Raw genomic sequence first — 57,671 nt, 5'->3', positions numbered from 1 at the left:
AAGGAAGGATTCATTTTACTCACCGAATTAAATTCATTTCAAGGTAAGAAAAATGTCAAATACAAACTATTTAATTGGCATAAAATCAATTAATTACATGCTATTCGGTGAGTACTTTTTTTAGTTTCTAAATGCTCACCGAATAAGTCACTTTTTGGACGATATTATATGATATCATTTAACATCAATAAAAATAAAAAAACCTGTAAATCAATAATTTACAGGTTTAATGGTTTAGAATAGTGACTAAAAAGTGGAGCCGGAGGGATTCGAACCCTCGTCCAAACAAGCAATGGCATTGCTTTCTACATGCTTAGTCCCTGTTCAATTTTCGATGCACAACCGACCAAAGACCGCCTATTGTACACTTAGCTTCTTAAGATTTTGGTGATACCATCAAAGCCATGGTACCCTTATGTTGACTTTTTTGGTGCTCCAAAACGAATCGCCGTCAACAAGGGCTATCCAGGAACATCTCGCTTCTCTACCTAGTAGAGACGAGGCTAATCTTACTATAATTCAGATTAAGCGGCAAGAGCGTAATTATTATCGCCAATTAAAAGTTTGGAAAATGATATTAACGAGCTATATCCCAGCGCTCGGCATGCTTACAATCCAATTGGTCTCGCTGTCAAAACCAGTCGGCCCCATAATGAGAACTGTTATTCCTGCAAAAGCAAGAATCTTTTCTCATTTTTTTATCAAAGAACAATAGTATTTTTGCGGGCGTTCGCTCCTTCACCAGTCTTTTTCACCAAATGGTTTCAAAGACTATTGGTTTCGGAGCGCCTGGCTATCGGCTGTACACGCTTGCCCTGCTAAGGCAGTGCGAAAGCGGGGTACTTGCCTCTATCCCTAACGCAAATTTTAGTTTTCAAACTACATTTGTCACATCAAGCTGTCATCCTGAGCTTGTCGAAGGAGCAGTCGAGATGCCTAACGCAACCTACCTACAATTGTTTCGGTAGGCAAGCCAGCAAAGGTATTCCAAAAACTGTTCCGAAAAAAGTTTTGAATACCAAAGCTTAAATGTTATGTTTGTAACAATTGTAAAACAAAAAGTTATATAATTAATGAAATTCGGAATCATTAGAGAACAAAAGAATCCTCCTGACCGTAGAGTGGTCTTATCACCTACCGAATGCCAAAACGTACTTTCCAACTTTCCACAAGCACAAATAGAGGTGGAATCTTCACCCATTCGTGTGTTCACGGACCAAGAGTACCAACAAGCGAGCATTCACGTCAACAATAGCATGGAAACCTGCGATGTACTATTAGGTGTTAAGGAAGTACCCATTGAGGCATTGATTCCGAACAAAAAATACTTTTTCTTTTCCCACACCATAAAAAAACAACCCTATAACCGTAAACTGCTCAAGGCTGTTCTGGAGAAGAATATTGAGCTGTACGATCATGAGGTCATCACCAACACCAAAGGGATGCGCTTAGTGGCTTTCGGACGCTATGCTGGAATCGTGGGGGCTTATAACGGAATGCGGACTTATGGTTTAAAGTACGATTTATTCGATTTACCCAAGGCGGAAACCCTTCGCGACCAACAAGAACTGATTTCCGAATTACGAAAAATAAAACTACCTAACATCAAAATATTGCTTACAGGAAGGGGTAGGGTTGGTAACGGTGCACGTGAAATGTTGGATGCCATGGAGCTCAAAAAAGTCAATGTAGCAGAGTTCCTAAAAGATTCTTTCAACGAACCGGTTTATTGCCAGATAGATGCTTCCGAATACAACAAGCGCAAAGATGGGGTTCGTGGAAACAAAGCTGACTTTTTTGCCAATCCAGAGGAATACAGATCCAACTTCTTTCGCTTTGCCGAAGTAACCGATTTTTACATTGCAGGTCATTTTTACGGAGATGGCGCCCCCTATTTGTACACTAGGGAAGATGTCAAACACCCTGATTTCAAAATCAAGGTAGTGGCCGATGTAAGTTGCGATATCGATGGTCCTGTGGCCACCACCATTAAACCCAGTACGATTGCCGATCCCATATATGGGTATGATCCCCAAACGGAGAAAGAGGTAGATTTCAAAAATCCGGACGCCGTTGCCGTAATGGCAGTGGATAATTTGCCCTGTGAATTGCCAAGGGATGCCAGCAATGGTTTTGGCGAAGCTTTCTCAAAATATGTGATTCCAGCTTTTTTTAATAATGACGAAGATGGCATTTTGGAGCGTGCCCGAATGACCCAAAATGGAAAGTTAACGGAACACTACAACTACCTTCAGGATTATGTTGATGGCCTAGAATAACCACTTTGGTTGGGTAAGTGGATTCAGATTTGTCGGCAGAGTACTATTTTTTCCTATATTGAATGCCCTTATAGTTAATAACTTGACATTTAATTGGATAATATCTGGCGATGACAACCCTTCACTAAAGAAGGCCCGCATTGATTTAGAATACCGCCTAAGGCCAAGAATCACTAAGTTTCTGTTGTCGCAACTCGATGGTGATCATCCTATCGATTTTTCCAGTTTTTATTTCGATGTAGATTTAAAAAACCAATGGATTTGGATTTCCGAACGCACCCCAAGGGATATCGTCGAAAAAATAAAAGTCAGTTTTGACCAAGAGATAAACGGTTCGCATCTCTTTTCGGTGGCCTAATTTTCTACAGCAACCGTTCTGCTTAATACCGCATGTTCCTTTGGCGCAATATAAGTTCTGATGGCACTCAGTTTGAGCTCAATTTGGTCCAATCGTTCCAAAGTTTTGATTTGAAGCGTTTTGGTTCCTTTGGCAGGAACAGTGAACACCGCTGGGTTGGAATAAAAAGTATAAGGCATCAAATTTTCGAACAATAAATCCGTGCTTGATACATTTTCCAAAGTCACCCTCAAGACGGAGGTTTTTCCAATATACTTGGCTTCCTTAACTTGGATACAGGCATTGAGCAGGGGCAATAGGTTTTCTTTCTTTCCCACCATAAGATCATCAAAAACAGCAACCGTTCTTCCTGCGAATAGCGCTTCTTTAAGACTTTCTTTGGTTCTTTCTTTGGCAAAAACCAAAGTAATAGGGCGAGCATGTCCTTTTTCCTTGAAATGCCAGTCAATGAGTCCGTGGATGTCACTGGTCCCCATAATGGTTAAACCCTGTTCCAAGGCTAGTGCCAAGGATTCTTCGGCATAATCTCCGTCATTTATAACTTCAATTCCATGCAACTCTCCTTTTTTTATCCGTTCTTTTTGAAAATCGCTCAAATTTGGATTTCCCGTAGGATTTTGCGGATGCCAAGCCGGGTGATTCCAAAATACGAAAGCGTTTTGTTTTTTGGCTGCAGCAAAAGCATCGGCTGCTTCATCCACCACTAATTTGTTGGCATCTGTAATAAAAATAGCATTGCTATGTCCGATTGGGGCTTCCCTTGTGATTTCTGAGCCGGGGATAACCAATAAATCATGGTTTTTGGCTTCATCGAGGGCAATTTCATAGGCCCTGTTCCTGTCTGGGTGGGGAATATCTTTGGAATGGGGCTGGTATTCTAAGTGTTCAGTCAACGAAACAGCATCCAAATTATCCCGCAATGCTTCCATTATTCGAATATTGGGCCAAACACTTCCATCCGAGAAAACGGTATGTTGGTGAAAATCCGTTTTTAGTGTTTTATACCCTGGCACATCTGGAAACGAAAGTGCCTTTGTACTCGTATGCGAATGTTGTGCGTGTAGGGCTATAGTAAAAAGAAATGCAAAAAGGATGGTTTGGATTTTCATGCTGATGGTTTTTTCAAATGTATGAAACTGTTGGATTAGAGCATAATACTCATGGTTTTCTTTTGATTAAAAGGCATCATTGTTTTATCCAATTAAAAATTGAAAAGATGATCCATAAAAACAACCCAAAAGAGAAGGTCATCAAATAAGCATAAGGATAGGTAAGACTTCCAAGTACTTCCAAGAACAAATGCTCAGGTTTAAATAAAAGGTCCCAAGAATTGAAACGTAAAAACCTTCCAAGATAAATCCCAAATCCACTCAGAATACATATACAGAAAACAAGGAACTGAATCCACTTTTTGGAAACAGCGGAGCTCAAAAGCTCTACGACATCGGCGAGGGAAAGCACAAAGAGCAAAAGTCCGTTGCAGGCAAAGGCAAAAACCATGAATAGGTCAAACCATGGCCAGCTGGAATGTATGTTGTGAAGGTGAATAATGTCCGTGATAATATAAGGTGCATTTGGGAGGAAGGCTAACCACAAAGCAAATACGATAAATCTTAAATGCTTTCTTACTCGGACTATGTTATAAAATAAAGCCATTTGGCTTATGACATAGGGAATGGTGGCCAAAAAAAGATTCCATGCCAAAAAGGAATAGAAGAAAGTGCCCGTAACTAAAATGCGTAGACTCAATAGAAAGGCTACAAAAGCCAGAGAAAGTATCAAAGGGTAATACGAATGCAAAACAAAACGGAATAGATGCTGTATTCTGAACATGTCAAACAGTTATGGGTAAAGCACCGCTCACAGGATTATGAGCGGTGCAAATGAGCGTTAAGCAGGCTGTTGGGTTCCGGTCCAATCAATTTTTCTTGAGGTGAACATGATAATCCCCAATATTACAAAGAGGCCTATGCTGCCTACAAGCAAGGCATAGTCTTCCAATTGAATAATCACAAAAATGAAGGTGTACAAGCTGAACATGGAACCTAAGACTAATAGTGTAAACTTTGGATTTTTTAGAATGGAACGTGAATAGGTGGTAATCAACGTGACCACGGATATTCCTGAAATCAAATAGGCAATCAAATAGTTTTGGTGCTCCGAAATGGAAATGAGCAGGGTATAGAACATCACTAGGGCCAACCCGATCATCAGATACTGAAAAGGGTGGATTGCTATTTTACTGCTGATTTGAATCAATAGGAAGACCAGAAGCGTAAGTCCAATAATCATTAGACCATACTTGCTGGTACGTTCTGTTTTTTGATAATCATCGATGGGAACCAAAAATTCGGTGCCAAAAGAGAAATCGGAAAGACTTGGAAGGCTGTCAAAAAAGTACTGCCCAAACCTTCGGTTGGTTTCCAATACCTTCCATTGGGCTTCAAACCCTTTATCCGTAATTTTTTTGCCTTCTGTTTCCGGCAGAAAATTGCCATTGAAACTAGGGGAGTGCCAGTTAGATTTCATGGCCACTGTGGTTTCCTTTCCAATAGGAATAAACTGTAGGCTGCTACTTCCATTTATGGCAATGGCGGATTGGAAGGCAAGTGGTTTTTCCTGGATTTCTTTCAAATCCGTTAAGTAACCAGATTCTAACGTATTCATGTACGAATTATCGAATTTGGGCTTCAATGCATAGGTTTTATCTCCCAGAGTCACCTTGACTGTATTCCGAATGCCCTTGAGATTACTGGTTTTGAATAGGAGAGAGGCTTTGTCCCACAGAATATCTTCTGCTTTGATTTCCCTAGAAGAAAAATCAAGCTGTGCAAACTTACCTTTGATTTGATTTTCGGAGGAATAAACTACGGACTCATAAATACCACGTTCCAAAGGCTGTGTTTGCACTTCGGACTTAATGTTCAGCTCCCAAGGAAAAAAATAGGCCGTGTGCCTTTCGGGTTTTTGGGAAGTAATAAAGGTTTTGGTTTTTTCATCGAATACCTTTTCTTCCACATATATGTTGTAGGGGACTTTTAGAATGGGACCATTGAGCACTACCTGATTTCCCCATTTAGTGTTGATTTCCTCAATGACTTCGGTTTGCCTAAACCCTCTTTCGCGAATTAGGTCTTTTACAAATCCAAGGGGGATAAGGAGGATGAGTATCAAAAATCCTACTGTTAACATTTTGGCAGAAATGGAATTTCTGAACCAGTTTCCGATTTTTTGTTTTTGTGATGTCATGTTTTATAAAGTAAAGTACTTTGAAATACAAAGTGAATTAATAAAAAAATTTATGTTTGATTTTTAATGATGTGTTCCAAGGCTTCAATATGTTTTTTGAAGGATAGTTTGCCCAGTTTGGTGGCAGAATAACGGGTATTGGGCTTTTTGCCTATAAAGGACTTCTCAATTTTGATGTACTCTGCTTTCTCCAATGTTTTGGCATGACTAGCTAGGTTGCCATCGGTAACATTCAGCAATTCCTTAAGCCTGTTAAAATCGACCTCCTCATTTACCATAAGAATGGACATTATGCCCAGACGAATGCGATGGTCAAACAATTTATTAATGTTGTCAATAAGCCCCATATTACCCCTTTCCTTCCTTAAAATAGATTAGGCTTCCGTAAATGATGTGCAAAAATCCAAAACCTATGACCCAAAACCAAAAACCATAACCGGGGAAAGCGGCACATATTAAACCCAAAATGATTTCTACGTAGCCTAAATATCGCACGTTTCCAATGGTATATTTTGATGCGTTTACCAAGGCCAGACCATAAAAAATGAGCATTAATGAGCCGGTGAGCCCGTAGTGTTGGCTATTTAATTTAATTAGGATATAGATTCCCCCGGTAACCAAGGGAACCAGAAAGTTGATGAGCAGCCTTTTGGTCGTTTCGTCCCAGACCTTCTCATTGTTCTTTTTGGCTTTTTGTGAGGTAAGCAGATAAGCGGTTATCAAACTTAAGACAGCAACACCAATTGAAATACCAATGATCATTTTAAAGTTCCAGCTATGTAAAACCACATAGTCACCTTTGGGTAAAAGGAACACATAAGTTATAGCTGCCCCCGTAATCGCATAAATGCCAGCAAGAATTCCTGAAAGCCCACTTAAGGAGATAAAACGGGATGAACGGTTCATCAAATCTTTGATTTGGGAAATATCGTCCAAGTATTTTTTTGATTCCATTTTAAAGTACTTTGAATTTCAAAGTTAATATTTTTTCTTTTCTATGAATCATTTTCACACAAAATTATGAACCGACATGTTATTTTTGAGTTATGAACCCTGCGGAAGATTATATTTTGAGTCAAAAGGAACCTTTTAGAAGTATTCTACTACAATTACAGATGCTTATTGAATCCACCATTCCTGAACTTGAATTAAAATATAAATACAGAATTCCTTTTTATTATTTGGGAGGGAAGCCTTTTTGTTACTTGAATGTTCCCAAAAAGAAAGCTTATGTAGATGTCGGTTTCTGGAGTTCGGCTCATTTGACCGTTCATTTGGATCAAATGGTCACAGAAGGTCGAAAAGTAATGAAATCACTCCGATACAGCACGTTGGACGAAATTGATGTGTCCGTTTTGACGGAAATTCTTCAAGATGCCCAAAACGTAAATCACAGGGGCTTCTGGAAAAAATAGATTACCCACTGATGGGTTGAATCTTTCCCTTCCCTAATTTGAAGAAAACTACCCAAAGGCTTATCAATCCCAAAACCAGCCATAACATGTCTATCACAAACATTTGCCTATAACCGTTCTCATGGATCAACCAAAACCATTTTCCACTCACTGCACCATTTACAAAAGGTATGGACAGGGCCAACATACCTCCAGAGATTAGCGTCCATTTATTGGTGAATTGAATGTTCTTTTTTAGGATAAAGAAAATAGAGGCCAGCAACCATAGTACAAAATAGGTGCGATAGATAAATGTCATATTGGCCAAAGGAAAAAACTTTACTATTATAAATTCAATGGCTGTAACCGGAAACATACTAAGACATATGGCCATGTAAATGTTTGCCACTTTTTGGTTAAAGCGTCTCTGTTTTTCTGGAATATGGTTCTTGTTTCGAGCAGTTAGCCAAATCATAATCCCCGACAGGATAACTAAGCAGGAAATCAAACCTAAAACAAAAGAAATAACCCGCAAACCATAGCCGGCATAATCTCCGAAATGGAGTCTAAACATCATGTTTTTTACCCCATCGAGATAAGATGTACTTAGGGTAGGATTTTTTTCCTCATAAATGGAACCATCAATGATTTTATATATTCTATATCCAATTCCGTTGAATTTAGAATCATAGGCCATATTTCCACTTAGGGCCACATGCATATTATCATCTCCATAATTGAATATATGGGCTTCGGTAATCTTAAAATCTGGCCATTGGGTTTTGGTATCTTCGACAAATTGGTCAATGCTAAGGTCACTTTTTAGTTCACTTTGATGAAATTCGAACTCGGGGTGGGTATATTCTAAATCCTCATATAGCTTTGTTTGATCACCATCATAAATTCCTAACAACAGCGGTATTACCAAAAGCCCTTTGATCATGAAAAAAGCTCCTGTTACAGCGTACACAAACTGAAAAGGCAAACCAATTACCCCAAGCGCTGTATGGGCATCTGTCCAAAGTGTTTTGATTTTTGCCCAAGGTCTGAATACATAAAAATTGGAAACTATTTTGTTCCAATGAACGATTATTCCAGTGATAATGGCAAACAGAAAAAACAACGCCACAAAACCAGAAAGATAATATCCGACTGGGTAGGGGATTTGTGCAAAGAAATGCAAACGATATAAAAATTCACCTAGAGCATAGGATTCAGTATAAGTGGATGTTTGTCCATTTTCCGTATCTAAATGCAGAAAGGCGGTTTCTTTGTCCTTTTCCGTAGCTAGTGAATCTTTAGACGCTCCGAGGCTTACTCCTATATTCCGTTCGTTATAGTTGTGCCGAAGCTCTATATCTCTTCCGAATAGGTTGTATTCTTTGGAAAGTTGCTTTAAATGAACGTCTAAATCGGCAGGGAGTTCGTCAATGGTGGTTACTTTGTGGTTATGTTGCCAGCTGTTTATCTCATCTCTAAAAAATGCAAAAGATCCCGCAAAGAAAATAACATAGAGCGCTACGCTGATAACAATTCCGCTTACCGTATGGGTGTGGAATAAAATATTGTAGGTGCGTTTGTTCATAAAGATTTAGATAATTGGATTGATGGTTTTTGCTAGATAGGTCAAAAGACTCAATACCAATGAAACAAGTAGATAAATACCCCATAATTTCCATCCGTTTCTGGACAAAAATGAGCATGCCATTAACACGGCCCAAAGAATAAATGCACTGTAAGTACTGGTAATTATGACCGTTACATGATCGAACCAACTTGCAAGAGCAATATGAAAAGTAGATGTAACCATGTAACTGCCCAAAATGGCCGCACTGATTTTGGCAAATTTTTGCCAGTTATTTTGAGTTAGATATTTGGTGTTGGCTGGCATTTGCTTCAAAAAAATAATAGTTCGTAAATCAAGAATATCGAGAAGACCAAACATGAGGATTTAAGGTTGACTACTTTCAATGGAACTAGCAAGATTACAAGACTTCCCATCATCATTAGGGCTATGAAAAAGACGAATGTACCAGAGCCAATTCCCAACAATGAAGTATATAGTGCTGCTGAAACAATCAACAAAAGACTTCCCAATATTTTAAACAGGTGAGGTTGTTTGCCTGTCCATTTTTCGAATCCAAAAACACCAATGCTAGGCATTCTTTTAGAGTTGATATAGAAAAGGTAAAAAGCCAAAAAGACAAGCAAACTTATTGCTGTGATCATATTAGATTATTTTATACAAAAAGTAGCGCAATGCCATGTAAACTCGTAATCCTTTCCATTGTAGTTTCCAGGCACCTCTTCCTTTAATGTGGTTTCGACAATATATTTTGTGTCCCAGGGCAGGTTGAAGGAAATCATCCCGTTTTCATCAGTGGTTAAACTTTTTTCCCACAAATCCGCTTGAAAGATTTTAACCTCTTGCTTTGGAAGCGGCTTTCCTTGATACCATATTTGCAGCTTAGCCTGGTCTGTTTCGGATGGCAATTGCATTACAGCCAGTCCTTTTTCGTTTTGAGCAGTGGTGTTTGTTTTATTGTTACCTATCAAGACCTTGGCTGTGGAATGATAGTGGGTCTTGAAAATACCGAAATCGTATTGGGTATAATCAATTACTTCTATCTCGTTGTTGTTCAGTATAATGGTAAATGTGCCTTCTTGAGAGGGGGTAAAATAAGCCACATAGTGGTCTTTTTTTGGTTTGACTTTAAGATTTTCCTTTTTACCATCCGGTGCAACTAACCAAAGGTCGAAGTTTGCTACTTTGGGAAATCCTTCTCCATCAACTTTTTCTAAAACACCATAGGTGTACTCTCCAAAATAAACTTTAACCTCCTGGCGATTTCCCAACTCCCCTGAGGCAGAGGTTTCAATCCATAAATAATGGGCAAAAGCTGGGCACGCCGTCAATGTTGTAATTATAAATGCGATTATTGTTTTTTTCATGATCTTAATTTTAAAGCACAGCCCTTGGCATTTGAACTCCAAGGGCTATTGAACAAACTAACTCAAACCAAAATTTTAAAATGTATAGGTAACTCCCAATCTTCCGTTTATACCTGGTTCTGACTGCCAATAGATATAATTGGCAAAGTTTGCACCTGAATATAGGTACTCATCTAATAGGTTATTAACGTTTAGTTGGATTCTTAAATGTTTATTTTGCCATGATAAAGCCCCATCTAGCCTAAAGTAATCCGGTAAATCACTTTGGTCATCTGCACCCCAAGACCATGTCGAACGATCCACTTGATATTGGTAGCCTAAAGAAGCGCCAAAACCTTTGAGTTTGGAGGTTGCGGCAAAGCTATAGTTTAACCATCCGTTTGTTAGATGCTTGGCATGTCCGGCAATTCTATTGCCAACATTTTGTGGGAAAAGCGAATCTTCGGTTACCTTAACATTGGTGTTCGCATAATTTAGTGTTACACTCAACTCTGGCGTAATCTCACCTTGTAAATCAAATTCAATTCCTTTGGATTGTATTTCGTCCTGAAGAATGGAAAATGTAAATGTTGGATCTTCTGGGTCAGATATGGCGATATCTTGTTTTGTAATTAAAAACGCACCTAAAGAAGCCCTTAATTTACCGTCAAAAAATTGTCCTTTTATACCACCTTCAATGTCAGTAGCTTTTACTGGGTCGAAGGGTTCTGAATCCCTGCTTATTCCAAAGTTTGGCAAAAATGATTCGTCAAACAACCCATAAACAGTTAAAGAGGGTGTTACATCTACACTTAAACCTGCTCTTGGCGTAAACTTGGTGTCGTTTTCATTTTTGCCAACAGTGGTTAAGTTAGTATACCTTCCTGCGAGGGTAACCCTTACTTTATTATTTAAAAAGCCAATTTCGTCTTGTAGGTAAAAAGATCTGTTCGTGAATCCATCGTAAGGCTCATAATTACCAGTTCTCTCTTTTATACCAAGAGAACGGTCGAAGACAGGATCTGGAGTATTGCCATACACTGGATTGTATATATTAAAAAGAGCTGTGGTGTCAACTGGGAAAAATCCAGTAAAGAAATCTGGGAAATATTCACGTTCTGTAAAATCAAATCCTGCCAAAGTATTGTGAGATACATTTCCAGTGTTGAATTTACCATAAAGGTAAGTCTGGAAAAATTTACCAAGAGATAAAGCATCCCATATGTTGGCATATCTGAAGACATCTCCATTATCATTAACAGCGTTCAATGGTCCAGGCCCGTCAGGGTCAAATACCCATGCAGAATTTCCTTCCTGCTCGTACCTAAATAATGCGAACTGGCTTTCTACACCCCAGTTTTCTGAGAAATCATGTTTAAAATTGGTAAACCACGCCAACTCATTAATTTCTGTTGCAGGATAGTTGGTATCGGTAAATTTGAAATCCCTATCCAAGCTACCATATCCATCTGCGGCCGGAGCAAAAACATATGCAGACCCCAGATAAGATTCAGCGTTATGATAGTTTAATTCGGTTGTGATGGAAGTTTTATCGGATATTTTGTAAGTCAACGCTGGGGCAATTCCATAGCGTTCCGACTCTTCATTTCCTCTATGTGTATCTGAGCTTTGGTATAAAGCATTGAATCTATATAATAACTTGCCATTTTTAGTCAGTTTACCACCTAAATCCACAGCTGCTCTATACATATCAAAACTACCAGCCATTAACGATACTTGTGCTATTCTGTTTTCTGTTGGCTTTTTGGTAACCACATTATAAAACCCTCCGGGTTCACCTGCAGACATCATAAAACCAGCTGGGCCTTTTACAAATTCGATGCGCTCTACAAAAGCCATATCGTCGGCCAAAGGCCCCCAGGTATCATTAAAGTTAAATCCATTTTTGAATGCTGGAATTCTAAATCCTCTCATAAGCACACTGGCAAAATTCCCCCAGTGCTCTCTCATGGTAACACCGCTTACATTACGAATTACCCCATCCATGATACTTGTTACTTGTTGGTCCTTCAACAATTCACCGCCAATTACCTGAATATTCTGGGGGAGCTTTGCTATTTCGGTTTTTAAACGTAATGATGTGGAAGGGTCCCTGGAGATATATTTGACATGATGTCCTTCAAGTACTACTTCGTCCAATTGCTGTTGCTGTTGTTTCAAGGAAACCCTAACGATGGAGGTTTTATTGGCTGTAACTACAACATTTTTCTTAATAGTGCCATATCCTACGGTAGAAAAAACAACTGTATGTCTTCCTGGGGCCACATTTTCAATAGTGTAACTACCATCGTCAGCAGTATTGGTTCCGTGGTCGGTTCCCGATAACATAACGGTCGCATAGGGAATAGGTTTGTTGGAAGAATCAGTTACCCTTCCAGAGATTTGCCCCGTTTGCGCCCAAAGGGAACTAAAGGAACATGCAAAAATGAATAAGAATAAAAAGTTTTTCATGTAAGTTATTTATAATAAGTCTAAATAAAAATTGAAGGCAAATATAAAGCCGAAACTATTCCAATCAAAAATTATTTAGACTAAATAAAAATAAATTTACAAACGTCACATATAAAACCCTGAGGAAGAGTATGTAATAAAACCTATAAAGTGTTGATGACCTTTCTTATGGCCGTTAAATTGGTAAGAAGTTTTTCTAGTAAACTTAAGTCTAGCATGTTAGCTCCATCGCTTTTGGCATTTTTTGGGTCAAAATGGGTTTCCATAAAAAGTCCATCAACACCAGCCGCAATTCCAGCTCGAGCCATAGTACCAATCAATGCTGGTCTTCCGCCAGTTACCCCTGAAGATTGGTTGGGCTGTTGCAAGGAGTGGGTTACATCCAACACTACTGGAGCATATTGTTTCATAGTGGGAATTCCTCTAAAGTCTACGACCATGTCTTGATAGCCAAACATAGTCCCCCGATCTGTAATCCAAGCTTGTTCATTACCGGAATCGGTTACCTTTTTTACAGCATGCTGCATACTTTCTGGACTCATGAACTGTCCTTTTTTAAGGTTTACTACCTTTCCAGTTTTAGCAGCGGCGACCACCAAATCAGTTTGCCGGACCAAAAAGGCTGGTATTTGAAGCACATCTACATATTCTGCTGCCTTTTCTGCGTCGGATACTTCATGGATGTCGGTAACCGTTGGAACTTCAAAAGTTTCCGAAACCTTTCTGAGAATTTTTAATGCTTTTTCATCTCCAATTCCGGTGAAGGAATCAATTCTGCTTCGATTCGCCTTTTTAAAACTTCCTTTAAAAACATAGGGGATTTGCAGTTTATCGGTCATCGAGACCACCTTTTCAGCAATTTTGAGCGCCATTTCCTCTCCTTCTATAGCGCATGGACCGGCCAACAAGAAAAAATTATCGCTATTTGTATGTTTTAACTGGGGAATTGCGTCTAATTGCATCGAAACAAGTTTTAGGCAAAAATACTTTTTTTAAAAAGTATATGTTCTACAATTACCAAATTAACCTACAATGCTACGACTTTTCTTTTTGACTCTTTTATTATCATATACCTATGCTCAGGCACAATTTGGTCGAAATTGTGAGGTGCGGCAGTTTAAAATCAATTTAATCAACCCCGGTCTTGAATACGAAATGGGGTTAGGAGTAAACAGTACCCTTGATTTCAGGGTGGCATGGCAGTTCGCTTTGGAGCCAGCAAGTGAGATTCCCATTGAAAACTACGATTTCTTTCCTGCGATTACAGTTCAAAATCGTTACTATCATAACTTTAATAAAAGAGATAGAAGAGGTAAATCTATCTATGGTAACTCAGGAAATTATGTGGCTCCTACAATAGCAATTTTTTCTCCAGACAAACGTATTGTCGAAAATAGGGTAGTTGATGGCATCCATGGTTATGGTGGATTGGTTTATGGCGTCCAACGCAGCTATAATTCAGGATTGAGCTTTTCCATTGATGCTGGAGCGGGATACTATTTAGGACCTTTTAGGGGAGGAATTTATCCGGTTGTAAATTTGAGCATTGGTTGGATTATAAGTGAAAAACGTTGGTGTGTAGGGCGATAGATAAAATGTCCATTCTATGATAGGACTCTCCACTTGGAAATTGATTTTTTGGTCTGGTATTTGATAAAAAGTGGCAGTAACCAAAAATTAAACATCCATGAGAATTATTGCTTTCCTTTTTATCACCTTTTTTTATATCCATGCAACTATTGCCCAAACTGTAGAAGACCATCAATTAACCATTAATGCATTGTTGCCAGGTGTGGTGTATGAACATGGTATTTCCAAAAATTCAACGCTTGCTGCAGAGGCAACCATTGGTTTTGCTCTAATTGGGGGTATTGATTATGGTATTTACCCAATTGGTAGGCTGGAATATAGGCATTATTACAATATGCAACGAAGATTGGACAAAGGCAAGCGAATCTCTGGAAACTCAGGGAACTACCTTGCACCAACATTGGGATTCCAAAGCGGAAAGGCAGTAATAGGTGATTTGGACTATGCGTCAGATTTTTTTGCTGCGGCAGGGGTTGTCTATGGTTTACAACGTGTGGGACGCAAAGGCCTATGTTTTCGATTTGAAGTAGGTCCTGCATACTTTTTTGATGAATTTGATAATAATTTTGGATTGTTTACAGCCTTAAAACTTGGCTGGGTGGTAAACAAAAGAAATTGAGTTCGAACAATCTCAGAATCAATAAGATAAAAATAACATTTCTCGTGTCGTTCAAGTAAAGAAATCGCAGTATCTTTGCGGGCTTAAAAATCAGATTATGTCCAAAATCAAGAATATTGCCATCATTGCACACGTTGACCACGGGAAAACTACCTTGGTGGATAAGATTATGTACCATTGTCGTTTGTTTCGCGATAATGAGAACAAGGGAGACCTTATTTTGGACAACAACGACCTTGAACGCGAACGCGGGATAACCATTGTTTCCAAGAACGTCTCAGTAGTGTATAAAGACACGAAAATCAATATTATTGATACACCTGGGCACGCCGATTTTGGTGGTGAAGTGGAACGTGTCCTTAATATGGCTGATGGGGTGTTGCTGCTTGTAGATGCTTTTGAAGGGCCAATGCCGCAGACCCGATTTGTTTTGCAAAAAGCAATCGACCTTGGATTGAAACCTTGTGTGGTCATTAACAAAGTTGATAAGGAAAACTGTACGCCTGAGGAAGTTCATGAAAAAGTGTTCGATTTAATGTTTGAGCTCGGAGCGGAAGAATGGCAGTTGGATTTTCCAACCGTATATGGTTCGGCCAAACAGAATTGGATGAGTGAGGATTGGCAAAAACCAACTGAGAATATTGAACCCTTGTTGGATATGGTCATTGATCATATACCTGAATTTAAACCAGTGCAAGGCTCGACACAGATGCTGATCACCTCGTTGGATTTCTCTTCTTTCACTGGACGTATTGCTATTGGAAGGTTGCAAAGGGGTACCTTGAAGGAGGGACAGCAGGTTTCTTTAGTGAAAAGAGATGGAGCCATTATAAAAACCAAGATAAAAGAACTCTTTACGTTCGAAGGTCTGGGCAGAAAGAAAGTGCAGGAAGTGGTTGCTGGTGACATTTGTGCTATTGTTGGTATGGAAGGTTTTGAAATTGGAGATACTGTAGCTGACGCTGAAAATCCAGAGCAACTAAAGACCATTGCCATAGATGAGCCTACAATGAGCATGCTCTTTACCATCAATGACAGCCCGTTTTTTGGGAAGGATGGAAAATTTGTTACCTCTCGTCACATCAAGGAACGTTTGGAGAAGGAACTTGAAAAAAACTTGGCCCTTAGAGTTGAGGAGACTGATAGTGCCGATAAATTCATGGTATTTGGTCGTGGGGTTTTACATCTTTCTGTATTGATTGAGACGATGAGGCGGGAAGGTTATGAACTTCAAATTGGACAACCTCAAGTAATTATCAAGGAAATTGATGGAGTAAAATGTGAACCAGTGGAGCACTTGACCATTGATTTACCCGAAGAAGTTTCAGGTAAGGCCGTTGAAATGGTTTCCATTCGAAAGGGAGAAATGACGAGTATGGAAGCTAAAGGTTCAAGGATGTTATGCGAATTTGTGATTCCATCAAGAGGAATTATCGGTTTGCGAAACCAATTGTTGACTGCTACTGCAGGTGAGGCCATTATGGCACATCGATTTTTGGAATATCAACCCTTAAAGGGAGATATAGCTCAACGGATAAATGGCTCCTTGGTCTCTATGGAAAATGGTACCGCTATTCCTTATTCCATTGACAAGCTTCAGGAACGTGGCAAATTCTTTATCGATCCGGGAGAAGAGATTTACGAAGGACAGGTAATTGGTGAGAATTCACGAGGAGATGATATGACCGTTAATGTGACCAAGACCAAAAAATTATCCAATGTACGTTCAGCAGGAGCCGATGATAAGGCAAAGATTGTCCCAGCAATCAAGTTTTCATTGGAAGAAGCCTTGGAGTATATTCAAAAGGATGAATACGTCGAGGTAACTCCTAATCACTTGAGACTACGTAAAATCTCTTCCTAAAGGAAGTGGATAGAAAACGAAATAAGATTGATTAACTTTTCTTGGTCAAATGGCCATGATGTTGCTCGCGTAAACAGGCCACTGCTGGACCAATGATTCCTGCATTGTTCATGAGCTCAGCCTTTATCACTTCGGTGTCTATGGTAATCAAATGACTGAATTCCTTCCATTTTTTGGAGGTTCCACCTCCTACAATGATTAAATCGGGGGCGATGATCAATTCTACGTATTTCAAGAATTTATTGAATCGTTTACCCCATCTTTCATAAGAAAGATCTTCACGCTTTTTAGCTGAAGCCGCGGCCCATAGCTCGATTTTTTCATATTTTTTATACGGAATCTGACCCAATTCAAAATTAGGTAGGAGCACTCCATTGTAGAATACACCACTTCCCAGGCCGGTTCCTATGGTAATCATGACCACCAATCCTTGTTTTCCTTTCCCGACACCATAATTCATAGAAGCGTAGCCCGCCGCATCTGCATCGTTCAGAACTGTGAACTCATGACCTGTAGCTTCGGTAAAAAGTTCATCGATGTTCACTCCAACCCAACTCTCGTGTAAGTTTCCGGCAGATTGACAGACACCATTTTTAACTATTGTTGGGAATCCACAACCCACAGGCCCGTCATAGTTAAAATGGTCAACAATTTGTTTGACCACTTGGGCCATATCCTCTGGTTTTCTTGAACTAGGGGTGGGTATACGATGTCGTTCTGTTAACATCTCTCCGGTTTCGGCATTTACCAAGGCACCTTTGATGCCTGAACCACCGATATCTATACCGAGAATTTCCATAAACTGGGAAAATTTAATTTTGGCAAAGAAACAAAAAACTTTTGGCCGTCAAAGCATTACGTTTTTTGCAATTTTCCAATATTTATTAACGAACGCGAAAAGAAGAAATGCGGTCGGATTATTGATGTTGGAATTTAAACGGCCTTCTGGATGACTTCAAAAACTTTGCTTCCATCACACTTTAGTGTTTTATGGGGGTATTTTAAGATTAGGGCGTAGTCGTGTGTGGCCATGATAATGGTTCGGCCATTTTGGTTGATATCTTGCAATACCTTCATTACCTCAACACTGGTCTGTGGGTCTAGATTTCCTGTAGGCTCGTCGGCCAAAATCAACTCTGGATCATTTAAAAGGGCACGTGCAATGGCAATTCGCTGTTGTTCCCCGCCTGAAAGCTCATGCGGAAACTTGAAACCCTTGGTTTTCATCCCAACTTTGTCCAAAACCTCTTCAATTTTTGCATCCATCTTACCGGCATCTGTCCATCCGGTGGCCTTGAGCACAAAACGTAGGTTATTGTTCACATTGCGGTCGGGCAACAGTTTAAAATCTTGGAAAACAATTCCCAGCTTTCTACGTAGAAACGGGATTTCCTTTTCTTGTAAATTTTTCAAATCAAAATCCACGATACTCCCTGCTCCCTGTCTCAATGGGATATCTGCATAAAGCATTTTCATAAAACTACTTTTACCACTGCCAGTTTTGCCTATTACGTAGACAAATTCTCCCTTTTTGACTTCAAGGGAAACCTCTTTTAAAATGAGGTTTTCTTTTTGAAAAACGGCAACATCTTGTAATTTTAATATCGTTTCAGACATATTTTTGCATTGAAAAACTAAAGGTACTAAGATCTAAAATATATGCAGGGATACCTTCCGAAAAACTATAAAATATACTTTGGCTCGGATTTTGACGTTATGGTATCAGTCAATCGAGAACAGCGTAGAACACTATGAATCGAAAAAACCTCCTTCTTCTCCCATTTGTTTTGGGAGCAATTTACATCTGCACGGCTCAAGAATCCACGATTTATTCGCACGAAAACAAAGATTTTCAGGATGCATTGGCACTTTATAACAACCAACAATACCAAGCGGCTCAGACTATTTTCGAAAAGGTGAAATCCAACACAAAGGATTATGAGACCGAAGCAAATAGCGCTTACTATTCTGCTAATGCGGCAATTCGTTTAAATCAAAGGGGAGCTGATAAAATGATGGAAGAGTTTGTGGAGCGATACCCAACTTCTACCAAACGGAATTCTGCTTTTTTGGATGTTGCAGATTATTATTTTGAAACAGGGAAATATCCTTATTCACTAAAATGGTACAAAAAAGTGGATCAGTCAGCGATGTCGAATGCGGATAAAGAACGTTTCAATTTTAACAATGGATATGCGCTGTATGCCTCAAAAAGGCCAAAAGAGGCCGAACGTTACTTAAGTAAAGTGAGCACTTCCCAAAAATATGGTTCACAGGCAAAGTATTATTTGGGCTATATCGCTTATGAACAGGATGATTACGACCAGGCAAGTGCTCGGTTCGACCAAATCACCGACCCTGAATTATTGAATGAAAAACTGTCGTACTATCAAGCAGACCTCAATTTCAAGTTGGGCAATTTTGATGAAGCCATTGCCATGGCCAAAAAGCAATTGCCCAAATCTGACCGCAAGGAGGTTTCCGAATTGAACAAAATCATTGGCGAAAGTTACTTCAATCTAAAACAATACAACGAAGCATTGCCCTATTTAAAAAAATATCGAGGCAAAAGGGGAAAGCTTAGCAATACAGACTATTATCTAATGGGGTATAGTCACTATAAGCAGGGAGATTATGAAGGCGCAATCCAACAGTTCAATAAAATTATTGGCGGGACCAATAGTGTATCCCAAAATGCCTACTATCATTTGGCAGAATGCTATTTGAAACTAGATAAAAAGCCTGAAGCTCTGAATGCGTTCAGGAATGCTTCCCAAATGGATTTTAGTCCTGAAATCCAAAAAGATGCTTTGCTGAACTACGCTCGGTTGAGTTATGAGATAGGCAATGCCTACGAACCTGTGCCTCAAGTGATGACCACATATTTGGAAAAATATCCAAAAGACGAGCACCAACAAGAAATACAAGAATTGTTGGTGGATTCGTACATTACTTCAAGGAATTTTGAGGGAGCTATGGAGCTTTTAGAGAAAAACAAAGGCTACGCAAGCAAAGAAACCTATCAAAAAGTTGCGTTTTATAGAGGGGTTGAGCTTTTTATAGAAGGTAAATATGAACCCGCTTTAGAGCGTTTTTCCAAGTCCTTAAAGAGTGCTGAAAATCCATCCTTCAAGGCTAGGGCTCAATATTGGAAAGCTGAATCCGCATATCGTTTGAACCGTTTTGATGAGGCTTTGGAAGATTTTGGACAGTTTCGAAGTAATCCAGCGGCTAAAAACCTCCCTATATACCAAAATCTGGATTACAATTTAGGCTACTGTTATTTTAAGTTGAAAGATTACACTAATGCAGCATCACACTTTAAAAAAGTAATTAACTCCGGCACTGATGATCAAGAGCAATTGACCGATAGCTACCTAAGGTTGGGAGACAGTTACTTTGTGGCCAGTAAATACAGTTTAGCGAAGAAAGCGTATGGTCAATCTTCAAAAATGAATGGTCCCGAAAGAGATTATGCAGCATTTCAAGAGGCACTATGCGATGGGTTTTTGGGCAAACCATCAGCAAAAATTGAAGGATTGAACCAATTTCTAGCTCGACACCCAAAATCTTCATTACGTGATGATGCACTTTTTGAATTGGGTAACTCCTATATCAAAGCGGATAACGAAAGCTTGGGCTTGCAAACCTATGATAGACTTATCGAAGAATATAGCAGAAGTAAGTTTGCACCTAGAGCAATGCTAAGGCAGGGATTGGTGCATTATAACGCCAATCGAAATGAGCGGGCATTGACCAAACTAAAGGAAGTGGTTGGCAAATACCCGAATACTCAGGAAGCCAAACAAGCAGTTGCTACGGCTAAACTTGTTTATGTAGATGAAGGTAGGGTAAGTGAATATGCTGCGTGGGCGCGTAATCTTGATTTTGTTGAGGTCACAGATTCTGAATTGGAAAACGCTAGTTTTGAAGCTGCCGACCGAAAGTATATCGAGGGAAAAACTGATGCCGCCATTCGAGGGTATGAAGATTATTTGAAAGAATTTCCCAACGGGATACATGCGCTTAAGGTCAACTTCAATTTAGCTCAGATATATTTTGGAAAAAATCAAAAAGACAAGGCGCTGGAAAAGTATAAGATTGTTGCGGATAGTGGAGGAGAACATGGCGAACAGGCGTTGACTCGGGTTTGTGAAATTTATGTGGGGAGACAAGATTACAAGAATGCCATTCCTTACTTGGAAAGGCTTGAAAGTATGGCTGAAATTGTCCAAAATAGAACTTTTGCACAATCCAATCTGATGAAGGGTTATTATGGACAAGATAACTACGGACAGACAATTGCTTATGCTGAAAAAGTATTAAAGGCTCCAAAAATTGATAACCGAATAAGAAGTGATGCCCAAATCATGATTGCTCGCTCAGCCATTGCCACAAATGATGAAGCATTGGCGAAAACTGCTTATAAAGAAGTTAAGAAGATTGCAACGGGTGAGTTGGCGGCCGAAGCTTGGTATTATGATGCCTATTTCAAAAATCAAGATCAAAATTTTGAAGCTTCCAATACAGCAGTTCAAAAACTGGCCAAAGATTATTCTGGCTACAAAGAATGGGGAGGTAAGGGGTTGATTGTTATGGCCAAGAATTTTTATGCCTTGGGAGATGCCTTTCAGGCCACCTATATTCTGGATAGTGTAATTTCCAACTTTTCCGAATATGATGATATTGTTGCCGAAGCCCGTGGTGAACTTTCCATTATCAAATCAAGGGAAGCGCAGAGCAATTCGTCAGTGGACCCTAACGGCAATTAAAAAACGAGACACAGCATGTACAAGATCAATTATATATTTTCAATACTTTTTTTGAGCCTTTGGGGAGTTGGTTTAGCTCAGGAAACCGACGATATAGGCACTGAAACGGTTACCGTTGTAAAACCGTATTCCCCCACCGTTTCAGATGCCTTTAAGATTAAATCGACCCCAACGCTAAACGATTCCATCGTACTTCAAAAAAAGAAGGTGGATTACAATATTTTTTCGGTGCCCGTGGCTTCTACTTTTACTCCGGCAAAGGGGAAGGCTTCCAGGGTAAAGAAAACACCACCTCCGACTTTATATAATTCCTATGCATCTATAGGTTTGGGCAATTATAACAATGCCTTGGTCGATTTATACACCAGTAGGGAGTTTAGAAGGGGAGAAAGTCTATTGGATTTCGGCCTGAGTCATCATTCATCGCGTGGTGCCATAGAAACCACACCTTTGGATGCAGATTTTTATAGCACCAAGTTCAATGCTTCTTATGCCAAAAAAGACCGCTATATGGATTGGGGGGCCAGTGTGGGTCTTCAGCATCAATTATATAATTGGTACGGTATCGAAAATGAGGAGTTTGATGATGCTACAATTGCGGGTATCGATAGCCAACAAAATTATTTCAATGCAGAGGCCAAAGCGCATCTGAACATGGAAGATTCTTTTTTCAAAAAAGGAAACATTTTACTACGGAGATTTTGGGATGCCACAGAATCTGGTGAAAATCGTGTAGTTTTGGCTCCGACCATTGAACTTCCGATAACCGAGGAATTGGTGACCATCAATACCAAGTTAGATTATGTAAATGGTAGCTTCGTAAATGCTCCGCTCAATGGTACTACAAATACCGGGGAGATCAATTATAGCCAATTTCAAGTAGGCGTAAACCCAAGTCTGCTTGTTCTCCGAGATGATTTAACACTGAATTTGGGGGCCAATTTTGTTTATGGCCTGGATATGGAAAGAAGTGACAGCAATTTTTATATCTATCCCGCTGTGACGGCTTCGTACCGTTTATTGGATGAGAATGTGATTGCTTATGGCGGTATAGAAGGAGAATTGAAACAGAACTCCTACCATGGTTTCGTGGAAGGCAATCCATATGTTTCGCCAACTTTGGATATTCAGCCTACGGATCAGCAATATGAAGGTTATTTAGGGTTGAAAGGCCAATTGTTCTCAAATGTGGGATACAATATTAAAGGTTCGTATACCGCTGAAAATAGAAGGCCTTTATTTTTACTGAATCCAGAAAATCAGTCAAGAACCGATGAAAAAGGATATTTCTTTGGCAATTCATTTCAGGTATTTTACGATGATATTAAAACCTTAGGCATTTTTGGAGAGCTCAATATTGATGTGAATCGAAATTTTACACTTGGGGTCAATGCTGAATTCTACGATTATGATACCGAAACGGACAATCCTGCATGGAATTTACCTTCAATCAAAGGGTCGCTGTTCATGGATTACCAAATCGACAAGCAATGGTATTTTGGAGCCAATCTGTTCTATGTTGGGGAACGTAAGGATTTGGACAGAACCATTGCAACAGGGCCATTTCCGCCTGCAATCCCCGATGTAATACTTACTTTGGATGGCTTTTTTGATGCCAATGCCCATGTAGGCTATCGCTTCAATGACCAACTTTCGGTTTTTTTAAAGGCATCCAATATTGCCAACAACCACTATCAACGCTGGGCCAATTTTAGGGTGCAGGGCTTCCAGGCACTAGCTGGAGTGGCTTATAAATTTGATTTTTGATAGTTGACCCATTCTCCTTGATTCTATAGATTTCAATGTGTCCCGTTGGTCACAGCATCAATCCATTTGGTCACAAAAACCAAACAGATTACCCTGTTTGGCGAAGTAGGCTATTTCTTTGTCTGGAATTAAATAATAACGATTTAAATATAAAAACGATGTCAGTAAAAACAATTAGTGCTGTTGTTGCGATAGCCTGCCTTTTTTGCGGTTCTATTTTGGCCATGCCAACACCAAACAACAAAACCATTAATCCAATAACAAAAACGACTTCCTTTGAAGGAAAATGGAACTATTCTGTTGATAATGCTCCATATGAGTATAGCAAAGGGGTATTGACGGTGGCAAAAGTTCAGGGTAATTATGAGGTTACGGTAAAAGTGAACTACAGTACTGTTAAAGGAGAACAAATCAGTGTTAAAGGTGAAAAAATTGACTTTGTAGTCTATATCGAAGGACAAAGGGTTAAAGTAGGATTGATGTTCGATGGAGATAAATTTAGCGGTAAAGCTGAATCTGCGGACGGGGTTTTTCCTATGAAAGGTACAAGAAGTAGTAATAAGTAGGTTTTTTGATGTACGGATGAAAGGTGGTCAGAACCGTGTTGTGTTTTGACCACTTTTTTGATTTATGCATGATGAAGAGGTATCTTCTACAGATAAGAGGCAATAAATCGTAAGAAAAATCGTTAGATATGCTATGTCACCCAAACTTTTTAAGTAAAGGGGGCTGTCCCAATTGGATTGGAAATCATGCGATTACCGTTCATTTACATATCAACCTCACTTTTCTTTGTGCTCATTCTTCGACCCATGAATGGGCAAAACCTTGTTCAAAATGGAGGGTTTGAAGATTATTTGGATTGTCCTGTTAAAATGAGCAATCTAAATGCGGATGTCGAATTCTGGAACGCACCCACCTTAGGTACCACGGATTATTTCAACCGCTGTAGCAAGACCAAATTGGGAATCCCAATAAATTTTAAAGGAAAACAGGAAGCATACGAAGGACAGGCCTATGCGGGATTGTATCTTTTTGCTCCAAAGGACTATAGGGAATACATTCAAGCACAACTTTCTGCGACGTTACAAAAAGGACATCGATATCGTTTGAGTCTCGTTTTAAGCTTATCTGAAAAGTCAGATGGTGCAGTGATGGATTTTGGTGCCGTTTTTTCTGAGAAACATTTGTCCGTACATACCAAAAGACAGCTTTCCAATGCTGTTTTATCTTCCCAAATCATAAAAGTTTCACATGCCAAGCATTTCTCATCCTCCACATTTTACAGTGATAAAAATGATTGGATACAGCTAAGTCTTGACTTTGTTGCCAGGGGATTTGAGAAAAATCTGATTCTTGGAAATTTTAAAAGCAACGGAGGTACCCGTTATTTGGGTTCTGGAAACGGTAAGACTAAAAGCGAAGGATATTCTTATTATTATATTGATGATATCTCAGTAGTCTATTTAGGACCAGAATACAAGCCTAATCAAAGCTATGTGCTCAATCATGTGAACTTTGATTTTGACCGTTTTGAACTGCAACCCAAGGCCAAGCAAAGCCTTAAAGACGTTTATGAGCATCTCAAAAAACATCCCAATTTAAAAGTGGCCATTAGCGGACATACAGATGATCTGGGTTCTGAAGAATACAATGATGTGCTTTCTAAAGAACGGGCAAAAACGGTTGCCAATTACCTTATTCGATTGGGGCTTAAAAGAGATAGGATTACTTCTAACGGCTATGGGAACAAAATCCCATTGGATAGCGCCTTAACCGATAAGGCAAGAAGAAAAAACCGTAGGGTTGAATTTGTAATGACGGAGTTTGTGGACGATTAAGCGGATTACGGTGTCATTGTCCTTCGAGCATTCTTTTCATTTCGGCGTTATATTCTAGTACAATTTCCCCTGTGCTACCCCCACTTAGTACAAAGAAAGATTCCGTTTTATAGCCTTTAGACTTAATTTCTATTTTCCAGTGGAAGTTCTTTTCGCTTTTAAGAGAGAACGAGCCATCTAAATTTGTATAGGCAATATCTTCTGTATCATGTATTTCAACAGTTGCTAAATAAACTGGGAGACCGAGCTCATCAACTATTTTTCCCGTAATAGTATTTTGGCCTAAACCAAAATAGGGGACGAAAGACAATATGAGCATAATGGTTACTATGCGCATTTTAGCAAGATTTGGACTATAGTAACGCTTTTTATCCAAATTTAGTATAGAAAAAGGATAATGCGGAAAGTGTGGCCAAATCAACAAGAAAGCATGGTATTGCGCAATATATGAAGAATCTTAGCGTTCAATAGCAAGCACGGGAACCTAACAAACAAAGTTTAAAATGGTATTCCGTAATTTATTTTTCAGCTTCTTTTTTTTAGTGTGCACTGCACTTTCCGCACAAAATCTTATTCTTAATGCAGGATTCGAGAATTATACTTCTTGTCCCTCCAACATAGTTGGTTTAAATGTTTTACTTGAAGATGTTTCATTGCCTACATCCAGTTCAGGAGATTACTATAACAATTGTGGATCAGAGGATTTTGGGGTTCCCTCCAATTTTAAGGGAGTTCAAAAAGCAACGGAAGGTAATGGGTATGCGGGTCTTTATTTTTATGCCCTGAATAACTATAGGGAATATATCCAATTGAATACCACTAAAAAACTTAGAGGAAAACATCCGTACAAGATATCGTTTCAAGTTAGTCTTGCAGAGACCTCGAAACTGGCACTGAAAAACATGTCAATTATATTCACCAATAGCAAAGTAAAAGTTCCCAATAGTTCTGTTTTAAATAGTTCGCGGTTAGATTTACAGGAGAATGTCCAATTTCATGAGGTGCAATTGAAAGCAGATAACTCCTTATCTGAAACAGAAGGATGGGTCACACTAACTGCTGAGTTTGATGCAAAAGGTTTTGAAAACCATATTATATTGGGGAATTTTAAGTCAAACGACAATACACAGTTGTTAAAGAACGATGAGCCAGCCTTGTCTAGTGATTTCTCTTATTACTATGTAGACAATTTTGTGTTGGAAGAACTTCCAAGAGTAAACTATGAAAAGGATAAAATCTATGTGTTGGAACAAAATCCTTTCGAGCCAAAAGGTTATGACTTGGATGCTAAAGCACTAGCCAGTATCAATAAGATATTCAAATTTCTCAAAGAAAATGCCGAGGTTCAAATGAAAATTACAGGACATGCTGACAATATTGGAAAATCCGAATATCACAAATTTATATCATCACTTAGAGCTCGTGCGGTTGCACTGCATCTAAAAAAGTTAGGCATAGCTGACGATCGTATTGTATGGGAAGGTGTTGGGGATACCAAACCGCTTCGCAATGGAAAAATCAAGGCAAATGATTTTGAAGATGGTAGAATTGAGTTTGTAATGACAGGAAACGATCAATAAACCTCCTAAATTTCTTCAAGGCTTTTTCTATTTTTGAGGAAACTCAAAAAAACAACACATGAAAAAGCTTCTTTTTTGTGCCTTTTTGACATTCATGCTATTGGCCTGTCAATCCAAAGAAAAGGTAGATTTAATAGTTTATAACGCCAATATTTATACCGTTGACAAAGATTTTTCAAAGGGTAGTTGTTTTGCGGTTAAAGATGGAAAGTTCGTAGCTGTTGGCGAAACAGAAGCAATTACTGCCGATTTTACATCCGAAAATCAAATTGATGCTGAAGGAAAAACCATTGTTCCTGGATTGATTGATGCCCACTGTCATTTTTATGGGTTGGGGCTGAACCAACAAGTAGTCGATTTGGTTGGCACGGAGAGTTTTGATGAGGTACTTCGGAGAGTGGTTGAGTTTCAGAAAAAACAACCCTCTAATTTTATTCAAGGTAGGGGTTGGGACCAAAATGATTGGAAAACCAAATTGTTTCCCACAAAGGAAAGGCTGGATGTATTTTTTCCAGATACACCTGTTGCCCTGGAGCGAATCGATGGTCATGCGTATTTAGTAAACCAAAAAGCACTGGATTTGGCTGGAATCGATATCAATACCGAGGTACAAGGAGGAGAGATTGTAAAACAAGATGGAAAGCTGACGGGTATATTGGTGGATAATCCTATGGGAATGGTGGACGCCGTGATTCCCAAACCAGATAGACCAACTCAAATTAGAGCACTCAAAGATGCCGAACAACTTTGTTTCCAATATGGTTTGACCACGGTTAATGATGCGGGCTTGAATAGATTAACCATTGAGTTAATAGATAGTCTGCAGCAAAGCGGGGACTTGTCCATTCGGGTATATGCCATGGTAAGCAATACCAAGGACAATCTGGATTACTATTTAGATAAGGGAATCGTTAAAACCAATAAACTTAATGTTCGTTCAGTAAAAGTGTACGGAGATGGTGCATTGGGGTCACGCGGGGCAGCGCTCAAAGAGCCCTATTCGGATAAGGAAGGACACTTTGGAGCCATGGTGACATCTGTAAATAACATTGAAGCACTTGCTGAACGGATTGCAGCTTCGGATTACCAAATGAATACCCATGCCATTGGAGATTCTGCCAATGTTGTGGTACTGAGAGCATATGAAAATGCGTTACAAGGTAAAAAAGATAGAAGGTGGAAAATTGAACATGCACAAGTGGTATCCGAACATGATTTTGATTATTTCGAAAATGGAATAATCCCATCCATCCAACCAACGCATGCAACAAGCGATATGTATTGGGCAGGAGACCGTCTGGGCCCAGAACGTGTAAAAGGCGCCTATGCTTATAAAAAACTACTCGAAAAGGCAGGGATGGTGGCATTGGGAACCGATTTTCCTGTGGAAAGAGTGAGTCCTTTTTTGACTTTCTATGCAGCTGTCGCTCGTCAAGACCTTGGAAAATATCCAGAAGGAGGTTTTCAAATGCAAGATGCCCTCTCCCGTGAAGAAACCCTAAAGGGGATGACTATTTGGGCGGCATATTCCAATTTTGAGGAAAATGAAAAAGGAAGCATTGAGGAGGGGAAATTTGCGGACTTCATCATTTTAAATAATGATATAATGACCATTCCAGTTGATGACATTCCAAATTTAAAAGCAGAAAGGGTTTTTGTCAATGGGGAGGAAGTAAAATAAAAAAGGGCCTTAACGGCCCTTTTTAGTATTTAAAATTGTACAACTTAGAAATTGATGGGCAAAGAGACTCTTGTGGTGCCCCATCCCATTACTAAATCGCCGTCATCGGAAAAGGCAATTGAGAATGCTTCCAAAGATTCGTTGTCTGAACTGGCTTTCGCAGCTACCCTTGCAACATCGGCATCGCTATCATAAGAGTAGGCCCCCCATTGATTTAAGTTGCTGTTCAATATAACTGTCCATTCGTTTTCTCCGGGAATCGTAAACAACGCATAAGTCCCAGCCTTAATCGGTTTCCCGCCAACAGTTGCGTCTTTGTAAAACGTAATCTCGGCAGCTTCATTGGCTCCTGTTCTCCAAACTTTTCCTGCGGGAGCAAGTTCAGATAGACTTCTACCCTTTAACTGGGGTCTGCTGTAAATTACACGGGCAGATTTGTCAGCCACTCTATAACTTGATGGATAAGTAGATATATCAGCAGGGCTTTTGTCCAGACCGCTAAATTTCTGGGCGGTTATTTCTGAAGAAAAAACAAAAGAAAGGGTTAAAAAACTTAGTAAGAAAATTTTTTTCATGATGATGATTTTAGTTGATTTCAAAACTAGGGTGTATTTAAAAGATGTTTTTATAAAGAGACGTTAAAATTTAACAGACCTTTCAAAGTGTTTAAATATTCGATGGTTTAATCAATTATTATTTCATTTTTGTTTTAAATGAGATGAATTACATATAAATTGTAATCATATTTAACTTATATATTTAATAATTGAAATTATAAAGCAATATTTGCATTGAAATTGTTATAAAGATTAAAATATGTGCGGAATAGTATGTGCATTTGATATAAAGGAGAGTGCCGAAAAGTTAAGACCCCAACTTTTGGAGATGTCTAAGAAAGTTAGGCATAGAGGCCCGGATTGGAGTGGAATCTATTCAGATGATAAAGCTATTTTGGCTCATGAACGGTTGGCTATTGTTGACCCAGCTTCCGGAAAGCAACCTTTGTTTAGTGAAGATGGTAAACTGGTTTTAGCGGCCAATGGCGAAATCTATAACCACCGAGAGCTTAGAAAACAGTTCGAGGGAAAATATGCATTCAAGACCCAATCAGATTGTGAGGTAATTTTGGCACTATACCAAGAAAAGGGTGTGGATTTTGTTGATGATTTGAACGGAATCTTCGGCTTTGCCATATATGATAGTGAAAAAGACGAATATTTTATCGCTCGCGACCATATGGGAATTATCCCTTTATATATTGGTTGGGATAAAAATGGAACTTTTTATGTTGCGTCTGAACTGAAAGCGCTAGAGGGAACTTGTTCCAAAATTGAATTGTTTCCTCCCGGACATTACCTCCACAGCTCGGATGGTGAATTCAAGAGATGGTACAAAAGGGATTGGATGGATTATGAAGCAGTAAAGGAAAATGAAACTAGTATCCAAGAGATTAAGGATGCCTTGGAGGCGGCAGTACACCGTCAATTGATGTCCGACGTGCCTTATGGCGTGTTGTTATCGGGTGGGCTGGATTCTTCTGTAACTTCCGCAGTGGCCAAAAAATATTCGCAAATGCGAATCGAGTCAGGTGATACCAAGGAGGCTTGGTGGCCACAATTGCACTCTTTTTCTGTTGGATTGGAAGGTTCGCCGGATTTGGAAGCTGCTCAAAAAGTGGCCGATCACATAGGCACAATTCACCACGAAATTAAATTTACTATCCAAGAAGGATTGGATGCTATCAAAGACGTCATCTATAACTTGGAAACCTATGACATTACAACAATTCGTGCTTCCACACCGATGTATTTGATGGCAAGGGTCATTAAATCCATGGGAATAAAGATGGTGTTGTCAGGAGAAGGAGCAGATGAATTGTTCGGAGGATATTTATACTTCCATAAAGCACCAAGTCCAAAGGATTTCCATGAAGAAACCGTTCGTAAACTGGATAAGTTACATATGTACGACTGTTTACGTGCCAACAAATCACTTGCAGCTTGGGGAATTGAAGGTCGAGTGCCATTTTTGGACAAGGAGTTTATGGATGTTGCCATGCGCATCAACCCTAAGGATAAGATGATTAATGGCGAACGAATGGAAAAATGGGTGGTGCGTAAAGCATTTGAATCTTATTTGCCAGAAAGTGTTGCTTGGAGGCAGAAAGAGCAGTTCTCTGATGGTGTTGGTTATAGTTGGATTGATACCTTAAAAGAATTGGTTGAAACTGAAGTGAGTGACGAGCAGCTGAAAAACGCACATTTCAAGTTTCCAATACAAACACCAACAACCAAAGAAGAATATTATTATCGTTCCATATTTGAAGGGCATTTCCCTTCAGATGCAGCGGCTTTAAGCGTTCCACAAGAGCCATCCGTGGCCTGTAGCACCAAAATTGCCTTGGAATGGGACGAAGCATTCAAAAATATGAATGACCCTTCTGGAAGGGCTGTGGCCAATGTCCATGAAGATGCGTATGTGAAATAATCAACCGTATATAAAGTATGCAGTAGTGATACTTGCAGTTTTGTTTTATTTGAGTTAGTCGAAAAGGCCCCTTGCAAAAGGGGCTTTTTCCATTGAAAACGGTTCGTTTTTATTGTTTTGAAGGGCTGTTGTTTTTCCACATTACTTTGTTGATAACTTAGGGTGTCCGATAGGCTTCAAGCACCTAATTTCATAGGGTATTCCTTATATTTGTAAGATTTGAAAAATTCAAGGTAAATAAAGAGGATATATGAGCGAAGAAGCTAAAAAAAATCAATATTCGGCGGACAGTATTCAGGCCCTTGAGGGCATGGAGCACGTGCGTATGCGACCTTCCATGTATATTGGCGATGTTGGGGTAAGAGGGTTGCACCATTTGGTATATGAAGTAGTGGACAACTCCATTGATGAAGCTATGGGTGGTCACTGTGATACCATAGAAGTTACCATAAACGAAGATAATTCCATAACAACCCGAGATAATGGTAGGGGTATACCTGTAGGACTCCATAAAAAAGAAGGCGTTTCCGCTTTGGAGGTCGTAATGACCAAGATTGGAGCAGGAGGTAAGTTCGATAAGGATTCCTATAAGGTTTCGGGCGGTCTTCACGGTGTAGGAGTTTCCTGTGTAAATGCACTTTCGAGCCATTTGAAAGCTACCGTATACCGCGAGGGTAAAATTTGGGAGCAGGAATATGAAAGGGGAAAAACCTTATATCCGGTCAAAAGCATAGGTGAGAGTACTGAAACGGGTACTGTAGTGACCTTTATGCCCGATGATGTCATTTTTACCCAGACTAGAGAATATAGTTACGACACTTTGGCCAATAGGATGCGAGAGCTGGCCTATTTGAACAAAGGAGTAACCATTACCTTAACGGACAAGCGAAACAAGGACGAAAAAGGTGAATTTGTTTCAGAAACCTTCTTTTCAAAGGAGGGCTTGAAGGAATTCATCAAATTCTTGGATGAGACTCGAGAGCCACTTATCCAACGTGTGATTTCCATGGAAGGAGAGAAAAACGGCATTCCAGTTGAAGTAGCCATGATTTACAACACTGGATTTTCGGAAAATCTACACTCTTATGTAAACAACATCAATACCCACGAAGGAGGTACCCACCTTTCTGGATTTAGAAGGGGATTGACCACTACTTTGAAGAAATATGCGGATGGTTCTGGTTTGCTGGATAAGCTCAAATTTGAGATTTCTGGGGATGATTTCCGCGAGGGATTGACCGCAATCGTTTCGGTTAAGGTAGCAGAACCTCAATTTGAAGGGCAAACCAAAACAAAATTGGGTAACCGTGAGGTGACCAGTGCCGTGAGTCAAGCCGTTTCCGAAATGTTGACGGATTATCTGGAAGAGAATCCAGACGACGCCAAGCAAATAGTTGAAAAAGTGAAATTGGCGGCTCAAGCCAGGCATGCTGCTGCCAAGGCACGTGAAATGGTCCAGCGTAAGAACCCAATGAGTGTCGGGGGCTTACCTGGAAAACTTTCCGATTGTTCAGAGCAAGATCCTACCAAATGCGAGGTGTTCTTGGTAGAGGGTGATTCTGCAGGTGGAACGGCCAAGCAGGGAAGAGATAGAAATTTTCAGGCCATATTACCCCTACGAGGTAAGATTTTGAATGTTGAAAAGGCCATGCAACATAAGGTCTTCGAAAATGAAGAAATAAAGAACATCTACACGGCCCTTGGGGTGACCATAGGTACAGAAGAGGATAGCAAAGCTTTGAATCTTGATAAGCTGCGTTACCATAAAGTAGTAATTATGTGTGATGCGGATGTGGATGGTAGCCACATCGAGACCCTGATTTTGACTTTCTTCTTTAGGTACATGCGTGAACTGATTGAAGGTGGTCACGTTTATATTGCCACTCCACCATTATATTTAGTGAAAAAAGGAACTAAAAGAAGGTATGCATGGAATGATGAAGAACGAGATGAAATTGTGGAATCCATGAAAGGAGGGGCTGGAATCCAGCGCTACAAAGGTCTTGGTGAAATGAACGCCGAACAATTATGGGATACGACCATGAATCCAGAATTTAGGACATTGAGGCAGGTTACCATAGACAATGCCACAGAATCGGACCGTATTTTCTCCATGCTGATGGGCGATGAAGTACCACCTCGAAGAGAGTTTATTGAGAAAAATGCTGTTTACGCCAACATTGACGCATAACAGTTTCAGATATTAAAAAGAAAATCCCGGGAATTCCCGGGATTTTTTATTTATGCAAAGCTGTTAAATCTAAATTATTGCCATTGAAAGTTTCCATTTTCAAAAGACCAATCATTGCCGAAGAATCCGGCGCATTTTACCGCATCTGTACCAAATTCCATAATATCATCACTGAAAAGAAGCAAATCAGGGTAAGAAGTACCGTTCAATAAGTAATGATTGCTATAAATGGCCTTCATCCCCTTGGTGCCCGTGGCGGAAACCACACCAACACTTGCTGTATCGCTATCCGTTCTTGGGGCAATAAAATATAATCCCCATTCGCTTCCTTTTACATCTTTTCCATTGATATTAACACGATTGTTTTCAACCTGCACTGGGAAATCTTTCAAGAGTTTTTTCCAAGCCGTATTATTGGTTTTGTTGCCATATAGCACAATGTTTTGGTCAGCGAACTTTTTCGCATCAAAATCAACATCCGGAACCAATTCAATAGAACCATTGGCGCGGTAATAGAATGTCTCAGCGTCTAACCTCGCTTTATTAAAGTACCATTCGTTTTCTGCAGGTGTGCCTTTTGTAGCGTACACAAATACCATTTGATTACGAAAAGCATCTTTAAACCCTCCATTGCGATGTGGACCCTTTTCTTTCAAATTAGGTTGGGCAGTAGACTGCCATCCACCAGTAGTTTTCTTGTAAAACACTTGTCCTTTGTTTGAAATATTTAAAATAGTGTCATCTATGGTAAGACTATCTGATTTTATCTCCATGGCATCCAAATCTATACCCAAAACAGCTACATTGTTGGTATGGATACTCGGTCCATTTTCCTTGGAAAAATCAATAGAGCTGATTTCAAAAGGTTTTTCTTGCTGATAAATGGTAACGAAATGTGATTTTGCAGAAACTCCAGGCGATGCAGTAAAAAACTCCATTTTGGTAATGGTCGAATCCGTAGGGATGCTTCTTCGTTTGAACAAGTCAAAAATAGGAGGCCAATCCATACTTTGGTCGCCATACCAGTGTGTTCCACCAGGGTATTCGTAATAGGTGAAATCCGGATGGAATTTTCCCAAAACCTCTCTCATATCCCTTGCTATAAATGTGGGCACTACATTATCTTTTTCTCCGTGAAGTACGTAAACTCCTTGTTGTAGGTAATTGCGTTTCAATTTTAAGGTTCGACTTGGGTTCCCAGCACGTAGAATCATATGGTCCATATCGGTCAACTGGGGTTCCTTCATCATTTCTTTTAACCGTTCAGGAGTGATACCCCATCGTTTACGTTCCTCTTCACTGGCATTGAGCGCACGTTTTATAAAGCTGTCGCGATATCCCAATAGATCAGGATATCCCGCACAAGGCGCAATAGCGGCAAATTTATCAGGATAGGTGGCTCCTAAATACCAGGTTCCATGTCCTCCCATAGAATGCCCCGTGAGATATGTTTTTTGAGGATTTGGACGATAGATTCTTTTTCCCTCCGCCAAAACCTCCAAAGCATCCAAACGGCCCCAATCTTCCCAAGCAAAGCCAAAAGGTCTACGATTGGTAGGAGCGACCACATGGCCCCAATCCTTTTGTTTGTAGGCATTGGCTTGATTTACAGCCTCTACCGATGCTCCGTGAACAGATAGGAACAAAGCCCCATTTTCCAAATCATGTGTAGACGAAGGGGCTACGCTGAAGTACTGTACACTGTTGTCCACGTTGCTAATAAAAGTACGTTTGTGTTTATCGTTTTTGGATTTAATTTGGATGTCTATCTCCTGTGTATCCAAAGTTGATTTTGAATTGTTCAACAATGTCAAATCCAATATAGATTTTTTTGCTTCCGCATCCTGTGCAACGGAAGGAATGTCAAACGGAACTTTTCTCACACTCATCGGCGGTATGGAGGGTACCTTTGAAGAAGCTTCCTTTCCCAGATGTTGAGATGTAATTTGAAGGTCTTTGGCCCAATTTTCCGATGCGTTGATCACTCGAATAGCTCCTTTGTATGCAATGCTTTCCCCAGTAAGAAGGTCGGGAAGCGTCATATCCCTGGTTGTAAAGATGACAGGAGCTTTAGGTTGAATCAACCTTGCACGCACCCTTGGAAACCTCCCAGCTTTCAACACAAAAACATTCATTCCCTTTTTTAGTTTGATGGGAATAAGGCTGTAACCAAAATCATAATAATCCCCTTCATGTGGGTATCCATTAATAATGGCCTGGGTATGTCCAGAAGCTTCAAAAAGTACAATTTCCTCTTTAGAGGAACGGTAGCTTAAGTATATATAAGAACCTCTAAGTACCCCGTCATTAAAAGTGTTGGTGTCATCAACTTCTATTTCGGTCCAATAATGAGGAGCTCCCAAGTTATCAATACTCCCGATCTCCCCTTTGGAAACAGTTTTACTGCCCATTAAAAACTCTTTAAAGACCTTGTCGGAAGGGAAGGAAATAGAGTTTAAGGCACTTCTTTTAGAGGTGAGATACAAAGCATCTTTAAAAACATGGATTACTTTTCCTTCGCTTACTGTATTTACCTTTTCCTTTCCAAAATATTCAACAATATTCCCTTGTCGTTTTTGGGCTGATACGGTAAAAGTCAAAAAAAAGGTTGCTAACAGTATAAATGACTGATGAATGAGGTGTTTTTTCATAAATGATTGATTTGAAGTGAAAATAGCGATTAGGCTTTTTTAAGACAAAAAGAATAGCTTACCCATAGATTGTAGTCGACGGATAACTCTATTGTACAAACGAACGATTGAAATCCGGGCTTTGTCGGCAGAATTTTTGATATGTTATGTGATTGTCTGTCCACATAGGAAGGGTGCTAAATAGATAGATAAGCGCGTTTCACAACAAAAACTCGCAGCGGCATGGGGAGTTTTTTAGTTTTAGGAAAAATTTTACAAAATGAAACAAGCATAAATTTTCATTGTTCTAAAATTTATAGAGAAATGATTAAAATTTATGTGAGTTCCTGAATGTATTCATTTTTTTTGAACATTCAGAAATCAAAAAAAAATAAACAGATGAAAAGAATAAGCCTTTTACTAGCGATATGCAGTTTTTCCTTTGGAATGGCACAGTCCAATTTAAATGAGCTTTTGGCTGCGGGTCTAAATGATGCTGAGCGATTTACAACCGATTGGTTGGCACCCGTTACCGAAGCAGGGGTTTACAGTATTTCAAATGGATGGTACAACTCTGCTGATGCAAAACCTTTGGGAGGGTTTGAAGTCTCAATTGTTGGAAACATTACAGGTTTCAAGAACAAAACCGCTAAAAAATCCTTTACCTTAAATACAGCCGATTATGAAAACCTTACGCTGGTTGGTGGAGGTACCACAGCAGAGGTTGCAACTGCCCTAGGCGATATTGAAGGAGTAGATGTGGCAATCAACGCCACCATTGAAGGACAACAGGTTAGCACTTCATTTGAGCTTCCTTCTGGATTGTCTTCCGAAGATTTGAATTTCGTGCCATCAGGATATATTCAGGCAAGTGTAGGTTTAATAAAAGGTACCGAGGTAAAAGCGCGTTTTTTGCCAAAAATCAATACCGATGATGTTTCCATAGGGCTTTATGGGTTCGGAATACAACACGATTTTACAAAACACCTTCCGGCAGATAAATTACTTCCTGTTGCCATCTCTGCCGTTATTGGATATACAAATCTTAGCGGAGAGTATGATTTTACAAGTTCCGGAGTTATTTCAGGTGATAACCAGCGTATTGATGCCAAGTTTAGTTCCTGGAATTTTGCCGCGGTGGTTTCTACACGTTTGCCAGTCATAAACTTTTATGGAGGGTTAAACTACATTACCGGAAAGGCCGATACGGATATCCTTGGTAGATATGAAGTTGCAACCGCAGGAACATCAATTGTTTATAACGACCCCTTTATGATTAGTAATAAAATAAGTGGGGTTTCTGGTAATATTGGAACCAAATTAAAATTAGGATTTTTCCGTATCAATGCTGATTACAACATTGCAGAATTCAGCACACTTACATTCGGTATTAATTTTGGGTTTAGATAAATAATAATACCTGACCAAAATAAAGTAGGCCCCAACTTTAGTTGGGGCCTACTATTTTCATATATGTTGCGTCTTCCGCTTATTCCCTGGTGGCGAAGACAGAACCATTTTCCAGGGCTAGGGTCTCAGGGTTATTGCTTTCTTCTAAGCTTACCACAACATCATTAACATGTTCGTCTCCAAATTCAATGGTGTATTTACCATTTTCTTCGGACCATCTAAAATCAGTATAAAAAGTTAAGTTAGAGTCTGTATAACTTTGGTATCTACCTAGGTAAACATCATTAAATATCCATTCCTCCCTTGTAGTGGAGTTTTTGCTGGTAATTTCGTTCTGGGCTGCTGAATTTTTAACCCATGTGCCTAAAATGGGATCGTTGTTTTCTGGAATACTGCTACAATTGCTTATGGCAATGATGCAGATTATTGACAACAATGAAAAGAGCTTTTTCATAGTCTAAGTAGGTTAATCATAAATTTGGGATTATTAGAACGGTGATTTACAGAGAAGTATTGCTATTAATTCGATGTATAACACCCTTGGATGTGATTTCTTCGTTGAACTGCACCATTTGTTAACATAACAACGATTTCTACTATAGATGTGTCAGAAAAAGCCTATAGGTTAAAACGAACAAAAGTCAGTTTTTTTCTGGCCTAAATGCCTTATTTTTGACGCATTAAAATAAAAACCAATAAAAATGAAAGTTACCGTAGTTGGAGCAGGTGCAGTGGGAGCTAGCTGTGCTGAGTATATTGCAATGAAAAATTTTGCGTCTGAAGTTGTCTTGTTGGATATAAAAGAAGGGTATGCCGAAGGAAAGGCGATGGATTTGATGCAAACCGCTTCTCTAAATGGATTTGATACCAAAATAACCGGAAGTACAAGTGATTACTCCAAAACTGCAGGTAGCGATATAGCCGTAATTACCTCTGGGATTCCACGTAAACCTGGTATGACCCGCGAAGAACTTATCGGAATCAATGCTGGAATAGTGAAAACGGTATCTTCAAATCTTTTGGAACACTCTCCAAATGCCATTATAATTGTGGTGAGCAATCCTATGGATACCATGACTTATTTGGTGCATAAAACTACTGGTCTTCCAAAACATAGAATAATCGGTATGGGTGGTGCTTTGGATAGTGCTCGTTTCAAATATCGTTTGGCCGAGGCCCTTGAAGCTCCAATCTCAGATGTTGATGGAATGGTTATCGGAGGGCACAGTGATAAAGGTATGGTACCTTTAATTGGTCATGCCACAAGAAATAGTGTGAAAGTATCCGAATTTCTTTCCGAAGATAAAATGCAATGGGTGGTTCAGGAAACCAAAGTGGGAGGCGCCACATTGACCGGACTTTTGGGGACCAGCGCTTGGTATGCCCCTGGAGCAGCAGTTTCCGGATTGGTCCAAGCGATTGCGTGCGATCAGAAGAAAATGTTCCCATGTTCTACATTGCTAGAAGGAGAGTACGGTCTTGATGATATTTGCATTGGTGTTCCTGTTTTGTTGGGAAGAAATGGTATCGAAAAGATTGTGGAAATTGAATTGAGTGATGCTGAAAAGGCCAAAATGCAAGAAAGTGCCGAAGGCGTTAAAAAAACCAATGGATTGCTGCAACTGTAATCTTTAGGTCAAATAAGAATTTAAAAATAAATGGGCAGGTGACTGCCCATTTGCAATTCCATCAATTTCTATTGGCAAATCTTGATGGAAATGATATATTTGCACGCTGTTTATAAAAACTTCTAAAAATTTAATAATCAATGCAAAATAAAGGACTTATAAAGCTTTTTGCGCTTCTTTTTGGTCTGGTGAGCATTTATCAACTTTCCTATACTTTCATTACAAGCAAGTTGGAAAAGGATGCTGAAACCTATGCTATAAGCCAAATTTCTGAAGCTGAGGAAGATTATGTGGCAAAGCGCGAGGCTTTAGAAGCATCATACTTGGATTCTATTGGAACCAATCCGGTTTTGGGATATACCAGCTATGATGATGCGAAGAAAAAAGAATTGAACAAGGGATTGGACCTTAAGGGAGGGATTAATGTTACCCTTCAAATTTCTGTTAAGGATATATTGAAAGGTCTTGCCAACAATACCAAGAACCCTATTTTCAACAAAGCTTTGGCCGATGCCGACAACGCTTCCAAAAATAGTGATAACACCTATTTGGAGCTGTTCTTCGAGGCATTTGACAATATCAAGGGAGATGCCAAATTGGCTTCGCCTGATATTTTTGCCAACAAAGGTTTGAGTGATGAGGTTAATTTTCAAATGACTGATGACGAGGTAAAACCTGTTATTCGCAGAAAAATTGACGAATCCATTGTTTCGGCTTTTGAAGTGCTTCGTGAACGTATTGATGGTTTCGGGGTAACCCAACCAAATATCCAAAGAGAAGGAAACTCTGGCCGGATCTTGGTGGAACTACCTGGTGCACGTGACATAGCAAGAGCTCAAGAACTATTGTCGAGTACAGCTCAATTAGAGTTCTGGGAAACCTATTCTCAAGGTAATCAAAGTTTGGGAGCCTTTTTTGTAAATGCAAATGAAAGACTGAGGGAAATCTTGGAACCCGTTCAAGAAGAGGAGGAAGAAGTTTCAAAGCCAGAATCTGAGATTGACTCTTTATTATCTGATGTAGCCCAAGATTCTTTGGATTTGACTCCACAATCCAATCCGTTGTTGAGCAAATTGATTCCTGCCAACCCTGGTAGCCATGCCATCGCAAGAGCCTTGGTGTCTGATACTGCTGAGATTGGTGAGTATTTAAGAATGCGCGAGATTAAAAGGCTGTTGCCAAACGATGTCCAGTTCACTAAGTTTTTATGGGAAAGACCTGCGAAGGATTCTGAGATATCAGAACTATATGCGTTAAAATCCAATAGGGACAATACACCAAGAATCAGTGGAGATGTTGTTTCTGATGCCCAAGACACTTTTGACCAGTTCAATAAACCTGCGGTAAGCATGACCATGAATACCAGAGGTGCCAAAGAATGGGAAGAGTTGACAGGTGATGCGTATAACAACCAAACTGGAATCGCCATAGTTTTGGATAACAAGGTGTATACCGCCCCAGGAGTTTCTTCAGGGCCTATTTCTGGTGGGCGTTCCGAGATTACTGGAACTTTTACAGTAAATGAAACTAAGGATATTGCTAACGTATTACGTGCGGGTAAACTTCCGGCTTCTGCAGAAATTATTCAATCAGAAGTTGTGGGTCCATCATTAGGGCAAGAAGCTATCGATAGTGGTTTTATGTCCTTTTTGATTGCCATGGCTTTCGTTTTGGTTTGGATGGTGTTCTATTATGGAAAAGCAGGAATTTTTGCTGATATCGCTTTGGTATTGAACATCCTATTAATTTTTGGGGTGCTTACAAGTCTTGGAGCGGTACTTACTCTACCGGGTATTGCAGGTATTGTTTTGACCATTGGTATGTCAGTGGATGCTAACGTGCTGATATTTGAACGTGTGAAAGAAGAATTGGCACGCGGAAAAGGAAAGGCTCAAGCAGTTGCCGACGGTTTCAGCAATGCCCTATCCTCTATTTTGGATGCCAACATCACTACCGGTCTTACTGCAATTATTCTTTTCATTTTTGGTTCAGGACCAATCAAAGGATTTGCAACTACACTTTTAATCGGTATTGTTACCTCTTTGTTTACGGCAATCTTCATTACTCGTTTGTTAGTGGATTGGTACATTTCCAAGAAAGGTAGAAGCTTAGACTTCTCAACAGGGATAACCAAGAATTTGTTCACCAATATGAACATCAACTTCTTGGGTAAACGTAAGGTTGCTTATATACTTTCCGCTATTTTGTTAGGAATAGGTGTCTTTTCTTTAACAACTACAGGATTACAACCAGGTGTTGATTTTGCTGGGGGCCGTTCATATACTATCCGTTTTGAAAAAGCTGTCAATCCATCAGAAATTGCGTCTGAATTGAATACTGTATTTGGTAGCGGCACCCAAGTGAAAACTTTTGGGGAAGCAAATCAGATAAAGGTGACCACTCCTTATAAAGTTGATGTTGAGGGAATTGAAGTCGACAATGAGATTCAAGATAAATTATATACTTCACTGCAAAAATACCTTCCAGATGGTGCTTCTTTTGAAGATTTTACAGTTGGTGCTTCTGAAAAGTCAATCGGAATTCTTCAGTCGATAAAGGTTGGACCCACCATTGCAGATGATATTAAGAACAATGCCTTCTTGGCCATTATAGGTTCGCTGGCGGTTGTCTTCCTGTATATCTTGTTGCGATTCAGAAGATGGCAGTTTTCTTTGGGTGCAGTAATCGCGGTATTCCATGATGTGATGATTGTACTTGGAATTTTCTCTTTGACTGGGAAGATAATGCCTTTCAATATGGAGATTGATCAAGCTTTTATTGCGGCAATATTAACGGTGATAGGTTATTCCTTGAACGATACGGTGGTGGTATTTGACCGAATCCGTGAGATTGTCAACCTAAAAGGTTGGAATAAAGGACAAAACATCAACCAAGCCTTGAACAGTACGTTAAGTCGTACTTTGAATACATCTTTGACCACATTGATTGTACTATTGGCCATCTTTGTGTTTGGTGGTGAAAGCTTAAGAGGATTTATGTTCGCTATGATTATTGGTGTGCTCGTGGGTACCTATTCATCGGTGTTCATCGCAACTCCAATCATGTTTGATGCCTTGAGAAAGAAAATTGCATCTTCAAAAGAATAGCACGCATTTACTAACTTAGTTAAAAAGGCCACTCTTAAGAGTGGCCTTTTTTATTTTGGAGGCAAGGACATTACATACTCAAACCCCTTTTGAAGATACTTGCCAAGGGTTATGCCGTCGGTCAATAAAGTTTCAGGAATTAAAACATATTCTTTGAGTACAGCACCATGCGATTTGAATGGTACCGCCCCGAAAACTTGATTGAATTCTGCTTGATCTTCTTTTGAAAGTCGTATGCCAAGCTCGTCTTCTTTGTTGAGCAACGAAAACATATAACCATTGGCAGATGTATAGGGCATTGTTTTTCCCTTACGCTCAAAGTTCGGATTTAATGCAACCAACTCATCATAAATTTTTAGAATTTTCTTTCTCATATGAAAATAATGTTTAATAAAATTAAAATGAGTTTTAATAAAATTAATTAATAAATGAATTTTTATATATTTGAACGAAATTATTTTGAATGAACAAAAAACTTCCATTATCCTGTCCCAGTTGCGAGAATTTGCTACAGGTAAAACAATTATACTGTGATCAATGCGAAACCACGGTCACAGGACTGTACTCACTCCCTATAATATCGCAATTATCCATGGACGAGCAAAAATTTATTTTGGATTTTGTAAAGACCAGTGGAAGTCTTAAGGATATGGCCAAAAAAATGAAATTGAGCTACCCAACCGTAAGAAATAGACTTGATGATATTATTGGAGCAATCGAAAAACTTGAGGCTGATGGAGAATAGTTTTTGGATCAACCCTTTCATCAAAATTGCTGGGTTTAGATCCTTGATTTATGGCTTGCTCGGTTTGCTCTTGATTGCAGTAGTGGCCTATCTGACCGGAACCCACTTTTATGGATTTTCTGACCTCGGATTTGCAAAGGATTCTGAATTTTGGTTATATGCCCTAGAACAGCTGCTGAGCTGGGTGCTGATTTCATTATGTTTATATGTGTCCGGCTTACTTTTTTCAAACACAAAGCTCAGGGTTGTGGATGTTTTTGGCACCAACATATTGGCAAGGATGCCGTTGCTTTTGGTTCCCTTGGTTAGACTTATTCCACCCTTTCAGAGTTTCGTTTTTCAATCCGTGGAGATGTATTTACTTCTTGGGATTTATGTTTTATCACTTGCTTGGACTATGGTCTTGATGTTTAATGGATTCAAAATTTCATCCAATTTAAAAGGAATACGACTCATCGCATCATTTATTATAAGCATAGTTGTTGCTGAAATCTTAATTCGATTAATTCTTAATTCAATCTATTATTTATGAGACATAACATTTTTTTATTCTGCATTGTACTGGCAGTTGGTTTAAGCTCTTGCGCCCAAGATTATAAAAAGCTATCAGATTCTGAAATTGACAAAAGTAAAGTGCGGATTGCCCAAGAATTTGCAACCAATTACCTGAACCAATCTAAAAATGGTATGACATACGTGTTTAAAGATGAGGCCACTAGTGAGCTGAAAAATCTGTTGACACCTGAAACCCAAAAAAATGTTTATCAGAGTATAAAGAAGCAATTTGGCGATTTTCAAAATTTGGAGTACATAGAAACCTATGCTGACAAAAATGTTGTCTCTTCGGGAATTCAAAGATTTAAAGGAAGTTTTGGGGAAAAAGACAAAAAATTGGAGGTCAGAGTTGTATTGGACCAAACAGATAAGGTGGCCGGTTTTTGGATAAAACCTTGGTCAGATATGCTAAAATAGTAAAGACAGGCACATCATGGGACGGATACCATTATTCCGTACCATGGTGCTTTGAGGCTTCTCCGGTTGAACCGTTTGTACCAATGTTCAGGTTATAGTCAAATTGGGGTTCCAATCCATTTTCTTTTCTATGGGACACAAAAACAATGGTAGTGCTGCTTTCTTGTGCAATTTTATTGACCAATGAAACAAATAGGGCGGCATTTTCGTCATCGAGCCCAGCTGTAGGTTCATCCAAAATAAGTAATGCAGGATGTTTTATCATGGCTCTAGCGGTCATGACCAATCGTTTTTCACCTGTAGTAAGATCAAGGAATTGCTTGTTCCTTTTATGTTCCAAATGCAATAGCTTAACCCAAGAATTTGCCAAACGTTTTGCTTGGTCCGAAGCTCTTTTATAAAGACCGATTGAATCATAGATTCCCGAAATCACCATGTTTTCTAAAGTATGATATCCGTTGAACTTATCGGTCATGGCAGGTGTGAAATACCCAATTTTTTCCTTTAAATCCCAAACGCTCTCGCCACTGCCTTTTTTTTGCCCAAACAGGGTAAGGTCTTGCCCGTAGCCTTTATGGCTATCACCCGTAATCATGGATAGCAGAGTTGTTTTACCGCTACCATTTGGACCTATGAGTTGCCAAAACTCCCCCTTTTTTATGGTCCAATTGATTTTATCAAGGACCTGGCGTCCATCAAAAGAGACCGATACGTTCTTAAAACTGACCAATTCAGAACCTTTAACAATAATGGGTTCTATGGGTGGAGGAATAGCTTCAGTAAAATGAATTGTTTTTTTACTATTAGCTTTCCAAAACGATTCCGCATTAGGATAAGAAAGAAGACTTTCCTTTTCCAGTCGATAAAAAGTATGCGTTACAGGAAGGATGTCATTTATTCTACTTACTACCTGAACCAAGGAGATTGATTCTGAAATGTTGGTTAATTTTTCTTTGAGATAGACTTGGGTATCAATGTCAAGATTATCATACGGGTTAACGAGTATCAAAAACCCAGGTTTTTGTTCCAATAGATAGCTTAACAATGCTTTTTTCTGCTCGCCGCTGCTCATCGATTTTAAAGATTGCTTGGTCGCCGTAGTAATTATTTTGGCGTCATGACGTTCTTCTTCGTCCATAAACCGATGAATTTCAGAACGGGAAAAAAGCAATCCATTTTTGTTTTTCAAATGCTCAAAGCCTTGGATAGCCACTCCTTTCAATAAGTTGAAAATCAAAGCTTGTACTTTGGAATTGTTGTCTATCAGTATTGCGTAGTTGTTGGCTGGGTTCATTGGCTAAAATCCTATGGATTTCAAAATTAAGAGTATCCTTTGTTTACCCTAAAAATATGCACAGGGTTGTCTTTGTAGGTAGTTGTGTTATCTAAGTGCATTCCGTTTTTTAGAGCAACCTTTTGAGAGGGTATATTATCTATATGAATAATGGAAATCAGAGAAGAAACAAAATTGTTCTCAAAGGCAAAATTTTTACACTTTTTGGCCGCTTCAATGGCAAAACCTCGTTGCCAAAATTTAGGTAGAATAGAGTAGCCGATTTCCAGTTCTTCAATTTCATCCACCACTTGCACCAAAAGCCCACAAATTCCAACCAACTCTCCGGTTTCTTTTAGTATAAGGGCATTCATTCCGCCAAGCCTTTTTTCATATCTTTCAAAAATGCGGTCAAATTGGATTTGACATGCTTCAACCGGATCAATAGGCAATCCCTCCCAGAATTGGGTAGACTTCGGTTCATGATAAAAAGGCAACCAAGCATCAAAATCTGAGGGAAGTATCTTCTGGAAAAGCAGTCGCTCGGTTGTTTGGTTTTCTAAAAGATAATTGGGCATTATTGTTTGCTGTAGGATATACTGTCACCAATTTTTAAGCCTAGCTTATCAGAAAGCCCTGCTTTGATTTCCAGTACATATTTTATGGGTACACCTGAAGACAAGCCTGTTTCGTCAAAAGGCTTTGCATTTTTTTGGAAGCTCACAATTTTAAGATTGTCATCAATATAAACAATGTCCAAAGGAATCTGGGTGTTCTTCATATAGAACGAATGCATGGCCATATTGTCAAAAATAAACAGCATCCCTTGATTTTCTTCCATGGTTTCACGGTACATCAGGCCCGTTTGTGTCTCATATTCCGTTTCCGCAATTTCGATATCGAAACGACCTAAAGTAGAATTGTTTTCCGTTGATGAGACGGTGAGCTCTCCTTCCTTCGTGAACGTAATAGTTTCGGTCTTGATTTCTCGCTTTTGCTCTTTTTTACAGTTGATGGCACAAAAAAGCCCCAGGCTTAGAAATATGAACGATTTGAAGTACTTGAACAACATTTGTAGAAATTGATAATTGACTATTGTTTTGAAGGTCTAAACATAAAATAGAGGCCGACCAAAATCATTGGGATGCTCAGCCATTGACCTGTGGACAATAGTCCAAGCGATTCTTCAAATCCGCCCTGACTCTTTTTAAAATACTCTACAAAGAAACGGATGGTCCATAGACAAACCATGAACAGGCCAAAAAGATAGCCAGTTTTGTTCTTTTTATCTGTTTTCCAGTAAAGCTGGTACAATAGGATAAAGACGAAAACATAACAAATACCCTCATATAACTGTGCAGGATGACGAAAAGGAATCGATTCCAGTAAACTGGCAAATTCTGGCTTGTTCTCAATAGCTTTGTAGGCAGCACTGGCAGTTTTTTCCTTGGTCTCACGCATAGCCCTGTACGCGGGCATGTCTTCTGAGTCTCTTATGAATCGAACAGCCAGAGCAAAGGATTTATCAACAATCTTACCATTGATTTCGGAGTTGAAAAAATTACCAAAACGAACAAAAGCAGCACCAATAGCTGAAGGAATCACCATTCTATCCAATAGCCAAAGCATGCTGATATCCTTCCATTTTCTGCAATACAGCCACACACCAATTATGGCGGCAATAGTGGCACCGTGACTGGCTAAACCCGTAAATCCAGTGAATTCGTACCCGTTGATAAAACCAAATAGAGAACTATCAGCACTTTCACGGATGGGTAAGAGAATCTCCGCTAAATGATTTTTGTAATAGCCCCAATCGTAAAAAATAACATGCCCCAAACGAGCTCCCAACATGATTGATATTAGACCATGAAGAAAAAGTGAGTCCACTTGTTGCATGGTCTTTTTTTCATTTAAAAAGATTTTCTTGATGATATACCAGCCGACTATAAAAGCAGCAATCCATAGCAAGTTGTAATACTTTATTTGAATAATTCCCAACTTGAACAATGTGCCATCCGGGTTCCAATTGAATCCTAAAAAGTGCATGGATAAATTTTTGGTCTAATATAACTACTTTGAATGGTTAGAGGGAGGGATTATTCAATTTTTAGATTATTGCTTTGGATAGTTGGATAGTTGGATAGTTGGATGGTTGGATGGTTGGATGGTTGGATGGTTGGATGGTTGGGATTTTCTTTATGTAGATTTCTGACTTTTTATTTTTGATAACTGATAACTGATAACTGATAACTGATAACTGATAACTGAAGTCCCATGTTATGGAACAGGGTCATATCCTTTTCCGCCCCAGGGATGGCAACTAAATATTCTTTTTAGGGATAACCAACCCCCTTTAAAAAGGCCATGTTTTTTAAGAGCTTCTAAGGTATAAGCCGAACAAGTTGGAGAATAACGGCATGTTGCCGGAGTAAGAGGTGAAATCAAAAGTTGGTAAAGCCTGACCACTAGAACAAAAGGAGCGATAAGAATTTTTTTCAGTGCCATTCCCTTAGTTCTGAATCTGTTTGCTTTATTATTAATTGATACTGAAAGTGGTTCCTTCCTTTCCATCTTTGAGCTGTATTCCCAAAGCGGTAAGTTGGTCCCTAATCTTGTCCGAAGTGGCAAAGTCCTTGTTGGCTCTAGCCTCGTTACGTAGGTCTATTAAAAGTTCCACCACGCCATTTAGTGCACTGCTGTCATCTTTTGCCGCTTTTTGATTTTCTATCCCCAAAATATCATGGACAAAATTGTTCAGAGTGTTTTGCAAAAGGGATTTATCTTCTTCGGTAATATTTTCTTTTTCTTCTTTGATCAAATTGATGCGTTTTACAGCATCAAACAGATGGGCAATCAGTATAGGAGTATTAAAATCATCGTTCATGGCATCGTAGCATTTTTGCTGCCATGCCTTATAATCAAAATCAGAGGTTTTGCCTGTTTTTAAGGATTCGACACTTTCCATAGCATCCATTAACTTATGGTACCCTTTTTCAGAAGCTTGAAGCGCATCGTCACTAAGATCCAAAATACTGGTATAGTGGGCTTGCATCATAAAAAATCGTACTACAGCAGGGGAATAGGGTTTACTCATGATGTCATTTTCACCACTGAACATTTCAGACGGATAAATGTTGTTGCCCGTTGATTTGGACATCTTTTTACCGTTCAAGGTCAGCATGTTGGCATGCATCCAATAATTCACTGGAGATTTTCCCAAACCGGCTTCCGCTTGTGCTATTTCGCATTCGTGGTGTGGAAATTTTAAGTCCATACCACCACCATGTATGTCAAAGGTCTCTCCCAAATATTTAGTGCTCATGGCTGTACACTCCAAGTGCCACCCTGGGAAACCATCTCCCCAAGGGGATGGCCAACGCATAATATGTTGTTCCTCGGCCTTTTTCCATAGGGCAAAATCTTGAGGGCTCTTTTTCTCATCCTGTGCGGTAAGTTCACGGGTGTTGGAAATCATATCCTCTAGCTTTCTACCGCTTAATTTACCATATTCGTGATTTTCATTAAACTTGGGGACATCAAAGTAGACGGACCCGTTTACTTCATAGGCAAAGCCTTTCGCAATGATTTCCTTTATAATCTCTATCTGTTCAATAATGTGGCCCGTGGCCGTAGGTTCTATACTTGGAGGTAAAAAATTGAATTTTTGCAGGGTTTCATGAAAATCAACGGTATACCGCTGTACAACTTCCATGGGTTCAATCTGCTCCAATTTTGCCTTTTTGGCAATTTTATCTTCGCCTTCATCGGCATCGTTTTCCAAATGTCCGGCGTCTGTAATGTTTCGGACATAGCGCACCTTATACCCTAAATGTTTGAAATAGCGGAAAATCATATCAAAAGACATGAACGTACGACAGTTTCCAAGGTGGACATTGCTGTAGACCGTTGGTCCGCATACATACATGCCAATATGGCCTTCATTAATGGGTTTAAAAACCTCTTTTTTACCAGTAAGTGAATTGTGTACTCTTAAGGTGTTGGTTTTATAAAGTTGCATTGAAAAACTTAGGGTTAAAACTCGGTTTCTAGATTGATGTAGTCTAAAAATTCCCTTCGAACAGCTTCTTCCTTGAATTTACCACCATATTCTGCGGTAACAGTACTACTGTCCACATCACGGATTCCTCTTGAATTTACGCAGAGATGTTTTGCATCGATAACGCAGGCAACATCTTCGGTTCCCAAAGCTTTTTGAAGTTCCTTTACAATTTGGATGTTCAATCGCTCTTGCACCTGTGGACGTTTGGCGTAGTAATCAACTATTCGGTTCATTTTGGATAATCCAATGACACTTCCGCTAGAAATATAGGCAATGTGCGCTCTTCCAACGATAGGCAATAGGTGGTGCTCGCAAGTTGAATAAACCGTTATGTTCTTTTCAACAAGCATTTCACCATATTTGTATTTATTTTGAAATGTCGAGGGTTTTGGCTTGCGTTTTGGGTGTAGGCCGCCAAAAATCTCCTTTACGAACATTTTTGCAACACGTTTTGGGGTTCCGTTCAAGCTATCATCATCAAGGTCAAGACCCAATGTCAACATAATTTCGCGAACACTATTTTGTATCCTGTCGATTTTTTCTTCATCGCTCAATACAAAAGCGTCCTCCCTAAGTGGGGTTTCCGTAGAAGAGCCAACGTGATCGTCACCTCTTTCCTCATACTGTTCTTCCAAAGCCTGCTCTACTTTCATTGCTGTTTCTTCAAGGATGCAAAGATATACATTAATGTACTATTTAACATCTGGTATCAAGACTTTGACAACATAAATTATTGTTAAGGGGAGAGCCGTTTTACTTTTATAATGCCCAAACCTACAAGAGTTTATGGTTAAACAGGTTATAAGAACCATAGTTTTAATGCTGTTCAGTCACTTGTCCTATTCACAGGTCACTCCTGACTGCACAACCGCTGTGCCCATTTGTAATAATACACCGGTCAATGGTGGGTCGAATGGCTTTGGCATTGATGACTTCAACGGTGCTGCTTCAAGCGGATGTCTAGAGCGGACAACAACTGGATACATTGAATCCAATTCGGTTTGGTATCGATTTAGAACCAGTGCGTCGGGTGAGCTTGGGTTCAATATCGGACATGATAGTAGTGAGGATTGGGATTTTGCGCTTTATAGAGCAAGCGATTGTACTAATTTGGGAGATCCAATTCGCTGTAACTTCTTTGATAATAGCGATAACAAATCGTTTGTCGGAGTGGGAGAGGACCCAACTGGAGATTCAAGTTCTGTACATTACGAGGATTGGCTACAGGTAAATGCAGGCGAGGATTATTACCTGCTCATCAATAATTTCAGCAATGTTAATTCAGGGTTTTCCATCCAGTTTACTGGGAACATCTTTACGACCAATCCCACTGATGCGTTGGATTGTTCCATTATAAACAATCTTTTGGGTGCGCCAGTAGCGGCATGTGAAGGTGATTCCATAAATCTAGACGCTACTACCACTGGTGCTACATCATATGAGTGGTATAGCGATACAGGAAGTGGTTTTCAACTGATTTCGGGAGAAACAAATTCGACATTAAATGTGTCAACCTCTGCCCAATACCGAGTTGTTGTAAATACACCGACTGGAAATATTATAAGTGACGTACAAGTTGTTTTTAACCCAATACCTGTCACCAATGCTGTTTCCGATGAATTGTTTTGCTATTCTTCCAACATTTTTGACTTAAGCACAAAAGATAGCGAAGCCTTGGGAATCCAGGACGCGAGCATATTCATGGTAAGTTATCATCTTTCACTGGCTGATGCTATTTCTGGTGCAAATCCAATATCGAAACAATTTTCAAAGAGTCCTGGACAGGAAGATATTTTTGTGCGAACATACTCTTTGACCAATCCAGATTGCTTTGATGCGTCGCAAAACTTTAGTATCAATGCCGTTGTCTCGCCAGAACTAAGCTTTGACGAAGAAGTGACACTTTGTGAAAACTCTGCGGGAATTGTTATAGGTGAAACCATGCCCAATCCTGCATATACTTATGCGTGGAATACTGGTGAAGTTACACCGAACATCAGTGTAACAGAGGCAGGGGAATACACCTTGACTGCAACTAATTCGGTTGGTGCCTTGCATTGTGAAGCAAGTAGAACCGTTCAGGTAAATATGTCTCAGCTACCCACCATCACTGATGTTGAAATTGAAGATTTTCAAGCGAATAGTAAGGTGACAATCTTGACCGATTTAGATGGTGATTTTGAGTACCGTCTCGATGACGGTGCGTATCAATCTAGCAATAGCTTCGCAGATGTTTCTGGAGGGATGCATACCGTAACCATGCGTGACCTGTTTGGATGTGGAGAGGTTACCGAAAATATTGTTGTTGTTGGGTTTTCGCCGATTTTCTCACCCAATGGCGATGTGCTTAATGAATCTTGGCATATCGATGGACTTTCCGAATTGAGTTCCCCAATAGTTACCATATATGACCGCTACGGAAAGTTAATTGCCCAGATGACCGAATTCAGCCCTGGATGGGATGGTAATTTTAATGGAAGACCATTGCCATCTACCGATTATTGGTTTAAACTGTCCTATTTGGATAATGATGGAAATCGGGTTTACGCCAAATATCTTCAGAGCCATTTCTCACTTAGACGATAGCAAATGATGCATTTTGTCGATTAACTGTATAATTTTTCCGATAAAAAATACTAAAGAAGGATATTTGGGAGTTATAAAAGTTATTGTAGAATAACCTTTAGCCCCAAAATTCTATGAGAGCTCTATTTTGCGCTATATGGTGTTTAGTCTTAATGCCTCTTTCGATATGCGCCCAAATTTCCCCTAATTCTCCTGATTGTAGGACAGCAATTCCTGTTTGTGCAGACATGATTATATCGTCAAATACAGACGGTAGTGGTGATATTGATGACTTTGACCCGGATGTGATCACGCAATCTGGTTGTTTGGAAAAAGGTAGTGTAGCCTCTGCAAATATTGAAAATAACACTTCTTGGTATGTTTTTAGGGCTGGAACCGATGGGCAAATAGGTTTCGATATCCAAGCATTGCCTGTTGTTATGAACGGAATAGTCACTTCGGAATTAGATTTTGCTCTTTATGGTCCTTTTGATCAAACTTCTGGACAGAACTTTTGTACCCTTGTTGGAAACGGATCTGCACAGCCGATTCGCTGTAATTATGAAGTGAACGACACCAACGCCACCGGAATAGGTGTCAATCCTGTAGATGATAGGGTTGGGGCACCTTTTGTTGTAGGGAGCCAAAACACTTATGATGAATGGTTGGATGTAACCGCCGGTGAGATTTATTATTTATTTATAAATAACTACAACACCAATTTTAATGGAGATCCTGAGCCGTATAGTATTAGGTTTACTGGGTCTTCTGTAGATGCGGACCAAAATACTGCCTTGGATTGTACGCTAAGGGATGAGTTTTTAGGATTGGATATTATTGCTTGTGAAGGTGATCCCGATATAACCTTGAGCGCTTTGAATTCCCCTGCAGGAAACGATATTGCCAACGTGGAATGGACCGTTGATTATGAAGATGACGGGGTTATTGATGCGACATTATCGGGGACAGGGCCTTTTGGTGCGGAATTGGTGGTTACAAGTCCAAATTCGGGCCGTTATTTTGTGGAAATTACTACCGCTTCTGGGACGCCTCCTAGAGTAATTGATCCTGGAGGGATTCTCATTACATTTTTCGGTGAACCGGAAATCGATGTTCAGGTGTTGGATGATATAGATGTGAACAATCAAAGTGACCCTTATAATGTTGAGTTTATTCCAATTGGTGGAGGGGATTACGAGTACTCACTAAATGGAGGAGAATTTCAAGATGACCCAATTTTTTTGGATGTGCCTCCTGGAACGAATACGGTAACTGTTAATGATAAAAATGGATGTGGCACTATAGACCAGCAATTTTTGGTAGTCGGATATCCTAAATTTTTTACACCCAACGGTGATGGGATATATGATAATTGGAATGTGTTGGGAATTGAACAATTAGCAAATCCTGTTGTGTTTATTTTTGATCGTTATGGTAAGCTGCTAAAACAGTTAGGTCCCGGTAGCGCTTGGGATGGCACTTTTAATGGAAGGGACCTGCCTTCCTCTGATTATTGGTTTAGACTGGATTATGAAAGAGATAACAGTGGTGTTTTAGTGGCGCAATCGGTTAGACGTCACTTTTCCCTAGTGCGATAAAAAAAGGCCGGATGTGAAATCCGACCCCTTTCAGGCTAATATTCAAATTATATTATTGTATTTAGAATTTTAGGGTATATCCTAAAGTAATGTTGGTATTGATGCTATTAACAGATGCCGTACTGTTGATTCCAGAATCAAAGAGCAGGGTATTTACATCTCTTTCTGTTCTGCTAAAGGCCAAATCTAATCTACTTCCTCCAAAATTGTATCCTACACCACCAGAATAACCAGTAAGGTCGCCAATGATGTCCCCATTCTCATAAGGACTTTGTTCGTATCGATATCCACCTCTCAGACTTACTTCATCAATACGAAGTTCGCCTCCTAAACGATACGTGCTTACCACACCTAACTGTTCCGAAATAAAATCATTTTCGGAGTTGAAGTTTGGGTCCGTAGTCGGGCGTAGTTTAGCTTTTGACATATCTTGATAGCCATAATCAAAGCTCAGTAATCCATCTTTTCCAAATACAACAGCAACACTTCCGGTTAGTTTGGAAGGGACTTTAATTCGGTATTCCTCATATAAGTTGACAAGGCCAAAATCAATTTGATTGATATCCGGTTCAGCCAATGTGGAATTAATGCGTTGGGATATGTCATCTGTAAACTCATACCAAGTAGGGGATTGATAACTACCACCCACCCGGATATTATCGTTTAATTTGGCAATGGCTCCAGCGCTGAATGAAAAACCATACCCTTCTGTATGTAAGAAATTGTCGAAAGTGGTCAACTGAACGGAGGAACTGGCATCATACCCATCCTCATCCAATAGAGTCAATTTATCATAGACTACAGAGTGGAAATTCAAAGAAGCTCCTAGGTAGAGGTTCTCTTCGTACTGTCCAGCAAAGTTAACAGTAAACTTGCTGTTGTAGCCTGTAGTCCTCTGAACGTAGTTCTGGTTAACACTGCTGTATTCCGCATTGGAAAAATAGGAGGTATTATCCGGGTCGTCTTCTGTAGGTTCAATAAGTCCCGATTGAAAACCTAAAAAGCCCTGTTGTGCGCCAAAGCCTAGGTCTGCTCCTATATTTAGGTAAGCGTCAGCAATGGTCTCGTTTTGCTGTACCCTTAAATTATTCAGGGATTCACCTTGAGCAAATGCTAAAAAGTAGTTGTCAATACCTTGCGTAGTAGAGCCAGAAGCCACAAATTCATTGTCAAAGTTTCGTGCAAGATCATAATTAAAAGATAGTGCAAGCTTTTTCCAAGGATTATCCTGTGATTTGAAAACAAAAACACCACCAACCTGGTTTAATTCTGTCGAATTCATGTCCGTACTTCTGGTGTTTCTTCCGAAAAGCGCATCATTTTCTCTATTGTAGTGCGAACCGGTGATAGTAAGTTCGCTATGGTTGAAAACTGCCGAACCAGCCGGATTTACATTTAATGAGGATAAATCACCGCCTAGGGCCCCGAAGGCACCTCCCATAGACTGAAACCTAGCCGTACCTATTATGTTTTCTTGACTGTGTCGCAAAACATCATTGATATTTTGGGCGCTTGCAAAAGCACATACCAATACCATGATGAAAGTTGAAATCCTTTTCATTTTAAGCTATTTAGTTTTTAAATAAAACAGTGTGAAATTTTATTGTCTTCGACCACTTCTTGCCGATGATCTTACAGCACCGGAACTTCTACCGCTTCCCGAGCTTCTGCTAAAGCTTCTGCTGCTTCCGCCAGAACTTCTATAACTTCTGGAGCTGCTACCAGAGCTTCGATAGCTTCTTGACGAATTACCTCCGGAACTTCTGTAACTTCTAGAGTTGCCCGAACTTCTGTAGCTTCCTGAGTTTCTGCTAGGACTTGAAGACCTGCTGTAACCACTACTTCGCGGTGCTGTTCTCCCAGAAGATTGATAGCTCCTAGAACTTCTCGGAGTTCGGTAAATGTTGGAACTTCTGCTTTGGGATGTCCCTCTTCTGTATGTGCCACTACTTCTGGTGGATGGCGAAGTGCCATAAGACCTATACGTTCTTGAGCTTCGATTGTAATTTGGAGCTGTTCTGGTGCTTCTACTGGATCTATAGTTTCTATTTCGGGTAATGGCATCAGCGCTCACACTTCTTCGTGCTGTAGTTCCACTTCTGTAGCTTCTGGCTGTTCTTGAAGCTGCTGAGCTACGACTAACGTTGGAACGTCCGCTATTGGTTCTATATCTTGATGAATACCCACTTGTCCTTGATGCTAAGTTAGATCTTCCTCGGAGTGATGTGGCAGTTCTATTGCTGGCATACCCTCTTCTGCCCCTATTATAGGCGTATCCTCTGTTGTAGTAACCTCTATTGTAATAAGGTCTTCCCCAGCCAGATCCATAATAACCACCCCAGCCGAAACCAACACCGGCATAGCCCCAGTAGGGATCCCATCCCCAACCGTAGTTGCCCCATCCCCAACGGTTCCATCTCCAAGGATTGTTCCATCCCCAGTATCCACCCCAGCCGTAACCGTTCCATAGCCACGGATCATTCCATCCCCAGCCTAGACCACCCCAGGCCCAGCTATTATCGTAGACGTTTATAGAGACACTGGTAGGATTATCGCCCCATCCAGGGTTTCCGTTATAGGTATTATTATTAGCAAAATAATTTGTCTGTTCTCCCAATGGGATAGTATCATTTTCGATACCGCTGCTATAGCCATCAATATCAGTGAAGATTTCATCTTCTAAAATCTCCCCATACTGATCTGCTTTTTGTCCGAAATATTCTCCATACAAATTACTTTCTTGCTTTTCCGCCCTAACTGCTTCAGCTGATTTCTTTTCAACGTTTACAACGCGATTACTGCTCGAATAAATTCCATCGTCATCGTAGTATGAAGCTTGTTGGTATGAACCACAGGAAGTTAATATGAGAACGGCCATAATGGATATGGCGATGATTTGGTTTTTTGGACGGGGTATAGACTTTGTCATCTTGCAATTTTTATTGTTGAACATACTAAAAATAGTTAGTTTTGCCCAACTATTTTCGTTAATAAAGTCACAAGTTTTGTGCCAAACTACTATAGATGGGTAAAAATTTAACAAGTCGAAGCGAGGATTATTCCAAATGGTATAATGAACTTGTTGTCAAGGCTGATTTAGCCGAAAGCTCTGGTGTAAGGGGTTGTATGGTGATAAAACCTTATGGATTTGCCGTATGGGAAAAAATGCAAGCTCAGTTAGATAAAATGTTTAAGGAAACAGGTCACGAGAATGCTTATTTTCCGCTTTTTATCCCAAAATCTTATTTGAGCAAAGAGGCCAGTCATGTTGAGGGGTTTGCTAAAGAATGTGCTGTTGTTACACATTATCGTTTGAAAAATGCCGAAGATGGTAGCGGCATCATTGTGGATGAGGAAGCTAAATTGGAGGAAGAATTAATAGTTAGGCCAACTTCTGAAACAATTATTTGGGATACCTATAGAAAATGGATTCAATCCTATCGTGATTTGCCCATACTGGTGAACCAATGGGCCAATGTAGTGCGCTGGGAGATGCGTACACGGCTATTTTTGCGTACTGCAGAGTTTTTGTGGCAAGAAGGGCACACGGCCCATGCCACAAAACAAGAAGCTTTGGAAGAAGCCGAACAGATGATGCATGTTTATGCTGATTTTGTTGAAAATTATATGGGTGTACCCGTAATCAAAGGAACCAAAACAGAAAGTGAGCGGTTTGCAGGCGCCGAGGAGACCTATTGTATTGAGGCCTTAATGCAGGACGGAAAAGCACTTCAGGCCGGAACCTCACATTTCTTGGGGCAGAATTTCGCCAAAGCCTTTGATGTGAAATTTGCCAATAAAGAAGGAAAGCAAGAGCATGTTTGGGCAACTTCGTGGGGGGTTTCGACTCGATTGATGGGTGCGTTGGTCATGACACATAGCGATGATAATGGATTGGTGCTTCCACCTAGATTGGCTCCTATTCAAGTGGTAATAGTTCCAATTTACAAGGGGCTGGAGCAACTAGATGCTATATCGGAAAAAGTAGAACCCTTGGTTAAAGAGCTGCGAGCCAAAGGAATTTCAGTTAAATACGACAAACGAGATACACATAAACCTGGTTTTAAGTTCAATGAATATGAACTAAAAGGAGTTCCCGTACGTTTGGCGGTAGGGCAACGTGACTTGGAAAATGGTACATACGAAGTTGCACGAAGGGATACTTTGCAGAAAGAATCGGTACAAGCGGAAGAGATTGTATCCAAAATCATTTCGTTATTGGATGAGATCCAAGAGAACATTTACAGAAAAGCTGTTGACTATAGAGAGGAGCATATTACTGAAGTGGATAGTTACGAGGAGTTCAAGAATGTTATCATGGAAAAAGGCGGGTTCGTTTCTGCCCATTGGGATGGAACTTCTGAAACCGAGGACAAGATAAAGGAAGAAACCAAAGCTACTATCCGATGCATTCCTTTTTACGGGGAGAAAGAAGTGGGGAGTTGTATGGTCACGGGTAAACCTTCTGCACAAAGAGTATTGTTTGCTAAAGCGTATTAAGCGGTTAAAAAATAATATTAACTGTTGCAAGACTTAAAAATAGTTGTATTTTTGCATCCGCAATTATGCGACCTTATGGCCCGTTCGTCTAGGGGTTAGGACGCC

49 protein-coding genes, 1 tRNA gene, 1 other RNA gene and 1 pseudogene (1 of these 52 only partly in view) are annotated in these 57,671 nt (G+C 39.7%); 24 read left to right on the top strand and 28 right to left on the bottom strand.

What is annotated here, in order from left to right; genetic code table 11:
* Positions 1-251: 251 nt before the first annotated feature.
* Positions 252-649, bottom strand: a transfer-messenger RNA (tmRNA) gene (ssrA, locus tag E4661_RS00665).
* Between the two features lie 424 nt (positions 650-1,073).
* On the opposite strand from ssrA, the gene E4661_RS00660 reads away from it, so the two are divergent.
* Together E4661_RS00660 and E4661_RS00655 are read left to right on the top strand one after the other, a co-directional pair.
* On the top strand, positions 1,074-2,279 hold the full coding sequence (locus tag E4661_RS00660; protein WP_136464885.1) for an NAD(P)-dependent oxidoreductase: 1,206 nt from the start codon (positions 1,074-1,076) through the stop codon (positions 2,277-2,279).
* A gap of 58 nt (positions 2,280-2,337) precedes the next feature.
* Complete coding sequence (locus E4661_RS00655; protein ID WP_205728907.1) at positions 2,338-2,637, top strand: hypothetical protein; 300 nt, start codon at positions 2,338-2,340, stop codon at positions 2,635-2,637.
* Here the strand turns inward: E4661_RS00655 and E4661_RS00650 are convergent.
* The 5 genes from E4661_RS00650 to E4661_RS00630 all read right to left on the bottom strand — a co-directional run bounded on the left by E4661_RS00650 (position 2,634) and on the right by E4661_RS00630 (position 6,840).
* Entirely contained in the window at positions 2,634-3,746 is a 1,113-nt protein-coding gene (locus E4661_RS00650) for an Sb-PDE family phosphodiesterase (protein WP_136464883.1), read from the bottom strand. The genes E4661_RS00655 and E4661_RS00650 overlap by 4 nt on opposite strands.
* Before the next feature lie 76 nt (positions 3,747-3,822).
* Positions 3,823-4,470: a DUF1361 domain-containing protein gene (locus E4661_RS00645; protein WP_136464882.1), complete on the bottom strand. Its 648-nt coding sequence runs from the start codon at positions 4,468-4,470 to the stop codon at positions 3,823-3,825.
* Between the two features lie 57 nt (positions 4,471-4,527).
* Positions 4,528-5,886 (bottom strand): cell envelope integrity protein CreD, encoded by a 1,359-nt coding sequence (gene creD, locus E4661_RS00640; RefSeq protein WP_136464881.1) that lies wholly within the window; start codon positions 5,884-5,886, stop codon positions 4,528-4,530.
* A 50-nt stretch (positions 5,887-5,936) separates the two neighbouring features.
* The gene (locus E4661_RS00635) at positions 5,937-6,233 is read right to left on the bottom strand and encodes a winged helix-turn-helix domain-containing protein (RefSeq protein WP_136464880.1); all 297 of its coding nucleotides are present in this window, start codon (positions 6,231-6,233) and stop codon (positions 5,937-5,939) included.
* A gap of 1 nt (position 6,234) precedes the next feature.
* Positions 6,235-6,840 (bottom strand): hypothetical protein, encoded by a 606-nt coding sequence (locus E4661_RS00630; protein ID WP_136464879.1) that lies wholly within the window; start codon positions 6,838-6,840, stop codon positions 6,235-6,237.
* Positions 6,841-6,932: 92 nt separating this feature from the next.
* Between E4661_RS00630 and E4661_RS00625 the strand changes: the two genes are divergently transcribed.
* Positions 6,933-7,301, top strand: coding sequence for a DUF1801 domain-containing protein (locus E4661_RS00625; protein WP_136464878.1), 369 nt, complete (start codon positions 6,933-6,935; stop codon positions 7,299-7,301).
* 1 nt (position 7,302) lies between these two features.
* On the opposite strand, the gene E4661_RS00620 is transcribed toward E4661_RS00625, so the two are convergent.
* From E4661_RS00620 to kdsA, 6 genes are all read right to left on the bottom strand, one after another.
* Positions 7,303-8,865: a PepSY-associated TM helix domain-containing protein gene (locus E4661_RS00620; protein ID WP_136464877.1), complete on the bottom strand. Its 1,563-nt coding sequence runs from the start codon at positions 8,863-8,865 to the stop codon at positions 7,303-7,305.
* A gap of 6 nt (positions 8,866-8,871) precedes the next feature.
* Positions 8,872-9,171: a hypothetical protein gene (locus tag E4661_RS00615; protein ID WP_136464876.1), complete on the bottom strand. Its 300-nt coding sequence runs from the start codon at positions 9,169-9,171 to the stop codon at positions 8,872-8,874.
* A gap of 5 nt (positions 9,172-9,176) precedes the next feature.
* Positions 9,177-9,509: a hypothetical protein gene (locus E4661_RS00610; protein ID WP_136464875.1), complete on the bottom strand. Its 333-nt coding sequence runs from the start codon at positions 9,507-9,509 to the stop codon at positions 9,177-9,179.
* 6 nt (positions 9,510-9,515) lie between these two features.
* Positions 9,516-10,232, bottom strand: a complete 717-nt coding sequence (locus tag E4661_RS00605) for a DUF4198 domain-containing protein (RefSeq protein ID WP_136464874.1) — start codon at positions 10,230-10,232, stop codon at positions 9,516-9,518.
* A 75-nt stretch (positions 10,233-10,307) separates the two neighbouring features.
* On the bottom strand, positions 10,308-12,683 hold the full coding sequence (locus E4661_RS00600) for a TonB-dependent receptor (protein WP_136464873.1): 2,376 nt from the start codon (positions 12,681-12,683) through the stop codon (positions 10,308-10,310).
* Positions 12,684-12,826: 143 nt separating this feature from the next.
* Entirely contained in the window at positions 12,827-13,645 is an 819-nt protein-coding gene (kdsA, locus tag E4661_RS00595; protein WP_136464872.1) for a 3-deoxy-8-phosphooctulonate synthase, read from the bottom strand.
* Between the two features lie 70 nt (positions 13,646-13,715).
* Here kdsA and E4661_RS00590 point away from each other — a divergent pair, with 70 nt between their 5' ends.
* The 3 genes and pseudogenes from E4661_RS00590 (at position 13,716) to typA (ending at position 16,791) form a co-directional block, all read left to right on the top strand.
* Positions 13,716-14,273 (top strand): hypothetical protein, encoded by a 558-nt coding sequence (locus E4661_RS00590; protein WP_136464871.1) that lies wholly within the window; start codon positions 13,716-13,718, stop codon positions 14,271-14,273.
* A gap of 97 nt (positions 14,274-14,370) precedes the next feature.
* Positions 14,371-14,892, top strand: a complete 522-nt coding sequence (locus E4661_RS00585; RefSeq protein WP_136464870.1) for a hypothetical protein — start codon at positions 14,371-14,373, stop codon at positions 14,890-14,892.
* A 97-nt stretch (positions 14,893-14,989) separates the two neighbouring features.
* Positions 14,990-16,791: pseudogene (typA, locus tag E4661_RS00580) on the top strand (translational GTPase TypA).
* Here typA and ppgK read toward each other — a convergent pair.
* Both ppgK and E4661_RS00570 read right to left on the bottom strand, forming a co-directional pair.
* The gene (ppgK, locus tag E4661_RS00575; protein WP_136464869.1) at positions 16,788-17,555 is read right to left on the bottom strand and encodes a polyphosphate--glucose phosphotransferase; all 768 of its coding nucleotides are present in this window, start codon (positions 17,553-17,555) and stop codon (positions 16,788-16,790) included. The pseudogene typA and the gene ppgK overlap by 4 nt on opposite strands.
* Positions 17,556-17,689: 134 nt before the next feature.
* On the bottom strand, positions 17,690-18,373 hold the full coding sequence (locus E4661_RS00570; protein ID WP_136464868.1) for a cell division ATP-binding protein FtsE: 684 nt from the start codon (positions 18,371-18,373) through the stop codon (positions 17,690-17,692).
* 134 nt (positions 18,374-18,507) lie between these two features.
* Here E4661_RS00570 and E4661_RS00565 point away from each other — a divergent pair, with 134 nt between their 5' ends.
* The 4 genes from E4661_RS00565 (at position 18,508) to E4661_RS00550 (ending at position 25,136) form a co-directional block, all read left to right on the top strand.
* Positions 18,508-21,528, top strand: a complete 3,021-nt coding sequence (locus tag E4661_RS00565) for a tetratricopeptide repeat protein (protein ID WP_136464867.1) — start codon at positions 18,508-18,510, stop codon at positions 21,526-21,528.
* Between the two features lie 15 nt (positions 21,529-21,543).
* Positions 21,544-23,295 carry a TonB-dependent receptor gene (locus tag E4661_RS00560; RefSeq protein ID WP_136464866.1) on the top strand — a complete coding sequence of 584 codons (1,752 nt, stop codon included), beginning with the start codon at positions 21,544-21,546 and terminating at the stop codon, positions 23,293-23,295.
* 158 nt (positions 23,296-23,453) lie between these two features.
* Positions 23,454-23,861: a hypothetical protein gene (locus E4661_RS00555; RefSeq protein ID WP_136464865.1), complete on the top strand. Its 408-nt coding sequence runs from the start codon at positions 23,454-23,456 to the stop codon at positions 23,859-23,861.
* 186 nt (positions 23,862-24,047) lie between these two features.
* Positions 24,048-25,136 carry an OmpA family protein gene (locus E4661_RS00550; RefSeq protein ID WP_136464864.1) on the top strand — a complete coding sequence of 363 codons (1,089 nt, stop codon included), beginning with the start codon at positions 24,048-24,050 and terminating at the stop codon, positions 25,134-25,136.
* A 13-nt stretch (positions 25,137-25,149) separates the two neighbouring features.
* Here the strand turns inward: E4661_RS00550 and E4661_RS00545 are convergent, their stop codons facing one another.
* Complete coding sequence (locus E4661_RS00545) at positions 25,150-25,473, bottom strand: carboxypeptidase-like regulatory domain-containing protein (RefSeq protein WP_136464863.1); 324 nt, start codon at positions 25,471-25,473, stop codon at positions 25,150-25,152.
* A gap of 166 nt (positions 25,474-25,639) precedes the next feature.
* On the opposite strand from E4661_RS00545, the gene E4661_RS00540 reads away from it, so the two are divergent.
* Together E4661_RS00540 and E4661_RS00535 are read left to right on the top strand one after the other, a co-directional pair.
* A complete protein-coding gene (locus tag E4661_RS00540) occupies positions 25,640-26,716 on the top strand; it encodes an OmpA family protein (RefSeq protein WP_136464862.1) in 1,077 nt (358 codons plus the stop codon).
* Positions 26,717-26,774: 58 nt separating this feature from the next.
* On the top strand, positions 26,775-28,397 hold the full coding sequence (locus tag E4661_RS00535) for an amidohydrolase (RefSeq protein ID WP_136464861.1): 1,623 nt from the start codon (positions 26,775-26,777) through the stop codon (positions 28,395-28,397).
* A 44-nt stretch (positions 28,398-28,441) separates the two neighbouring features.
* Here the strand turns inward: E4661_RS00535 and E4661_RS00530 are convergent, their stop codons facing one another.
* Positions 28,442-28,972 carry a DUF2911 domain-containing protein gene (locus E4661_RS00530; RefSeq protein WP_136464860.1) on the bottom strand — a complete coding sequence of 177 codons (531 nt, stop codon included), beginning with the start codon at positions 28,970-28,972 and terminating at the stop codon, positions 28,442-28,444.
* A gap of 241 nt (positions 28,973-29,213) precedes the next feature.
* On the opposite strand from E4661_RS00530, the gene asnB reads away from it, so the two are divergent.
* Positions 29,214-30,884: an asparagine synthase B gene (gene asnB / locus E4661_RS00525; RefSeq protein WP_136464859.1), complete on the top strand. Its 1,671-nt coding sequence runs from the start codon at positions 29,214-29,216 to the stop codon at positions 30,882-30,884.
* 250 nt (positions 30,885-31,134) lie between these two features.
* Positions 31,135-33,075, top strand: coding sequence for a DNA topoisomerase (ATP-hydrolyzing) subunit B (gene gyrB, locus E4661_RS00520; RefSeq protein WP_136464858.1), 1,941 nt, complete (start codon positions 31,135-31,137; stop codon positions 33,073-33,075).
* A 74-nt stretch (positions 33,076-33,149) separates the two neighbouring features.
* On the opposite strand, the gene E4661_RS00515 is transcribed toward gyrB, so the two are convergent.
* Positions 33,150-35,726, bottom strand: coding sequence for a carboxylesterase family protein (locus E4661_RS00515; protein ID WP_136464857.1), 2,577 nt, complete (start codon positions 35,724-35,726; stop codon positions 33,150-33,152).
* A gap of 378 nt (positions 35,727-36,104) precedes the next feature.
* On the opposite strand from E4661_RS00515, the gene E4661_RS00510 reads away from it, so the two are divergent.
* Positions 36,105-37,115, top strand: coding sequence for a DUF6588 family protein (locus E4661_RS00510; protein WP_136464856.1), 1,011 nt, complete (start codon positions 36,105-36,107; stop codon positions 37,113-37,115).
* Between the two features lie 79 nt (positions 37,116-37,194).
* On the opposite strand, the gene E4661_RS00505 is transcribed toward E4661_RS00510, so the two are convergent.
* A complete protein-coding gene (locus tag E4661_RS00505; protein ID WP_240751385.1) occupies positions 37,195-37,569 on the bottom strand; it encodes a hypothetical protein in 375 nt (124 codons plus the stop codon).
* A 247-nt stretch (positions 37,570-37,816) separates the two neighbouring features.
* Between E4661_RS00505 and mdh the strand changes: the two genes are divergently transcribed.
* Positions 37,817-38,743, top strand: a complete 927-nt coding sequence (gene mdh / locus E4661_RS00500; protein ID WP_136464855.1) for a malate dehydrogenase — start codon at positions 37,817-37,819, stop codon at positions 38,741-38,743.
* 140 nt (positions 38,744-38,883) lie between these two features.
* On the top strand, positions 38,884-41,850 hold the full coding sequence (gene secDF, locus E4661_RS00495) for a protein translocase subunit SecDF (RefSeq protein ID WP_136464854.1): 2,967 nt from the start codon (positions 38,884-38,886) through the stop codon (positions 41,848-41,850).
* A 50-nt stretch (positions 41,851-41,900) separates the two neighbouring features.
* On the opposite strand, the gene E4661_RS00490 is transcribed toward secDF, so the two are convergent.
* Complete coding sequence (locus tag E4661_RS00490; protein ID WP_136464853.1) at positions 41,901-42,224, bottom strand: hypothetical protein; 324 nt, start codon at positions 42,222-42,224, stop codon at positions 41,901-41,903.
* 89 nt (positions 42,225-42,313) lie between these two features.
* Between E4661_RS00490 and E4661_RS00485 the strand changes: the two genes are divergently transcribed.
* From E4661_RS00485 to E4661_RS00475, 3 genes are read left to right on the top strand one after another with little or no spacing between them, the layout of a single operon-like run.
* Positions 42,314-42,595 carry a DUF2089 family protein gene (locus tag E4661_RS00485; protein ID WP_136464852.1) on the top strand — a complete coding sequence of 94 codons (282 nt, stop codon included), beginning with the start codon at positions 42,314-42,316 and terminating at the stop codon, positions 42,593-42,595.
* A complete protein-coding gene (locus E4661_RS00480) occupies positions 42,585-43,127 on the top strand; it encodes a hypothetical protein (protein WP_136464851.1) in 543 nt (180 codons plus the stop codon). Before E4661_RS00485 ends, E4661_RS00480 begins: the two co-directional genes overlap by 11 nt.
* Positions 43,124-43,567, top strand: coding sequence for a DUF3887 domain-containing protein (locus E4661_RS00475; RefSeq protein ID WP_136464850.1), 444 nt, complete (start codon positions 43,124-43,126; stop codon positions 43,565-43,567). The genes E4661_RS00480 and E4661_RS00475 overlap by 4 nt, the downstream gene beginning before the upstream one ends.
* Positions 43,568-43,598: 31 nt before the next feature.
* Here the strand turns inward: E4661_RS00475 and E4661_RS00470 are convergent, their stop codons facing one another.
* The 7 genes from E4661_RS00470 to folE form a co-directional block, all read right to left on the bottom strand.
* The gene (locus E4661_RS00470) at positions 43,599-44,861 is read right to left on the bottom strand and encodes an ATP-binding cassette domain-containing protein (protein WP_136464849.1); all 1,263 of its coding nucleotides are present in this window, start codon (positions 44,859-44,861) and stop codon (positions 43,599-43,601) included.
* Between the two features lie 26 nt (positions 44,862-44,887).
* A complete protein-coding gene (locus tag E4661_RS00465; RefSeq protein ID WP_136464848.1) occupies positions 44,888-45,418 on the bottom strand; it encodes a GNAT family N-acetyltransferase in 531 nt (176 codons plus the stop codon).
* Positions 45,418-45,912 (bottom strand): DUF192 domain-containing protein, encoded by a 495-nt coding sequence (locus tag E4661_RS00460; protein ID WP_136464847.1) that lies wholly within the window; start codon positions 45,910-45,912, stop codon positions 45,418-45,420. The genes E4661_RS00465 and E4661_RS00460 overlap by 1 nt, the downstream gene beginning before the upstream one ends.
* A gap of 20 nt (positions 45,913-45,932) precedes the next feature.
* The gene (lgt, locus tag E4661_RS00455) at positions 45,933-46,889 is read right to left on the bottom strand and encodes a prolipoprotein diacylglyceryl transferase (RefSeq protein ID WP_136464846.1); all 957 of its coding nucleotides are present in this window, start codon (positions 46,887-46,889) and stop codon (positions 45,933-45,935) included.
* Positions 46,890-47,120: 231 nt separating this feature from the next.
* Complete coding sequence (gene yidD, locus E4661_RS00450) at positions 47,121-47,348, bottom strand: membrane protein insertion efficiency factor YidD (RefSeq protein ID WP_168796297.1); 228 nt, start codon at positions 47,346-47,348, stop codon at positions 47,121-47,123.
* Positions 47,349-47,379: 31 nt separating this feature from the next.
* Positions 47,380-48,861, bottom strand: a complete 1,482-nt coding sequence (gene cysS / locus E4661_RS00445) for a cysteine--tRNA ligase (protein WP_136464845.1) — start codon at positions 48,859-48,861, stop codon at positions 47,380-47,382.
* A 14-nt stretch (positions 48,862-48,875) separates the two neighbouring features.
* On the bottom strand, positions 48,876-49,556 hold the full coding sequence (gene folE, locus E4661_RS00440; protein ID WP_136464844.1) for a GTP cyclohydrolase I FolE: 681 nt from the start codon (positions 49,554-49,556) through the stop codon (positions 48,876-48,878).
* 133 nt (positions 49,557-49,689) lie between these two features.
* Between folE and E4661_RS00435 the strand changes: the two genes are divergently transcribed.
* Positions 49,690-51,489 (top strand): T9SS type B sorting domain-containing protein, encoded by a 1,800-nt coding sequence (locus tag E4661_RS00435; RefSeq protein ID WP_136464843.1) that lies wholly within the window; start codon positions 49,690-49,692, stop codon positions 51,487-51,489.
* 227 nt (positions 51,490-51,716) lie between these two features.
* Complete coding sequence (locus E4661_RS00430; RefSeq protein ID WP_240751384.1) at positions 51,717-53,066, top strand: T9SS type B sorting domain-containing protein; 1,350 nt, start codon at positions 51,717-51,719, stop codon at positions 53,064-53,066.
* A gap of 61 nt (positions 53,067-53,127) precedes the next feature.
* Here the strand turns inward: E4661_RS00430 and E4661_RS00425 are convergent, their stop codons facing one another.
* On the bottom strand, positions 53,128-54,627 hold the full coding sequence (locus E4661_RS00425; RefSeq protein ID WP_136464841.1) for an OmpP1/FadL family transporter: 1,500 nt from the start codon (positions 54,625-54,627) through the stop codon (positions 53,128-53,130).
* A gap of 39 nt (positions 54,628-54,666) precedes the next feature.
* On the bottom strand, positions 54,667-55,995 hold the full coding sequence (locus E4661_RS00420; protein ID WP_136464840.1) for a hypothetical protein: 1,329 nt from the start codon (positions 55,993-55,995) through the stop codon (positions 54,667-54,669).
* 95 nt (positions 55,996-56,090) lie between these two features.
* On the opposite strand from E4661_RS00420, the gene proS reads away from it, so the two are divergent.
* Positions 56,091-57,566: a proline--tRNA ligase gene (gene proS / locus E4661_RS00415; protein WP_136464839.1), complete on the top strand. Its 1,476-nt coding sequence runs from the start codon at positions 56,091-56,093 to the stop codon at positions 57,564-57,566.
* A gap of 77 nt (positions 57,567-57,643) precedes the next feature.
* Positions 57,644-57,671: transfer RNA gene (locus E4661_RS00410), tRNA-Glu, on the top strand; it runs 44 nt beyond the window's last position.

Origin of the sequence: Flagellimonas onchidii (genome assembly GCF_004804315.1) — a bacterium.
Taxonomy (GTDB): Bacteria; Bacteroidota; Bacteroidia; order Flavobacteriales; family Flavobacteriaceae; genus Flagellimonas; species Flagellimonas onchidii.
This window is presented reverse-complemented; position numbering and strand designations above follow the sequence as displayed.

Excerpts from the sequence above, each read along its gene's own strand:
- E4661_RS00550 (WP_136464864.1), top strand. The coding sequence starts at position 24,048 with ATGCGATTACCGTTCATTTACATATCAACCTCACTTTTCTTTGTGCTC.
- E4661_RS00505 (WP_240751385.1), bottom strand. The coding sequence starts at position 37,569 with ATGAAAAAGCTCTTTTCATTGTTGTCAATAATCTGCATCATTGCCATA.
- E4661_RS00530 (WP_136464860.1), bottom strand. The coding sequence starts at position 28,972 with ATGAAAAAAATTTTCTTACTAAGTTTTTTAACCCTTTCTTTTGTTTTT.
- secDF (WP_136464854.1), top strand. The coding sequence starts at position 38,884 with ATGCAAAATAAAGGACTTATAAAGCTTTTTGCGCTTCTTTTTGGTCTG.
- E4661_RS00585 (WP_136464870.1), top strand. The coding sequence starts at position 14,371 with ATGAGAATTATTGCTTTCCTTTTTATCACCTTTTTTTATATCCATGCA.
- E4661_RS00430 (WP_240751384.1), top strand. The coding sequence starts at position 51,717 with ATGATTATATCGTCAAATACAGACGGTAGTGGTGATATTGATGACTTT.
- E4661_RS00475 (WP_136464850.1), top strand. The coding sequence starts at position 43,124 with ATGAGACATAACATTTTTTTATTCTGCATTGTACTGGCAGTTGGTTTA.
- E4661_RS00540 (WP_136464862.1), top strand. The coding sequence starts at position 25,640 with ATGGTATTCCGTAATTTATTTTTCAGCTTCTTTTTTTTAGTGTGCACT.
- E4661_RS00460 (WP_136464847.1), bottom strand. The coding sequence starts at position 45,912 with ATGTTGTTCAAGTACTTCAAATCGTTCATATTTCTAAGCCTGGGGCTT.
- E4661_RS00480 (WP_136464851.1), top strand. The coding sequence starts at position 42,585 with ATGGAGAATAGTTTTTGGATCAACCCTTTCATCAAAATTGCTGGGTTT.
- cysS (WP_136464845.1), bottom strand. The coding sequence starts at position 48,861 with ATGCAACTTTATAAAACCAACACCTTAAGAGTACACAATTCACTTACT.
- E4661_RS00560 (WP_136464866.1), top strand. The coding sequence starts at position 21,544 with ATGTACAAGATCAATTATATATTTTCAATACTTTTTTTGAGCCTTTGG.
- E4661_RS00620 (WP_136464877.1), bottom strand. The coding sequence starts at position 8,865 with ATGAACAAACGCACCTACAATATTTTATTCCACACCCATACGGTAAGC.
- yidD (WP_168796297.1), bottom strand. The coding sequence starts at position 47,348 with ATGGCACTGAAAAAAATTCTTATCGCTCCTTTTGTTCTAGTGGTCAGG.
- E4661_RS00510 (WP_136464856.1), top strand. The coding sequence starts at position 36,105 with ATGAAAAGAATAAGCCTTTTACTAGCGATATGCAGTTTTTCCTTTGGA.
- E4661_RS00420 (WP_136464840.1), bottom strand. The coding sequence starts at position 55,995 with ATGACAAAGTCTATACCCCGTCCAAAAAACCAAATCATCGCCATATCC.
- E4661_RS00535 (WP_136464861.1), top strand. The coding sequence starts at position 26,775 with ATGAAAAAGCTTCTTTTTTGTGCCTTTTTGACATTCATGCTATTGGCC.
- creD (WP_136464881.1), bottom strand. The coding sequence starts at position 5,886 with ATGACATCACAAAAACAAAAAATCGGAAACTGGTTCAGAAATTCCATT.
- E4661_RS00465 (WP_136464848.1), bottom strand. The coding sequence starts at position 45,418 with ATGCCCAATTATCTTTTAGAAAACCAAACAACCGAGCGACTGCTTTTC.
- E4661_RS00610 (WP_136464875.1), bottom strand. The coding sequence starts at position 9,509 with ATGATCACAGCAATAAGTTTGCTTGTCTTTTTGGCTTTTTACCTTTTC.
- E4661_RS00615 (WP_136464876.1), bottom strand. The coding sequence starts at position 9,171 with ATGCCAGCCAACACCAAATATCTAACTCAAAATAACTGGCAAAAATTT.
- E4661_RS00645 (WP_136464882.1), bottom strand. The coding sequence starts at position 4,470 with ATGTTCAGAATACAGCATCTATTCCGTTTTGTTTTGCATTCGTATTAC.
- gyrB (WP_136464858.1), top strand. The coding sequence starts at position 31,135 with ATGAGCGAAGAAGCTAAAAAAAATCAATATTCGGCGGACAGTATTCAG.
- E4661_RS00600 (WP_136464873.1), bottom strand. The coding sequence starts at position 12,683 with ATGAAAAACTTTTTATTCTTATTCATTTTTGCATGTTCCTTTAGTTCC.
- E4661_RS00660 (WP_136464885.1), top strand. The coding sequence starts at position 1,074 with ATGAAATTCGGAATCATTAGAGAACAAAAGAATCCTCCTGACCGTAGA.
- E4661_RS00630 (WP_136464879.1), bottom strand. The coding sequence starts at position 6,840 with ATGGAATCAAAAAAATACTTGGACGATATTTCCCAAATCAAAGATTTG.
- kdsA (WP_136464872.1), bottom strand. The coding sequence starts at position 13,645 with ATGCAATTAGACGCAATTCCCCAGTTAAAACATACAAATAGCGATAAT.
- proS (WP_136464839.1), top strand. The coding sequence starts at position 56,091 with ATGGGTAAAAATTTAACAAGTCGAAGCGAGGATTATTCCAAATGGTAT.
- E4661_RS00570 (WP_136464868.1), bottom strand. The coding sequence starts at position 18,373 with ATGTCTGAAACGATATTAAAATTACAAGATGTTGCCGTTTTTCAAAAA.
- E4661_RS00545 (WP_136464863.1), bottom strand. The coding sequence starts at position 25,473 with ATGCGCATAGTAACCATTATGCTCATATTGTCTTTCGTCCCCTATTTT.
- E4661_RS00590 (WP_136464871.1), top strand. The coding sequence starts at position 13,716 with ATGCTACGACTTTTCTTTTTGACTCTTTTATTATCATATACCTATGCT.
- E4661_RS00555 (WP_136464865.1), top strand. The coding sequence starts at position 23,454 with ATGTCAGTAAAAACAATTAGTGCTGTTGTTGCGATAGCCTGCCTTTTT.
- E4661_RS00650 (WP_136464883.1), bottom strand. The coding sequence starts at position 3,746 with ATGAAAATCCAAACCATCCTTTTTGCATTTCTTTTTACTATAGCCCTA.
- E4661_RS00485 (WP_136464852.1), top strand. The coding sequence starts at position 42,314 with ATGAACAAAAAACTTCCATTATCCTGTCCCAGTTGCGAGAATTTGCTA.
- E4661_RS00490 (WP_136464853.1), bottom strand. The coding sequence starts at position 42,224 with ATGAGAAAGAAAATTCTAAAAATTTATGATGAGTTGGTTGCATTAAAT.
- asnB (WP_136464859.1), top strand. The coding sequence starts at position 29,214 with ATGTGCGGAATAGTATGTGCATTTGATATAAAGGAGAGTGCCGAAAAG.
- E4661_RS00605 (WP_136464874.1), bottom strand. The coding sequence starts at position 10,232 with ATGAAAAAAACAATAATCGCATTTATAATTACAACATTGACGGCGTGC.
- E4661_RS00425 (WP_136464841.1), bottom strand. The coding sequence starts at position 54,627 with ATGAAAAGGATTTCAACTTTCATCATGGTATTGGTATGTGCTTTTGCA.
- E4661_RS00435 (WP_136464843.1), top strand. The coding sequence starts at position 49,690 with ATGGTTAAACAGGTTATAAGAACCATAGTTTTAATGCTGTTCAGTCAC.
- E4661_RS00515 (WP_136464857.1), bottom strand. The coding sequence starts at position 35,726 with ATGAAAAAACACCTCATTCATCAGTCATTTATACTGTTAGCAACCTTT.
- E4661_RS00635 (WP_136464880.1), bottom strand. The coding sequence starts at position 6,233 with ATGGGGCTTATTGACAACATTAATAAATTGTTTGACCATCGCATTCGT.
- E4661_RS00565 (WP_136464867.1), top strand. The coding sequence starts at position 18,508 with ATGAATCGAAAAAACCTCCTTCTTCTCCCATTTGTTTTGGGAGCAATT.
- mdh (WP_136464855.1), top strand. The coding sequence starts at position 37,817 with ATGAAAGTTACCGTAGTTGGAGCAGGTGCAGTGGGAGCTAGCTGTGCT.
- folE (WP_136464844.1), bottom strand. The coding sequence starts at position 49,556 with ATGAAAGTAGAGCAGGCTTTGGAAGAACAGTATGAGGAAAGAGGTGAC.
- ppgK (WP_136464869.1), bottom strand. The coding sequence starts at position 17,555 with ATGGAAATTCTCGGTATAGATATCGGTGGTTCAGGCATCAAAGGTGCC.
- E4661_RS00470 (WP_136464849.1), bottom strand. The coding sequence starts at position 44,861 with ATGAACCCAGCCAACAACTACGCAATACTGATAGACAACAATTCCAAA.
- lgt (WP_136464846.1), bottom strand. The coding sequence starts at position 46,889 with ATGCACTTTTTAGGATTCAATTGGAACCCGGATGGCACATTGTTCAAG.
- E4661_RS00625 (WP_136464878.1), top strand. The coding sequence starts at position 6,933 with ATGAACCCTGCGGAAGATTATATTTTGAGTCAAAAGGAACCTTTTAGA.